Genomic DNA, 57505 nt, shown 5'->3' on the forward strand with positions numbered 1-57505 from the left:
TTTTCTGGAGCCAGTTGTTTTTTACCCGATCGTAAGTCTTGTAAATCTTTCTCGTCATTAATCTCTTTCTTTTTCCTCTTTACGTTGGGAGATTCTGCATCAATCTTCTCTTGCAGAGTCATAACAGGTGCTTCCCCAAAGGAATGATATACTACATTTACCTTTGGATATTCTACATAGGTATATTCTAAATTACGAAGTTCAGAAAGTAAAACGGAAGGAATTCCTTTGACTAAATATTCTTTTGTGGGATCTGAATTGACTGCAACGAAAGAGAACAAACATAAATTACGAGAGGATTCATAAGTAACACTCCCTTTGTAACTTTGGTTCGGAAATTTATAATAATCATCAATGGAATATAATGGCAACACATTGCACAAAAGCCCAAGGATAATGAATAATGCTGAAATTTTATGTTTCATTCTTTTTCTGGTTAGATCCCAAAGAATACACCAAAGTTAAAATGGCAACTATCGGAAGCAAAACGGAAACAGGTGTTTTGTCAAAATAATCTTTAGAAAATGAGATTTGTTCTCCAAGCCCAGGACCCGTGTCTCCAAGTGATGTTTGGATTCCTAAATAGGAAAACAAGGCAGTTGTCATAACTACACCCGGTAATCCGGAAAAAAATAAAAAACCGAACATATCACGGAGGGCTGGTAGATAATGTAAAAGAATGAGCTGATACGGCTTAGCACCCATACAAAGGGAAGCGGATACATAAGAACTTTGTTTGATTTCACGAATCTTGGCTGAAAGTGTTTCGTAAGACAAAGCCCAATCAGAAACAAGAATAGCAATAAAAATTGCAAAGGGATTGTTAGGTAACAGACTAATCACGACCAACGCAGACAATAAAGAAGGAATCGCAAGTGATACGGAAACAATACCCGAAAGAATCCATTCAGATCTTTTAGGAAAGAAGATAGAAAAAGCAGACAAAATAAAAGATACGAAGATAGTCAAAATTCGAGCCGGCACCACAAGCACAATAGTAGACATAGATCCATAACAAAACAAGGCTAAGTTGTCTCTCCCCAAACGATCCGTTCCTGCAAAAAAACCAGGTGAAAGAATGGGCAAATTATTATTGATTAAGTCTACATTTGTAGGTGAGGACAAAATAAACGCACCAAAAAAGACCAATCCAAAAAATAAAAATCTAACAAGGGTATGGACTGCCATTTTTTTATACCCCACCTGAAAAAAATCTTTGCAGATAAAATCCAATACGATTTAAAACATAAAACAAAATTCCTGAATACATAAGGAGTGTTGCGAGTAACTTCGTATCCATTGATTTAATGGAAAAGTATAAAGACTTTCCAATTCCAGGAAAAAAGAAAATCTCTTCTACGACCATTGCTCCCGACAACAAAGACCCAAAATCTAAAATCAAAAGGATGAGTGCAATCGGTAGAACTTTTAAGAAAATTTCTTTTCCAACAATATGGCTCCAAGGATAAGACCTTGTTTGTAATAACTGCACATACTTCGAATCTGCTTCTTTACGAATTTCTGGCAATAGATATAAGGACATTCTTGCGTAAATTCTTGAACCCAAACTAATTCCAGGCAAAATAACATAATATGTGTTACCTGATTCATACCCGCCGGGAGGAAACCACTCCAGTCGATAAAAAAACACAAGTAACAGTAGTATGGCGACAATAAAAACAGGAGTGGATAGAATCAGATGAGAACTAAACGAAACAATATCATAAAATAATCCAGATCGAAAGTATGTTGCCGCAAGAGAAAGTCCAAAAGCAAGGAAAGAACCAAATAAAATACTAAAGACTGCTAGGTGTAAGGTAGAAAGGAAACGAGTTCCGATATGTGAGTAAACAGTCTCCCCATTTTCCGTTTTGCCTCCTGATTCCAAAACCAAAGATTTCCAAAACTGGACATAGGAAGATAAAAAACTTTTTTCCTGACTTTGAATTTCTGTCATTCCCGCATCGGCATACAAATAGGATTTATCTTTTGTGTGGAACTCTGAAACAAAACTACTGATACAAGATAACAGTAGTAGAAAATACAGAAAACGGAAACCTTCCGACTTCACTGGATTAACTTTTCGAAAGGAATGCCTTTTGGATTTCTTCGAAATTTTTGGCTTTGATGAGTTTTTCTCTTTCTTCAGGAATGTTGAGAGTTTTAGCAATCAATGCTAGTGTTTTGATATGGTCCTGAAATTTATTTTTAGGAACAATGAGCATGATAAAAATTTGAACCAACCCATGATCAAGTGCATCAAAGTCGATCCCTTGTGGTGCAATGGCCATAGCACATTTCAACTCATTCACATAATGAACGGAACAATGCGGAATGGCAACTCCACTTCCGATGCCGGTAGACATTGACTTCTCTCGGTTCATTAGAGAGGAAACTGTTTCTTCTTCATGACTTGGATCTAACGATTGTGTGGTGACCATATGAGAGATCATTTTTCGAATGGCATCTTCTTTGGTAGATGCTTTGAAGTCGAAAATGATATTTTTAGGGTCCAGAATCTCCAGAAGTTGATTCATATGGTATAACTTACTCCCACCTTTTCAAGATCGACTTATTTTCCAAGAAAAACCCTGACGAAGATGCCTTCTAAAAGAAAAAAAACAACCAATACCAAAACGGCGCTTATCCCCATTTTACCCACAAAAAAGGCTATGGGAAGTAAAATGACAAAACTAAGTAGGGAAACATAATACGATCCGTAAAAATTCCGTCCTGGACTTAGATGCAAAAAGAAAACAAGGGCTGAATAGGAAAGAATCCAGTTAAAACTTAACTGACCCGAACCAATCCCCCAACAAGAAAATAAAAGAAGCCATCCTAAGAAAAACCCGAGTAGAATCGTTCTTCGAAAAGAAACCCAGGCAATTCCCACTAAAACATAAATGCCTAAACTATCAGCGAAAGATAAAAACGTAAGTCCATTTAAGGGAAGATTGGAGAACCAAGGTAAGGTCAAAGGCAAAAGAGATGACTCAAAAGAAATCCCCGTCCAAGAAATTAGTTCCACTGGAGTTCGAAAAGTATATCCAAGTAAGGAGAAAACACTGTCCCAAACGAGAACAAAGAGGAGAACCAAACTAAAAATAGGAACCCGTAAAGAATACTGTTGGCCTAGGAGGTAATGAACTACCATGGCAAAAAATAATGCTACCGGTAACAAAATTGGATGTAACCAGGTTGTTGGCAAAATCAAAAAAATAATCAGCAATTGTGAAAGTAACCCCAACCAATACGGCGACTGATTCGCACGAATACAAAAACCTAAATAGACAAGTGTGAGTATTGATGTAATAACGATTGGCAAAATAGGAATTGGAAAAACATGAGCAAGCGAGTATCCAAGAAAACCCATTAGAGTCAGAAAATAAAAAAAATCGGCAAATATCTCTGAAGATTTAACTCCCCAACTATTTTCAGACAGAATATAAAGGTTCTTTAACATAATTTAATGGTTGTTAAACAACAACTCCTTCGATTCGTTTCCGAATATCAATTCCTGAAGGGCAATACACAGTACATATCCCACAGGAGATACATTGACTCTTTTCAAATTCTTCTACTTTCCCTTTGATCAGTTGAACAGGATTTGCATGGGTGGGACAGTAGTTATTACATTCCATACAATCGATACAACTGAATTCTTTTCTTGCTGCGGGAAGTTTTTCATATAAAGTAATAGAATAATGTTCGTAAATGTTAAAGTAACCAAGAGAGCCAACATCCATTGGTTTTACTTCTTCAAATACAGTTTCGAAAGAAGCAATTTTGTATCGTTTGTCTAAATTTGCTGGAATGAAAGCCAAAGCTTGGCCATTGGTTAAAAAGAACTGACGAGGTTCCAAATCCATTCTTCCTTTACGATCTACCAAAAACACTGCTAAATGTCTTTTCGTAAAAGGTTCGTTATAGTATAACTTACGTAAGATGTGGAATATCGTTTCTGCACCTAAAAAAAGAACTTCATGCCCAATTAATGACTTTCTAGTTTTTTCAACAGGCTCATGGAATTGTTTGTGCAGAAAAAATTCCGGGATTCCATTGGGATGTTTAAAATCCAAAGAAGTAACTTCAAAAAAGTTGGATACTTCTGCTTTCGGAAATATCGATTTCAGAAGTTCATAGAATGATAAATAAGCATCCTTCATATCGCGAAGGATCATTTCTTCAAAATTAAGATGTTGGTATCTACAAAACGGCGATAAAACAATTTTAAAAGAAGAATCTTTCCCAAATTTTTGAAAGTAATCTTTAAGCGGAATTTCCATCAAATCCAAAGAATACAATGCACCTTCGTCAAAGGACTCTAAAAGTGCAGGAAAATCATACTGACGAAAATGGTAAGGAGAAGTAGTCGACCAAGAACCATCTTGTTTGATTTGGAAGTATTTTTGGTCAGGTGTTAAACTAGCCACCCCATTGACGGGAGCAAGCACCTTCTTTCCGTTATGTGCAAGCATAACCTGACCATGAGTCACTCGAGTGGGATAGGAATCGGAAATGACGCTACCCGCAGGAACGGGGATCAGGAATTGACCCTGAATCGTCCGTTCTTTTTTGTTTTCAGTTTTATGAAATTTGCGAGCGAAGGCGCGAGGTAACCTAGGGAACAACACGCCAGTAATAATTTAGACGGCTTTCACCATGTAGATTTCGTCTTTGATTGGGAGTTCTTTTTTCAAGTTTTTGATATAAGGCAGAATCTCTCCCATTTCTTCATAATACTCGCAGTTGGTTTGCATACGGCGAGCCACTGTAAAGTATTTATAAAGTTTTTCTTCACCGGAACGTTTAGACCATTTCTTCTTGTTACATTTTACTCGAAGAATGTATTTATCTTGCTCCGATTCGTATTGGCGAACCACAACACAATGCAAACAGTTCGCGCAGTAGACTTTTTCACTCATGGATGACCCCTGAACCTAGGTTGAATTTACAGCTTTTTGGAAGGAAAGGTTTCGTCAAGTAAGTACCATCGCTCTTCCTAAGCGACGGCACGAAGTTCCTTTTCTGCCTTGGTCGCTGGTTTGAATTTCCAAAACGACTCTGCAACAGAAAGGTAAGAGACATAGAAAAAACCGATAGAATAAAGAACCATAAAACCGATCATGTATGGTTTTCCGACCATAAAAGAAAGGTAGATACAAAATACGCAATACACGCCCATAAAAAACTCGAGAAAAGCTCGGTAATCTACTGGAACCACGTATTTGATTTTGTCCTGCAAACTATCCCCTTCTTTCTCAATTCTGAGTTTTGGGGTGCGTTTGAAACCAGATTGGATGCCAAAAACAGCTTCCATCCAAGCGTAAGTATTCATCACAGCAATACCCGTTCCAATCATTACGAGGATAGGAAGGTAAACCAATTTCGATTTCCAGTTTTTGTGGATTTCGCGTTGGGAGTAGGCGTAGAAAATGACAGGTCCCATGGATCCAATGGAAAGGACAGCGGCTGATCCGAAAAGAATTTCCATTGGGAGGTCATCCATCTTAAACCCAGCCCAAAATTCCATAAGTAGGAGTGGTGCCGTGAGTAAAATATTGATGATCATCAGTGGATGCACTGAATAATTAATGAGGTGGGTGATCGCTTCCCCTTTGATCTTCCAAGATTCCTTGGATTTCCAAATGCGAGGAATGAGTTTGACGGCAGTCTGGATGGAACCTTTGCACCAACGAAACTGTTGGGCTTTATATGCGTTCATAGTAGCAGGAATTTCTGCCTTACAAACTACATCTTTAATATAACGGAATTTCCAACCTTTGAGTTCGGCTCGGTAAGAAAGGTCGAAGTCTTCGGTGAGAGTGTCATGTTCCCAACCACCAGCGTCTTCAATACAAGCCCGTCTCCAAATTCCCGCAGTACCATTGAAGTTCATCCAAAGACTAGCTCCATTTCTTGCGACCTGTTCGATCATAAAGTGACCGTCGATCCCAAAACTTTGGGCTTTCGTAAGAACATTGTATGTTTCGTTAATATGGCCCCAACGTGTTTGCACCATTCCTATGGATTCGTCTTCAAAATATCCCATAGTTCTAAGTAGGAAGTCTGAGTCTGGAGTGAAGTCAGCATCAAAAATAGCAATGTAATCGCCTTTTGCTTTTGCCATTCCTTCGTCTAGAGCACCGGCTTTGTGTCCTTTGCGATTGGTTCTATGAACGTGTTCGATCCAAATTCCTTTTTTCTTATACAAAGCAACAAGGCTCGCAACCTTTTCCACAGTTTCATCAGTGGAGTCGTCAAGTACTTGGATTTGGAGTTTTTTTGTTGGATATTCTAGGCTGCATGCAGATTCGATCAAACGATCGACAACATAAAATTCATTGAAGATGGGCAACTGAACGGTAACTGTAGGGAGGTTTTTGTCCTTTAAGGAAAGGAGTTTTGTTTCGTCCTCTGCGCAGTTTTGTTTGTATCTGCTATACAAAAAAACCATGAGGTAAGTGTGCAAACCGAAGTAGAACAGAACTAAAATGTCAAAGCCGTAAAGAACCAAAAAGGATATAGATAAAAACGTCAGCATAGTTATAGTCAAAATCGGCACAAGGGCTCATTTGGTCAAACATTTTGTGCACCGCCAAATAAAATAAGATTTTCTTTAGTTTGCGAATGTGGCCCATAAAACATCTTTGGTAGCTAATTCTATGGATTCTCAATGGAAACGTTTCTGGGAAACCGGCCTCTTCCCCTCACTGGAGTTTAGTCTTAGCCTTTCGATTGGTTATGTGCTCTCTCTATTTTTTTATGTAGCCGGATCCGAACTTGCTCTGATCGATCGCACTGACACGGCTTATCCTGTATTACAGATACTTCTTGTTGTTTCGTTTTCTGTTGGATTCATTTACAGGAAATACAAACAAACGTTACCGATGGGTTTAGCGATTGCTCTTTTAGTTGCAGCGATCATTCAGATCTTTTGGTTTTTTAGGGCTAATTCTGCTGAGTTTCTGATCGATTATATTTTTTCCTTTGAATGGGTTTTACTCAGTGGGGTTTTGTCTGCATTTTCTGTGGGTATTTATGGCGGGTCTTTACGCGACTTCCGTTTCTTAAGTTTTGCCCTTGGTGTAACAGCATTTACATTCTATTCTTTGTTTGAACCCAACCAAAACTATTCCATGAAAGTTTTGTTAGCTGTCCTTTATATATTTTTATCTTTATATTTCATTAGTACTTTTGTACAACGAAGTCCGTACTCCAGCAAGTTCTACAAAATAAGATCAAAAATCGGCAAACATCCGTTATTTGCACCGTTTTACAGATCTGCGTTATCACTACTCATCTCGTATTGTATTTTACATTTATATTTCCAACCTGGACCAAAAATACCGTTGATCCTCTCTGTATCGTTTTCGGTGATTTTTGGTAGAGTTTTGTCCTTACTTGGTGGTTTAAAAAAAGAAACCAAAGCAGTATTCTTAATTGGAAGAGTGACCCTACTATTTGCTTTTTTCTTTTTTATCTACCAAACTTATTGGAGTTCCTTCTTCATTGCACTCTGTATCATCACGGGATCCATTGTTGGTTTTTTCAAACCGAACAAAACTGCGTATAAGGAGTATATGTTTGTTGGTTTAGAAACCAGTATTTATCTAGGTCTTTCCTTTTTGTTATACTTTTGGAATTTACCAATGGGAATTAGAACCCTCTCAGCATTGTTATTTGTTCCAGTTTTAATGTATCCTTACTTAATACAAAAACACATTGTGCGCCTACCAAGAATTTTGATGTTAATTACGGCGGCCATCATTGTGTTGCTCTTTTTTTCGCCACCAACAATACGAACAAACTCTCCCTTTTCAAAAAAAGAAATCTTCGACCCCATTCCTTTTGCGATTACAAACATATCATTCAACGAAGAGGAGTTTATATTTTATAAATCTGTTTTGCCTTTTGAATCCAACCCGTTTTTACCAAAACATTCAGAAATCAAAGGGAAAACTGTTGTATTGGGACTTAGTTCCAACCAATCACAAATCATATCTTACATAGAAAGACTAAGCCAAGAACAACATCCATTTTTTATCCTTACAACTAGAAACAAATCCAATCAGTTCCATCACATCAATGCACTATCTCTTTTGAATAGGAAGTCTTATTGGAATTTCGATATTTATTATCCTAGTTATCTGGAATCAAAAATTGGATTTGCCACAACGCTTCCGGCAGATTGGAAACTTAAATACTTTGCAGAGAAATTAGACAATGCTACAACCTTGGAAGTAGTTGCTGTACTCGATTCCATTTTAAAATATTCATCTGGTGATTTACGAAAAGACGCTTTAGAAATCAAACATTTGTATTATGAGTCATTTGCTGAATATGCAAGATTTTATCATAACATTGGACAGAATAAACTAGCGTTAGATGCCATTGCCGTCGCAAGAAAATTTGAACAACCAAAACCAGATTTACTGCGCATTGCCTTTAACAGTTTAAAATTCACAACTCCTGAAGCCGAATACATTCCCATCCTTGAAGATCTGAGTTCCGATGTCGAATTTCAAGAATTTGCATGGAACTCATTGATTTCGATGTTTGAATCTTTGAGAGATTGGAACCGTGCTCTTACAACCATGAGCGCACTGGAAAAATTTTATAGATCCCGAAACCAAATTGAACAGGCCAACGAACTAGAGTTAGCTCGCGTTCGACTGTTCATTAACCAAGAGAACTGGAAAGAAGTAGAGCCGCTCATTGCAGCAAGGATAAGAGAAAATCCAGATTCGGTGATTTGGGAAAGACTAAAAAACGAAGTTATAGAAAAAAAAGATTCACTTCGTAGGTTGAGCATTCGACCTGATGTGAGAGAGGCAAGAATTCAATGATCCATTCAACACTACTCGGAATCCTCGCGGCTGTTTTATCAGTATTTGTCGCAATTTTAATCGAAGGCGCATCTTTAAGATCTTTTTTCCACCTGCCTGCAATGCTCCTGATCGTAGGTGGAACATTAGGTGCCACTTTTGCATCTTATTCCATTTCCCAAGTAACGAAAGCAGTAAGAGACACAAGATTTGCACTTTCACGAAAAAAAGAAAGAGATCTCAAACTTGTATTTTTTCGTTTTTGGGAAAAAGCTAGAAAAGATGGCCTATTATCTTTAGAGGACGAAGCCAAAAAGCTAGATAATCCGTTTTTACAAAAAGGGATACAGTTGATTGTGGATGGATCAGATCCGAGGACAATCGAAGAAATTTTATGGGAAGCACACGAAGAAGAAGAAAAGAACGATTTCAAATCGGCAAAAGTTTTTGAAACGGCAGCAGGTTTTTCACCTACGGTGGGGATCATTGGAACTGTACTCGGCCTTGTTACTGTTCTTGAAAATTTAGATGGTGGAACAAAAGTTCTGGGACAAGGAATTGCTACAGCCTTCATTGCCACTTTTTATGGGATCTCGTTTGCAAACTTAATCTTACTTCCTATCTCAAACCAACTCAAAGTTGTCGCCAAACGCGAGAGTAACGAAAGACAAGCAATTATGAGAGGAATTCTATCTTTACAATCTGGCGAAAATCGTAGAATTCTTGCAGAACGAATAGATCCCTTCGTGAAATATTAATTTTTAATTGCTGGGATCGGGTTTGATGCAGAATAGCTGATGGATTTTTTCATCACGAAAGTCAGCTGGAATCGATTCTTTGGAACGATTGACACAAAGGAAACCTCGTTCGCTCCACTCCTCGTCTGCAACTTCCATTTTGAATTTTCTAAAATTGGTAGAAAACCAAATCTCTCCATTGTCAGTAAGAAATTTTGTCAAAAGTAAAAGAAGAAGATTTCTATGTTTTGTTTGCACATCCCATTCTTCTCGCATTTTTTTACTATTGGAAAAGGTTGGAGGATCTAAGAAAATTAAATCATAACGCTCTCTATTTGGATTTTTGGTTTCTTCTTCGATCCATTGTAAAATATCAGCATTGACTATTTGATGATTTGCTGACTTAAAACCATTGTGTTCGAGATTTTTTAAAGCCCAATCGCAATAGGTTTTGGATAAATCCACACTTTTTGTTTTTTTAGCACCACCTGACGCGGCATAAACGGAAAATGCACCTGTATAAGAAAATAAATTCAATACTGATTTATCTTTTGATGCTTTTCTTAACCAATCTCTAGTGATGCGGTGATCCAAAAAAAGACCTGTATCCAAATAATCAGATAAATTAATACGAAATTCTAAATTAGATTCCTTTACCCATTCGAAGTTTCCTTCGATCGAAAGTTTATCGTATTGATCTGACCCTTTTTGTTTTTTACGTCGCTTCAGAAATAATTGTTCTTCGGAAATCTGAAAAACTTCTCTGACTATAGATGCTATTCGATCAAAACGTTCATCATGACCTTCTTCCAGTTGAAAGCGGACAGAGCTTTTATCGTATAACACAAACCCATTCGGATACCGATCTAATATACAAGAAACTTGTGGAATGTCTTCCGAATAAACGCGGTAACATGTAATTGATTCTCTTTTTGCCCACTTTTCGCGTTCCTTCTTTAATTTGCGAAGGCGGTTTTCAAACATGGTGAGGGCACCCAATCCCCTTTCGGTCATACAATTCCTTTTTTAGGGAAGGTTGGGATTTTTAGGTAGATGTCCCCGCCCTATCTGGACTGGGTGGGGTTATCCACCCGCCACCCAATAAGCTCCGTTTACCACGGAGCCGGAAAAAAGTCCTTCATAAATCAAAATCCAAAAGTTTTTTTTATGATCAGTTCAGGTTTTTGATTGGTGAAGATTGAGTTCACAAAAAGACTGTTGGCATGTCGACAAAAGATATAACCTTCATTTACTGCGACGGTAGTTCCCGCGGAAATCCCGGCCCTGCTGCCATCGGTGTTTCGTTTCAAGACAATGATGGAGTCGAATTCTTTTTCCTATCTGAAAAAATTGGAAATGCCACAAACAATGTGGCAGAATGGCAGGCTCTATATCGGGGAATGGAAGAAGCAATCAAACAGAACTTACAAAAGATTAGATTCCGGTTGGATTCGGAACTTGTCGTTAAACAAATGAAAGGTGAATATAAAGTAAAAAACAAAGATCTACTTGTTTTTAAGAATAAATGTGATTTCTTAAAAACATCTTTTCTAAATTTTGAAATTCAATACATCCCGCGCGAACAAAATACAAGAGCTGACCAGCTAGCCAACTTGGCCCAGGATGCGAAGATTTGATTTTTCGAATTTGGATGAAGGCTGTTTTAATCGTTTCGGTTGCGACATCTTTAACTCAGTGTAAAAAATCCGCCACTCGCCAATTAGATGAATTATTGGAATCACGGTCTCCCTTCCTAGCAGCTACTTTCTGCGAAAAAAACAAAACCCAACTGGTAGATCGTAATGACGATTGTGATCGAGTCGCTAAAGCCGCCAAAGAAGAAATCGAATCCATTCTCAATCGTAAACTGGATTTAGGAATCGCCCCTGTCATTGTAGAAAAAACAAAGGGGCAGGAAATTGAGGAGTTCTTACAGACGCATACTCGAATGGGAATTCGGTATTGGGAAATCTGGAAAGCAAACGTGATTTTAGAATAGACAATCTTCCCCCATCACAGGATAAACAAATCATGGCAGGAGATCCTTCTCAAATTCTTAAAAAAATCGGACTGAAAGTTACAAAAAATCGTGAACAAGTTTTGTCCATTCTTCAAGGATCCCCTAGACCCCTCAACCACCAGGAAATCATGGAAAAACTTCCCAAAGAAGAATCCTGGGATCGAGTTACCATCTACAGAGCCCTATCTGATTTGGAAGAAAAAAACCTTCTGAATTCTTTACATTCAACAGATAGAGTCACCTACTTTGAGTTAAAGTCAGATGGGAATCATGTAGTTTCAGCAGCACATGGACATTTGATTTGCAACGTTTGTGGCAAAATTGAATGTATTGATGATCCTTGGAATGGAATTCCATCCGCCAAACACTTGAAAGGTTTTTCTACAGAATCAGTCGAAATTGTATTCAGGGGCAAATGTAGAAATTGCCAATAGATTTACGTTCACTGATTCCCACTAAATTTTTAAATCACCTAGTGCAAATTGATTCTGCTCTGAAAGGAGAAGGGTTCGAATGTTATCTTGTTGGAGGTTCCGTACGCGATCTCGTCATGGGCAAAACCCCGAAAGAATATGATTTAACCACTAACGCCGAACCTAAACAAGTAAAACGTTTATTTAGAACGGTTATTGATACCGGAATAGAGCATGGTACTGTAACGGTTGTTTTAGATAGAATCAATTATGAAATCACAACATATCGAATAGACAAAGATTACACTGACGGTAGACGACCCGATCTTGTAGAATTTGGTACCACATTGTCCGAAGACTTAAAACGTAGAGATTTTACAATGAATGCTTTGGCATTTGATATATCGACAGGTCTTCTTATAGATGAACATTTTGGACAAAAAGATATACAAGAAAGGACAATTCGTACCATTGGAAATCCGATCCAACGTTTTTCGGAAGATGGTTTACGTCCCATTCGAGCTTTAAGATTTGCAAGTACTTTAGATTTTGTAATCGAACCAGAAACAAAAAAAGCAATTCACGAAACCAAACAAATCACAAAAAAAATTTCATTAGAGCGATTCCAGGATGAAGTACTCAAATCTTTTTTAGGTCCTTATCCGTCTCGTATGATTCAATTATTAGTCGAGGAAGATATCTTTCAAATTTTCCTCCCTAACCTGCCAAAGTTACTATCGATAAAAAATCATGTTTTAGAAAGGTTAGACAAAACTTCGAAAGATCTAATAGGTTTACAATTGGCATTGGCTTTTTTTGCCATCTTGGATGATATCTCCTTAAAGGAGTTGGAATCGATCCTTCGCAGTTTAAAATTTTCTGGTCAAAATATAAAAGATTGCCTCCTTTTTTTTGAATTCTTAGCCAAGTGGGAAAAAACGGAGAGCCTAACAAGGGAAAACGAGTTTATTCTAAAAAAAGAATACCTTGCGCACGTTAAGCGACACTTCCAAACACGTTTTCCTATCGACAGAGAATTTTTTCTAAAACTCGAACCAATTTTTGGCAAAACCACATTGCAAATGTTAAGAATTTGGGATGAGGCCCCCCCCCTTCTCCTCACAGACATGAAATTGAATGGTAACCATTTAGCAGAAACCTACCCAGAACTGGCAAAAACCAACTACGGAATCATTTTAAACCAACTCCTAGAACTTGTCCTACGCTCGCCTAAAGAAAATGAATATTCAAGACTATTGCAACACTCTGCCCAATTTATAGGCAAACTGATCAAATAATTTCAAAAATCTAAAAAAATTAAAGTTCATATTGTTCTTTAATTAATCAAAAACTTATTTTTTTTCCCAAATATCCCATTCAAATACTCTGTTTCTCTTTTTTTCTTTCTAAGACCCAGGACAACCTCGCCAACCTGGTACACAACTTGCACAACAAGTTCACATAGGAGAAATGGCAAATGAGAAATAAATACACTCTGTTGGCGACGATCGTTGCTACCTTATTTTCCCAGGCTTCCCTTTTTGCTCAGGATAAAAAGGAAAAGGATAAGTCTTGGTATGAGTTGGTAAATTTTTCTGGATATGTGGACGTATATTATAACTATACTACAAATAACCGGCAAGGGGCTACCCAAGATACGGCGGGAACTTTCAACACTTACAACAAGCAGTTTGCTGTGAACGCAGTAAAACTCGCTATGGAAAAGTTAGCTGAAAAGGAAAGTCCTTGGGGATTCCGAATTGATTTGCAAAACGGACAAAACAACATGTATCAAGAACGTCCGTATCAAACAACAAACTCTCTTCAGAACATGCAGTTGTTACAACAAGCTTATGTTTCAGCATACTTCCCTGTATTCAAAGGGTTGACAGTTGACGTAGGTAAAATGGCAACACATATTGGTTTAGAACTACTTGACTCAAAGGATAACATCGCTTACACGATTGGTTATGTGTTCTTTAACACAATCCCATTTATCCATACAGGTGCGAGAGCAAACCTCCAAATCAACGATAGACTATCCACTGGTCTTTATCTCTACAATAGTGCCCAAGGAACTGGCTACACAGGAAACGGCCAACAATTTGGTTACAACGGATTATCGCCTTACGGTGATGCTGCGGGTGGATCTAGTTTAACTAACACTTCACAACATGCTTATGCTGACGGTCCAAACCCTACAAGAGCGATTGGAACTCAAGTGAAGTATGATGTAGTACCTGATAAGTTTCAAGTTGTATGGAACACATTGCAAGCTAACGATAACATCAAAGGCAGACAAAACAATGCTCTATACTACCTAGAACAATCCACTGGTACGTCTTTCCCGAAACAATCCGCTTTCAAAACTGACCACTGGATGATTCAAAACTTGATTTTGATCTTCAAACCAACTGATAAATTGACAACAATCTTTGACTATACTTACGGTGAAAGAACTGGTCAAACCAACACAGCTGCGTATGGTTACGAAGCGGGTGGAGTTACTAAAACTAAGTTAGATACAGCGATGCCAGGTCTTGTTCCTGATTTAGATCCTGGTTTAGTAGCAGCTGGTTTAACAAAAGACACAAACCTAAGCCGTGAGAACAGAATTAAAAGAATTTACCAAACTTACCAATTGCAAGCTAAGTATCAATTCACGAACTTCTTTGCACTCGGTTTCCGTTTTGAGTATCTTGATGACAAACGTTATGGTGGATCGCTCGTAGTAAACCCACCTCTTTTTGCTGTAACACCAGCAGACAGATATGACCTTAAATTCCAAGACTCAATTGGAACAAGAGCAGTTAGTAACTATGGACAAATCAAAACTCTCACTTTCACACCTACTTTTGACCTAACGGAAAACCTCCAAGTAAAAGTAGACTTAAGAAGAGATTGGGGTCCTGGTCAACAATTCGTAGACACTTCCGGAAGACCGGCTTCATACCAAAATGGTATCATCGTCGGTATGGTAGCGAAATTCTAAGGAGCAAATGATGAAAATGAATAAGAAATCCTTTCAATCTGGTTTAGTAGGAATCTCTTTGGCACTTCTTTTGACAGCAGGCCTTGTTGGCTGCTCAGAATCTGGTGCAAAAAAAGAAGATAACCCAACGGCTCTACTTTACTTAGTAAATAACTCGGCAGGCCTCACGGATGTTCAGGCAATTTGTGTTGCTGCTTATACGGCAGCGAACTCTTGTGTCGGCGGAAAAGAATACTTTAATGCTGGAACTGGATGTGCTTTGACGAAATTAGATGGTAAAACAACTGAACAAATGAATGCATTAAAAGAATGTGTTTTAGCAAAAGTTAATGATACTGTTCAACCTTGTAGTTTACCACAGTTTACTTATGGCCTTGCGCAACAAGCCCTTGCGGGTGCGTTTTCAGCTTGTAACAAGTCGTATACGACTGCTGCTGGTGTAACGGTAGACTTAAAAGACTACTTAGTATACTAACAAAACTTAAGTCAGGAGATACTCTCTCCTGACTACTTTCTTACCTTTTTTAAACTTACCAATCCAATCTGTAATTAAATCCTAAACACTGTTTTTTAATAATGTTATAAAGTGAAAGGATGTTATGGTTTTTTATAATCAACTTTCTCAACAAAGGAACGTCGAAATATCACTGTAATTTCTTTATCAGGTGGAGAATCACTTGAAAACTTACTGATGGGTCGTTTATAAACCCAATATTCTCTATCGCCACCACGTTTGACTTCATCGGGAGCACCAATATACTCTCTTACGAAATTACCATTTTTTCCAGGTAAAGTGTCTTTGATTTCCTTTCGGAGTTTCATACCTGCCAACTGCTCCACCGTTAGCTGGGCCAAATCTGCTTCCCGTTTCTCGTCTTCCGATTGAATTTCTTTCACCGATGACGACATAAATTCTCGGCATTTGATTTCGTCTTGAAAAGTCTTCATACAATTTTCAAATAGACTTTCTTGATTTTTTACTTCCAAAGTGCGAGCACAGGAAACTGTGGCAAACAAGGTAATTAGTATCAGGGGTTTGTTCATAAACCCTCCCATTCTTTCCTCTATAAAATTAAATGATTGCTTTATTGAAAATCAATTATCGTTAGAAGTGAAGTAGATTTTTTTTCGTCTACTTTAGGAAGATCAGGGTTCTATGTTAAAGTTTCTATCAAAGTTCTCCATCCGAAGTAGACTCCTACTTTTGCCGATCCCACTCATTGCATCACTATTCATCATTTTGCTTATTTTAGTACGATCTTTAAATGGAACGATTGAATTTTCTAAAAAAGAGCAGTTAGGAATCCAGGCATTAAAACCAATTTATCTTGCGTACCGCGAAGGACTAAAGCGACTAAAAATTGGGCAAGAGAGTACCGAAAACTTAATCCCTCTAATGGAAACGGCTAAAACGAAAATTTTAGAAACAGACCTACTTCCAAGTGACACAAAAGAGATTACAACTTGGAACAAATATTTAAAAATCGAAAATTTCGATCAGACTACATCTAGGAACTTTCTAAGTGATACACAAGAACTAGCGTTAAAAGTAGGAGACTTCTCTAATCTAATTCTTGATCCAGAAGTTAACTCGTATTATCAAATGGAGATCATATTTTTTAGAGTGCCTGAAATATTAAAAAACATGGGTTCTTTAAATGAAGTGGTTCGTGATGAATATTTGAATGCAAATACAAAAAATAGTCAATACTCTAGCATCAGTTATACCAAAGCATTGATATCAATTAACTTTATCGAATCTACGTGTAAAGAAATTCAAAAATCATACACAAAGTCTATTGAAGATACTTCCCCCTATGTGGAAGAACTTAAAAAAGCAAACCAACTCGCTAAAGCCACCTGTGAAGTTTATATCAAAGAATTAAAAGAAACATTCATTCTAACAACAACCAAACCTACTTCTGCCGATAAACTATTTGTTATCCTAAACGCAGGTAACTCTATTGCTGGTGATATTCAAGATCGTTCGATTGTGATTCTTGAAAAACTTGTGAACGATCGAATTCAATTATTGTCTTTTCAAAGAAACTGGAACATTATCTTGGTTTTGGTTTCTTTATTATTATCCACTTTATTTGTTGTTTTTATCTTAAGAAGTATCAATAATCCTTTAATTTCTGTCCTAAGCAAAGTAAACGAACTTTCTAGCGGTGAAGCCGATTTAACAAAAACCCTTCCTGATTTTGGAACCAATGAAATTGGTAGAATCACAAATTCGATTAATCTTTTCTTGTCAAACCTAAACTCTATCATGAATCAATTAAAGATATCAGTAAGTGATGCAGAAAAAGTATCTTATAAATTAAAACAAGATGCCATTTCTGTTTCCGATAATGCATCCTCACTTGCTTCCATATCCGAAGAATCTGCTGCATCCTTAGAAGAACTAACCTCTTCCTTTGAAATCATGTTTCAATTCATAACCAATGAAACAAAAAACATTGTGAAAATTACCGAAGAGATGAAAACAATTGAAGGTTCTATTTACAATATTGAAATGGCGCTCTTGCAGTTAACTGACCAATCCATTACTTCCACAAATTTGGCAAATTTAGGTAATGTCTCTATTCAAAACACAGATAATGCTATGTCTGAGATTCGATCTGTTACCAAAGAAATCACAGGGATCGTAGACCTTATTACTGAAATCTCGGAAAGAACCAACTTACTAGCATTAAATGCAAGTATTGAAGCGGCACGGGCAGGTGATGCAGGAATGGGGTTTGCTGTTGTTGCAGAAGAAATCTCAAAATTAGCAGATAAAACCCAATCATCCGTAAAAAACATTAAACGACTCATTGATAAAAGTAATTCAGTAGTCAATATTGGCACAAATCATGTTCACGAAACAGTAGGTGCACTCAGTGAAATTGTAGAACAATCCAACAGAATGCAAATCGGTGTTAACCATTTAAAAGAAGAGATGACAACACAAACGAATAGTTTACTCAATGTCACCACCGAACTAAATGGATTACAAGAAATGGCCGAAACCATCGAGTTTTCAAGTAGAGAACAGAAAAAAGCTTCAGAGGATATGGTAAATACAATCAATACTCTTTCTGGAAGTGCACAAGAACTTGCAAACAATTCGGAAGACTTAAACCAAGTCAGTCAAAAGATCGGAGAGATTGCAGGAACTATTGCTATAGTGACAAATTCCTTTCGCACCCATTAGAAAATAGAAATCGGAAGTTTAAAAGCTTTAACAAAAATTCCAACGTATTCAAAAAACCAAATCTAAAAAATGAATTGATGGATTAGAGATCAATTCCTTGTTTGGTCCCTATGTCCCGAACGACTCTGCTTTTTACCAATAAGCTAAAATTCAATTTACTCATCTTATTAACATATCAAATAACATTTGCTAGCTGCAATTTCACGCAAACAGACCAAAAATCGGGAAAATTTATCCGCAACTTAATTGTATTAAATTTTGCCTCAGACTATCTATATGCTGCCGAATTGCAAACGTTAGCTAGAGAAAAAATCGGAATTTTACCTAACTTTGTTCCTGGTTCAGAGAAAGATACAGTCGCAAAAATTGCTTTAGGTAATAAACTATTTAGAGACAATAAACTTTCTTCCAACCATGTTCAATCCTGCATCACCTGTCATCCGATCGATGGAACCGCTGCAGGTATGGATCGACAATCAACTTCACGAGGGACATTTGGCCAACTTGGGAAAAGAAACACTCCGACCATCCTGAATGTTGGTTTTTTGCCCATTATTTTTTGGGATGGAAGAAGAGACACATTGTATAACCAAGCGATTGATCCATTTATCAATCCAATCGAAATGTCGTTGCCTTCAGAAGCAGAACTATTATCACGAATTCAAAATGACTCCAGTTATACATTATTTTTTGAAAATGCTTTTCCCGAATCTCCAACTCCTAATATCCATTCAATTCGCCTAACATTAACTGCCTTTGAAAGGTCTTTGGTTTCAAAATCGAGATTCGATGATTTTATTGAAACTAATGTACAGGCACTCAATAAAGCTGAACTAGATGGCTTAAAAATTTTTTTAGACGTTGGATGTAATCGCTGTCACAATCAAAATTTACTTGGTGGATCGCAATTTTCAAAATTAGATACGGTATATCCATACAATCCAAATGATTTAGGAAGATCGGAATTCACTGGAAACTCTGATGACAATTTCTTTTTTAAAGTTCCCCCGCTTCGAAATGTAGCATTGACGGCCCCTTACTTCCATGATGGTAGCGTTCCCACACTCAAAGAGGCTGTGCGAAGAATGAATCATTACAAACTAAACCACACAATGACTGATTCAGAAATTGATTTGATTATAAGTTTCCTTAAATCTCTATCCGATAAAACAAAGATCAACTAAATCCATTGACAAAAAATATCGAGGTGAGAACTCTGACATTACCTTCAGGGAGGAAACAGGTGAAAGTCCTGTGCTGACCCGCAACTGTAATGCACCTAACGTGATTTAAACCACGTTAGGCGATAAGCCAGATCTTCCCCGCAATGTTTTCTCGTGGATTGGGAACTTTGCACACTTACATCTACTCTGTTTCAACAGGCGATGTAAAGGGGCCCCGAAGGTAAACTCGGGGCGCCCGTATGGAAAAAACACTACTTACATATCTATCTATAGATTTTAAGATTTTTCGTCTTCTGACGAGGATAAACCTATTTCCCGTTCGTGTTCCCCTAAATTCAAACAAAAATTTAGGAGAATCTAAATGAAACCAACATTTCAACTAACAATTGCTATTTTAGCAATTTCTATCTTTACTGCATGCGCTGAAGCAGGGAAAGTAAATGAGTCTGAAGCCAACACCAATTTATTCACAGGTTTAATTATTGGCCAACAACAAGGCAAATCTAGTGTGATAGATTCTTTAGCAGAAATTAGGGGATATTGGAAAGGTGGATTTTGTAGTGGCGGTTCTTGTACCAGCTTCACCTCCAATGTTTCCATAGTACAAGATCCATCTGGATTTGGTATTTGGGCATCCGGAAACAGTTATTTAAGAATCATTGCGGTTGATACAGTCAATAGAACTTTTATCTACCAATATCTTCCAACGGATGCATGGAGTCCGAACAAATATACTAAAGTTATATGGACTGAACCAAAAACTGTCGGTTGCGAAAACTCAGCGAGTAAATGTTTTTATTACTGCACAGTTTTCCCAAATTTTGCAACACTCACAGAAGCGGAAAATGTAAACCTATCCACCTATAGTTCTTCTGATCCAACTAGAACTGGCTGTGGTGGTTTTGGCTGGAGTAAAGCTCTCTTTGTTTCTTCAAACCCAACTAACTGGTAACAGTTATCAACTTTGGCTCTAATTCATTTTGGAGCCAAACGGAGTATTCACATGAAAACCTTTTTATACAATGTCGATAGAACCCTGGTAATTATATTTCTAGTAACCTACTTATTTACTTGTTCACCTGAGCCAAAAACTACCCAAAATGAACTATTGGCACTTTTAGCCGCATCAGAGATAACAAATAACACAAAAACAAATTGTCCCTCAGGAATACTGCCACCAGGAATACCCATTGCAGATACAATAGTTTCTGCAAATTCGAATGTGAGTGGATTCAACGATTCCTCAAAAGCCATCAATGGTATTTGTGGTGGTGGCGAACTTTCGGGATCTTTGGATGTCTACGCATTAAACCTAACAGGAGCAGGTGCCACTTTAACTCTATCCTGGGGAGGAAAAACTGTAAAGAATGTAACGGGAATTGATTTTATCATTTACGAAAATCCATTCCGAGTTACAGAAAGTAGTGATCGTTATGCCTTTGATCCGATGGTAGTGCAGGTATCATTCGATGGAACCAATTACTGCGGATTCGATCTTAGTGGGTTCAATCCCACTGCAGCAGATAGTAACAAAATTTCCTCTTGGCCAGGATTTGCGGGTCTTAGACCGGTTCTCTATAACCTGATTTCTAATCCACTGTCACTCGAACAACTTTTTACATCCAAAGGAAATAATTTTTTGTTAGGTGGTGGTGACGGTTTCAACATTGATGATTTAATCACAGATGTTTCTTGTGATAACGCAGCACTTACGAATATCAAAACGTCAGGATTTAAATTCATTAAAATGACTTCTGCATCTGCAGTTACAAACCCAAACACTGGATCAGGATATGTATATCCTCATTCGTATACGAATGGTTCAGACATTGATGGAGTGGTTGCTAAGTCTGTAGAGTAAGTAGAATTCTGAATAGAATCAAAATTGCGAAAGAATTCATATCCCAAACTCAAATCAAAGTTCGAAAACCCAACTCTCACCAAGGAGCAGAACACTCATTGTAAGAGTTGGTTTGTTAGTTTTCTTTTAGCGAAAGTGATTACTTTCTATTTCTTTCGACGGCTGGATTTTCTCTCAGATCCGCCACCAGAACTTGTTGTGGAAGACACTTGAGGTTTTGATTTATTGGATTTGATTTCATTTCCAAACATATCCACTTCTGCCCTTTGTTCCTCGCCAATCTTTTTGTATTCTTTCGGTGAGGATTCATCTTGGTTGCGATCAGATTCGGTCACTTCTATTTTTAATAAGAAGGAAACTACTTCGTTCTTAAGGTTTTCAACCAACTGGTCAAACATCTTAAAACCTTGGAGTTTGTATTCAATCAAAGGATTTTTTTCGCCGTAACCAACAGTCCAAATTCCTTCTTTTAAATGGTCCATGGCATATAGGTGTTCTTTCCATCTATGGTCCAAAATATCCAAAAATACATTTCTTTCGATCGATCGCCAAACCTCTTCTCCAATGGAAGAAACTTTGAACTCATACAATTCTTTTACTAATTTGGATACAACTTCGAATATTTTGAGTTGTGGATTCGATTCTTTTTTGAATTGTTTTAGATCAATAGTTTCTGTGATCCCCAAACTTTGGATCCACTCATTAAGTGAGTCGACTTCCCAAGCATCCACGTTATTACCTTCGCAATATAAAATAACTTGGTTCTCAACTACCTCATCAAAGAAATCAACAATGGTTCTGGACATATTTCCTTTGTCTAAAAGTTCATTGCGGATGCCATAGATATAAATTCTTTGGCGGTTCATCACATCATCATACTCTAACAAGTGTTTTCTGATGTCAAAGTTATGGCCTTCCACACGTTTTTGTGCACGAGCTATCGCATTTGAAACCATACTATGTTCCAACTCTTGACCTTCTGGCATTTTCAGCGTGTCCATAATACGAGCAATTCGATCCGAACCAAAAATTCGCATCAAATCATCTTGTAAGGATAAATAAAATCTAGAAGATCCAGGATCCCCTTGTCTACCGGAACGCCCACGAAGTTGGTTATCAATTCGACGGGATTCATGTCTTTCCGAACCAATGATATGTAAACCACCAGCGCCAATCACAAAGTCATGATCTACTTTCCATTTTTTAGCTTCTGCTAAAATCTTGTTACATTCTTTTTTGATGTTTTCGTTACGGATTTCTGATATTTTGGATTCCGCTTCTTCAAACTTTTGTTTGATCAAGTGTTCCCGAAAACTACATACAACTTCTAATTCTGCTTTGGCTTTAATTCCTAAAGAATCACAAAGTTCATCTAATTTTTCCAAATCTTCTTTGTATTTCGGTGCACCACCAAGTACAATATCCGTTCCACGACCCGCCATATTGGTTGCAATCGTAATGGCACCAGGACGACCCGCATTGGCTACAATTTCCGATTCTCTTTCATGTTGTTTTGCATTTAACACATTATGGGTGATGCCATGAGAAACTAAAAGTTTCGAAAGGACTTCCGATTTTTCAATCGAAATTGTTCCCACTAACACCGGTTGTTTTCGAGAAACTTTTTCTTGGATGTCTTTGACAACGGCATCAAACTTTTCACGTTCCGTTTTATAAACACGGTCAGGCATGTCTTGGCGTTGTATCTTTAAATTGGAAGGAATCACAATGACATCTAAACTATAGATTTTTTTGAATTCTTCTGCTTCCGTATCTGCAGTTCCCGTCATACCAGATAACTTCTTATAGATACGGAAATAATTCTGGAAGGTGATGGATGCTAAGGTTTGTGATTCACGAGCGATTGCCACACCTTCTTTTGCTTCCAAGGATTGGTGTAATCCATCAGAATACCTTCGACCTTTCATCAATCGACCAGTAAACTCATCCACGATGATGACTTCGCCATCTTGAACTACATAATCTTTATCTCTATAAAAGATCTTATGGGCTTTTAACGCTTGTTGTACGTGATGAACGAGTTCAATGTTTTCAGCTTGGTATAAGTTTTCAACACCTAACAGTTCCTCCACGTGATGTACACCCGCTTCCGATAAAATTACGTTTTTTGCTTTTTCATCAATCTCAAAGTCTTCCCCTTCAATGAGTTTCGGGATGATTTTATTTACTTTGAGATATTTGTCCGTAGATTCTTCCGCAGGACCAGAAATGATGAGAGGTGTCCTTGCTTCATCCACTAAAATGGAGTCCACCTCATCCACAATTGCATAGTTATGTTGCCTTTGTACACGGTGTTCTTTGTAACTCACCATGTTATCACGTAAATAATCGAATCCAAATTCGTTATTGGTTCCATACGTGATGTCTGAATTGTAAGCTACTTTTCTCTCTTCATAGTCCATATCATGTTGGATCACCCCAACGGAAACTTTTAAAAATTCAAATACAGGGCGCATCCAATTCGCATCCCGCTTCGCCAAATAGTCGTTCACTGTGACAACATGAACACCTTCACCAGAAAGGGAATTTAGATAAATTGGTAAGGTAGAAGTTAATGTTTTTCCTTCACCCGTTTTCATCTCAGAAATATTTCCCCAATGTAAGGAAATACCACCCATCATCTGCACATCAAAATGCCTCATCCCCAAAGTTCGGTAGGCAACTTCACGGACCGTAGCAAATGCCTCTGGCAAAACATCATCTAACGTTTCTCCGGCTGTTAACCTTTCTTTAAACTTTATTGTTTGTGCAGATAAAGTTTCATCGTCCATCGCTTTGATTGCCGACTCAAAAGAATTAATAGCATCTACAATGGGATTTAGTCTTTTTAAGTCCCTTTCATACTTACTGCCGAATAAAATTGTTAATATTTTTTGAAACATACCGAGTCCGTTATAATTTTATAATATTTCGAAATATCGTATTGGCGCTTTCTGCCATTACTTTTTGTTTGACTGCGATTTCAGAAAAATCGCCAGTCCCTTTTGTTATAAACTCTTTGTGAACCGACTGCCAAACGTGGAGCATTTCTAAAGTTGGTTCCAAATGAGTTTGAAAAGCAAAAATTTTGTTTTTATAAGAAAACATTTGGTTAGCATAAAAATCGCTGGCAAGTAAATGTTCTGCACCCACGGGAATATCAAAGATATCTTCATGAAGGTGGAATGCCATAATGGATTCTTTGTCTATGCCTTTAAAGATAGGATGTTCTGGTTTTAGAACTTGAAGTTCAGAAAATCCTGTCTCCGGGCCTTTTGTTCCAGGACGAACATTTGCACCTAACGCCTTTGCAATAATTTGCGAACCCAAACAAATCCCTATTAATTTTTTGTTTGGTAAAGCAACCACATTGTTTACGATATCATAATATGGTTTAAAAAATTCTTGTTCCGCTGGATCTGCAACGGACTGAGGCCCACCTAACATAATAATCAAATCAAAATTCAAATGAATTTCTGGTATCAAATGAATTCGTCTGTCATAGGCGTTTTGATAACTGATCCGGTATCCCGCTTCGCGTAGTATCGGTTCTAATATCCCCGGGCCTTCACAATCGATAAATCTTATGAATACTGCCCTCATAATGATTCCATTCCAAATTGGTATCGAAAGAAATTGAACTTGGCATCTTTGCGAATGGCATCTACCGATGTTTGTTCCGAAATCGATCCTAAAAAATTATAATACAAACGCATAGGTTTTGTGACAAAAAGCATTGTCTCCGGTGTTCCCGTAATGAGTCCCCCTTCTTTCACACGGAAAGGTGGTTTCATAAAAACAATAGGAACTTGTATCTTTCTGTTTTTGACTTCGCTCTCCATCCTTTCTTTTGCTAACTTGTATACTTCACCAAACGGACGCTCGTCGGTGATGTCTGGAACAATTTGATAAGGATCTACAACCATGTATAAAACTTTGGAAGGAAACCGAGTTTCGATTTCAGCATGTAAAAGATTGAGTGCCGGGATCTCTTTCCAACAAGGGACACAATCGGGAGAGTAAACATTGAGTGCAATTTCCTCTTTTTCCAAACGGGAAAAAGAAATTTCGGCACCACTGGCGGTAAGTCCGACCCAAGACTCCTCTCCAAATTGGGAGGATTTCGCAGGGGCACAGCTAATGAGACATAAACTAACAGTTAAGATGAGGGAGGCTTTCATAAATCCCATTTATTTGACGGTCCTTCCCCATGGTTTGGACTACGAGAACGCCTGTAAAGCCCGTTTTCGAACTTTACCTTGACATCTGACCCCTGCCCCTCAACCTGGTCTAACATTCCACTCTCTTCCATCAGGGAATCAAAGAAAATGAGCCAATCGCATAAAGAAGACTTCGATATCGTATCCTTAATAGAACTTTGCCGGGAAAAAAAATACGAAACTTGCGTGGCTGGTTTCAGCACGATCGATAAAATTGATAAAATCACTCTCCCTAAAAAATTAAAAAACCGTAAATTAACGGTACAAGCATTATACGCACTTACAAATAATATGGTTCAGTGGAAATACCTTTCCTCTGAAGAAAAAGCCATTCTCCAAGCAGAAAAAGACAAACTGGCGGGAGTTACTTCCACTGCCGGAGCATCTTTTGCTCCTCATGCAGAAGAAGATATCGAAGAAGATTTTATCCCTGAAGAAGAAGCTCGTAAACCAGAACTAGAAGATGGTTTTGAGAATGAATTTGGTGATGAAGCAGAGGAAGAAGAAGAGGACGACGATGATGACGATTTCGACGACGACTCTGATGACGAAGCGGAAGCTGATGAGGAAGAAGAGGACTAAGAGGTTACTCCCATTCCTCTAATCCCTCACTTTCAAAACAAACTTCTCTATAACTTTCAAACTTCCGACAATTTTTATCTACATTCGAAAGTCTCCCCTGAAAAGGAGGCTTCCCGATTTCTATCTGGACTTCGTTCCGATTCCATTCCTGTTATCCTTGGTGTTGGCGCCTTACACATTCTCCGTTCTTACCTAGAAGATCCGAATCATCACCTAATCGTTGTTTTTTGGGAGCCACACAAAGAGATTTATGAGTTGAGCGAATTCCAGAGAGAAGTTCAAAATCTAGAAAATCTGGCAAAAACCAAAGGATTGTCGGTATTTTTTATTACAGGCACATCCCCTAACTGGTTAGAATTAAAAACCAAAGTCCAAAACATTGAAAACACCTCAAACCTGACTCTTTCCAAGTGGAGTTTGTATCTAAGCCCCGGTTATGAACGAATTTTTCCTGAACTGGTTGGAGAATGCCGAAATGGTTTTCAATCACAGTTTGTTTCCGATGGGGTCAATCAAAACACAATCCAACATTTCCGGAGATTGTGGACACATAACTATTTGAAAAACCGAATGTCCCTACTCGCTGAGGGAAAAAAATTTGAATGGTTCCAATCCTTCTCCTCCAAGAAAATGCGGGTTTTGTTTGTGGGAGCAAGTCCGGGTTTGGAATTGGATCTGGGAACCATCCAAACAGAACGCCAATCCTTGCTTATTTTTGCAAGCGACACTGCCCTCGGATATTTACTGTTCCATGGGGTAATTCCCGATTATATTGTTTCTTTTGATTCTGGCCGAGGTACGGCCTATCATTTTTTATTAGAGATTCCTCCTCATATACCCATCTTGACTTGGTTAGGTGGATCGACCTATATTTTTGATCTACCGAATCCTAAAATCTTAGTGAATACAGGACACCCTCTGGATCAAATTTTGGAGCACCAATTTCGAGAACTGAGTCAGCAAAAATGGCCCCATTATCCCAATGCCAGTTTGAATTTACTCGGAATGGTTTTATCGATTACAAACAGTATAGAAGATAGAGAGGTTTTTGTAAGCGGGGTGAGTTACCTTGCGGAGCGAGGGAAATCCCATTGTGCGGGGACAGGGTATGAAAGGTTTTACCTACCGGAAACCAATCGGAAAAAAAGTTTAGAACTTACCACCAAACGTCTGTATTCTGGTGAACGAAAAGGTAAAAATCAAATTGCATGGGAAGAGTTTCGCAAAAAGGAATCTTTATCGGGAGTTCAGTTTCTCTCCGAATCCAAACAAAAAAGTTTCCAAACAAAGAGCGACAATACACATTCTTTGCAATCTTTTCAGGGTTTTCCCCCATTATTAGCGGATCTGGCAAAGTGGGCCAACCAAGACCAATCCGGCATCATCCATAGGAAAACTCTCAACACTTGGTTGCGGTTTTCACTAAGTTAAGCACCAAATAGAACCGGTATTTCTTGTAGATTCCACTCTGCTTGTTCTTTGTTGGCGGGAATTCGGTCAAAAACTTTTGTTTTTTTGGATTTTCCCTTAGGTCTTCTTTCCATATCCTCTAAAATTTTTTCCAATCTCTCTTGCATAAGTAAATGCAAATTCATTTGGTCTAACATATCCATAGTGATTTCCTCCACTGTTGTAATCACTATACAAGTCCCCTGGGACAAAATAGAAATCGGATGCGAAAAAAATATCTATTGCGTCCAAAAGAAATTAAAATATAAGAGTGTTACGGGAAAAAGCGTTTGTGAATTTTCAAGATATTATCTCTCAGTTAGAAACCGCAAAAGAATCCAGAATTAACTTTTACTTTGTTACCGAAGAACAAAATCAGGAGATATACGCATTACTTGTCCATGTAATGGGGTATATGGACAAACTCTATTTAGTGGAAGTAATTTTCACTGTCCTAAAAGAACTCCTCATGAATGCCAACAAAGCCAATGCAAAACGCGATTACTTTAACCGTGAAAATTTAGACATCCAAAACTCAGGTGATTATGCAAAAGGAATGTCCCGATTCCAAGAAAATATCATCATGAAATGGAACGAACAATTGGGCAGGTTAGACGGTGGAAATTACTACATAAGCCTTCTTATGAAAGTGGAGGGTAAATCCATTCACTTTGCCGTTGAAAACAACGCTCCCATCACCAAAGAAGAATTAGCACGAGTTAACCGAAGGATCGAAGTTGCCAAAAACTACAATGACCTTTCTGATGCATTCACAGACGTTTCGGACAGTACAGAGTCAGCTGGTTTAGGATTAGTACTCATCCAACTTCTTTTGAAAAATTCCGGAATTGGTTCTGAAAAATTCAAAATCTTTACAAACGACAAAATAACACGCGCTACATTATCTGTCCCGGAAGTGACAACTCCAGTAGAAATTCAAACAGACCTAAAAACAAAACTCTTAAATGAAATTGACGGTCTCCCTCCGTTACCGCATTCTCTTACAAAGATCATTTTACTTTGTAACAATCCAGATTCTGACTTACACATGATCTCTCAAGAAATTGAAAGAAATCCTGCTCTTTCGGCGGACCTACTCAAACTTTCTAACTCAGCTTTTTTTGCTAACAGAAGTCAAGTCAGTTCCATCTTACAAGCTGTTAAGGTTGTGGGTCTGAAAAATTTACGAAACCTACTCTATGTTTCAGGCGTTCGCAAAATTATGGATGGGCAATACGGCAAAATGATGGATGTTTGGGACCATTCCAGCCGTTGCAGTTATTACGCACGGTATCTAGCAACGGAAAACAATCACACAAATAAAATTGCTGATATCATTGCCGTCAGTGCTTTGTTACACGATATCGGAAAATTTCTTTTACTTTCTGTGGACCGTGGTTTTTTCAAAAAAATTGAAACCTACCAAAGAGGGGCAGATTCTGGAAACTCAACTCTATTAGAAGAGATGGCGATTGGACTGAGCCACCCGCAACTCGGTGCTCTTCTTGCTGAAAAATGGGAATTCCCTCTCGACCTTCGTGTTGCCATTGAATACCACCACAAACCATTTTTGGCTCCAGCAGAATTACGTGACCTGGTAGAAGTAATTTATATGGCCAATATGATGGCCGATTACCATGAACAAAAAAAAGGTTTCTATGCGATTGATAAAAATCTACTCGCAAAGTTTAATTTAGATAATATCGATGTGTTTTCTGCCGCAGTGAATAAAATCGAACTCCTATTCAAAAAATCAAATGAATGAAGTGGTTCTTTTTGATTCTGTTTCTTTTGTTAGAAACGACAAAAAGATATTAGATAACATTAATTTTTCCTTAAACCAAGGAGATTCTCTTGCCATCATTGGCCGCAATGGTGCCGGAAAAACAACTCTTATCAACCTCCTCTTCGGTTATTCTTGGCCCACAACAGGTACCATCTCTGCTTTTGGGGAAATGTATGGTGAAACACCCATGGCACCATTACAAAATCGAATTGGGATGGTACAACCAGGCCACCAAGAATCCTTATTACAAAGGCTCTCTACTTTTGAAATGGTTCTCACCGGTGTGATTGGAACCCTTGGCCTATACAAAGAACCAACAGAAAAACAACACAACACCGCAGAATCATTGTTACATTCTTTTGGCCTTGGTCATAAAATCAACCAAACCTATTCCACACTTTCTTCTGGGGAAAAAATGAAGGTTTTACTTTTGCGTGCTTTTGGTGTGGGAAAAGAAATTCTCGTTTTGGATGAACCGACAGCCACCTTAGACATCACAGCAAGGACTGATTTTGGAAAATCACTATCGCAATTAAAAACGAATAACCCTCATCTAACAAGGATTCTTATCACTCATCGGATTGAAGAAATTCCAGAAGACTTTTCCAAAGTATTGTTAATGAAAGAGGGAAAGGTAATCAGTTTTGGAGCTAAAAACAAAGTAATCACGGACAAAAATCTATCGGATCTCTACGATTTGGACCTTCAAGTAAACGAAAAAAAAGGACAGTATTCCGTTACTGTCCTTTCCTAACATACCAACTAACGTGAATACATCGATCTTTCAATGAAATTGGAAGCCGTGCAACCTGCCGTTCCCACATCAGAAATGGATTTGTCTTGTGCGATACAGAAGATTTTCCACCAACGATTGGAATGGTTTGGTGCGATGGAATAGTTTCTCACCTCTCCTACACTTCCTTTAAAGATCCGAACATTGGCCCCAGAAATCCCCATAAGGGCTTCCCCAGACCAATTGTAAATGCTGTAATAACGATTGGGTTGGTTCCAAACAGATCCTTGGAGAGTGATGGTTTCTGGACCATATCCCGTTGTGATATCGTAATCCAAACTTCCGTTCCCCGCACCGAGTGGAGTTTTATTATTCCAAACGATTCGATCATTCGCAGAGTTTCCATATTGCAAATGGGAATCCAAATCACGAGGTTTGGCTCCCCAAGAAAGCACCACTCGCATTTCATTTTCAGGAAGGATCGGAGTCACAAGTATGTTTTGGTTTGCCGGTGTTTCTGATCCTGCAGAAACTACGGTTCGGTAAGTAGTTAAATAACTTTCCTGAACCGAAGAACAATCCCCTCTTTTTCCTGCACCTGATACTTCCAAAGTATAGTTACCTGGAGGAACCGATGGAATCACATAAGAACCGTCGGTAGATGTTTTGACAGAAGTTATGGTCACTCCATTGGCATCAATTGCATAAGGACCAGACTTCACGTTCACTCCTGGTCGAATGCGTGTCGTTAGGTTACAAACTCCAGTGTTGTAGAGTGCCGACAAAGCCCTTCCGGAAATGGATCCACTGGTTTGGCTTCCCGGAACAAAAGTAATGATATCAAAATTTGTGGTGACATCTGCTTGGATATCTACAATTCCTTCGACTGTTTGGTAACCAGCAGAAACAAAACGAACCTTCCAACGACCTGCGTTGATATTGAAAATTGTGTATTGGTTGGCATTGGAAAAAATTGTCGCTCCCGTGGCAATGGAAGTCGGTTGTACCCCAGCCGATGGACGTAAAGTTCCCCCATTCGGATCTACAATTTCTAAGGAATAAGTTCCGAGGAAAGAAAATCCACCAGGAGTTCGTACTGACCCTGTTAGATGGCCACGACCATCGTTTGTAATGACTGGTGTGTTGACAACCACAGTTCCACCACCAGTCCCTACTTCTACTGGGAAGTAAGTGGTGATCCCATTTTTTTCCACACGCAGTTGGTAAGAACCAGGAGAAAGGAAAGGGAAACTATAACTTCCGTTTGATTGGGAAGTGACAGATCCAACCACTTGGTCGGAACCGGAAGTCCTTGCGGAAGAAACAGAACAATTCGGAGAATCAAATCCACCCGAACAGTCCCGACGCACATCAGCAGTAAAATTTCCACCGACCAATCGGCCGAGAGTCACAGTGGCACCACTTACATTTTGAGTGGATACGGCATCAGTGACAACACCAGTTACAGTAGCTCTTGGACTGTGCATGACCATTCCATTCACAGGAAACACTGCGGGACTAGATGCATATTGGTTTGTAGCAACAGTAGAGGTGTCTACACGTAGGCTAGCAGAAGATAAATAACTGGATTGGTAAGTGGGAGCCACTCGGTCCGCAACGATGAGTTGGTAGGAACTTTGGCGGAAATTATATTCGTCTCCATTGATGATATCAACAGAAGCCGTGTTATCATTTGTTCGAGCCACACCAGGTGTTTGCGAGAGAGTTGTCGCAAGGCCAGAACCCAATTGGTATAAGGCATAACCCACACGACCCGCTTCATCGTTGGTAAAAGGAACCGGAAGAATCGCAGGCAAACTCACCACATAAGAACCACCACCGAAACTAAACTGCCCCGCAGAGGTTGTGGTGATATGAGCAAGACTAGATCCGTCTAGAGAAGTGTTTCCAAGTAATACGACAAAAAGTCCTGATTGGTTTGTATGAACGGCACTCGCGGTTGGTGCAGTATCTCGAATGGAAATGGATCCAAGGATTTGGGAACGAGCTGCAATTGATGTCAATGAAATCGTTCCCGCATTGAAGTTACCACCATTCAAACTCACTTGTAACGGATAGGAAGAACAAGGAGAGAGATTAGATCCGCAGTAATTTTCAAATCCAGGAGCCGAAATATAATAAGCCCAAAGACCACTTGCCCCAAGAAACGAAACTTCCTTGGTTGTTGGATTTACTTCATAAAGTTTGTTTCCATACGTTTGGTAGGCCCAAGGACCAGATCCTTGCACTGTCGCCAAACAAGAAGCAGTTGGATTTACTGCACATGAACAAATGGAACCTGTTTGGTTTAAGGAACAGTTAGTTGCGGCCACTGCACTCAGTGCCTCTACAATCCAAAGTTTGATGGCATTTCCTAATTTGGGATCATCTTTTAAATACAAAAGGCGAGATGGGGATTGGTTTGCCGAAGGTTTTACGTTGATTACAGTTCCTGCCACATGGTTTCCGCTAGCATCTTTAACAAAGCCGGTGACAAAAGATGGTTTTGCAACGATGTAGATCGGATCAGCCAGAGCTACATTTTTGGTTCCCCCTGTCGGAGAAGCCGTAAATAAAAAGGATCTAGAGACAGTATAAAAAACAGGATTGGATACTTCTAGGTAATACACACCATTGCTAAGATAACTGCCTTCAATAGCAAAACTTCCATTCCCCGTAATTTGCACCGTTTGTAAAACAGCACCTTGTTCGTTCTTTAATTTGATTGTGAACACTGTGGTGGAATCGGAAATAATGGCACTATTAAGAATATTTCCCGTTAGGTGGAGGTCACTTTCCGTTGCTGCCATCCAAGGAAGACTTGTTTCTCCCAAATCAACTTGTGCCACTGTGTTTGGGTTGGTTCCAGGAAAGGTAAAATGAATGAACTCTGTTGTATTGGAAAAAGGTTGGCCAGAAACTTCTACAGAATCTCCAGAATAGACAACCGTATAATTTCCGTTAGGTAATGGATTGATAGAAATAACATAGGATCCATTGGAATTGGTCACCCCAGTTCCTACTGTGTTTCCGTTGGCGTCCAAAACGGATACAGTGATTCCAACAATGGGTCCTGCAGGAACAGTGACACCACCACCAGAAAATCCAGGGCTTGTGACAACACCCGTAAACTGAGCCGGACCTTGACCGTAGTACAAACGTTCAGCGAGAAGATTTCCCACATTGACTAGGGTATAAGGATTTTGTGTAGGATCAAAAACGAAAGAAAAGTCTTGGTATGTATAATTGAGTCCATATCCTGTATTAATCAATACACGGTAATTATTATTGGGAAGGTCAGTTAAATCAAACTGAAACTTTCCATCGGGACCAACATAAGTCGCTGCAACGAGAGTGTTTGTCTCTCCATTGGCAACCTCAATTCTAACAGAGATTAAAGTAAGATCAATACATCCAGGAGATTGGGGCGCTCCAGGGTTTCCACAAACGATATTGGCAGGAACACCCGAAACCACAGGAACGATGGTACCGATCACACGAGCTGGACCATGGTTTGGAACTTCTTGTTCAGAATTGTTACCAGGAACTTCATCTGGATCTGTGACACCGATAGAACCACCGGGAGTAGGAAGGGGAACACCATTAGAGTCGGGAGGAGTGTCAAGACCACCGCTGGAATCAGCTACCGCACCACCAGAACCCAAAAGGAACCAGAATGGCATCGATTTCTTTTTCCGAGAACAGCCCACAAAAACTAAAGAAATGAGAACGAGAATGGTGAAAATTCCTCGAACGCGCCTAGACCTACCCTCTAATCAAAATTCGCTTTGTGGCCGAACCACAGTTTTTCAAATACCCTTCGGGAAATACCTAAGTGCTGCCGAAGTGTACCATTTGTAGTCCGTTTCCGTACACAAATCAAATCTTTTTTAGGACTATCGGCAAAAAATAGACAAATCTTACTGAAATTAGGGAAAAATAGCATCCAGAGTCGAATTTGTATTGCCCTTGCTCTTACTTTTTTAGCCTACTCAAAGCCGAATATGTGGGAGAATTGGATGACACCGGAACAGTGGAAACTCCTTATGATTCCCTTTACTTACGGGTTTGTGGGTTGGGTAACGAACTGGCTTGCCCTCAAGATGACCTTTTACCCGATCCAGTTTGTCGGAATTCCACCCTATTTGGGTTGGCAAGGCATCATTCCTAGAAAGGCCCATAAAATGGCCAGTAAGTCCGTTGATGTGATCACGGAGCGCCTTCTCAATATCAGGGAAGTATTTTTAAAGGTAGATCCGAAAAAAGCAGAATTGGTTTTTTTACCGGCCTTAGAGTCTAGCATTCGCTATACGATGAGGGAATTTTCAGACACTCTCGATCCCAAACTTTGGGACATGATTCCCGAATTGGTCCGAGAAGAAATTTACCACAAGGTCAAAAGGGAAAGTGGGGTCACCATCCGAAAGGTGATTCGAAAACTCCAAAGAGATATTGATTCTTTATTTGATGTAAAGGCCTTAGTTTTAAAAAAACTTTCCGGTAATAATGTCGGTCTTGTTGTCGAACTTTTTAAAGAAGTGGGGGCCCCTGAGTTTCGATTCATTGAAAGGTCTGGATTTTATTTTGGATTTTTACTAGGTCTTGTCCAAATGGTTTTTATGGTTTATTTTCCCGTGCCATGGACTCTTCCCATCCAAGGTGTGATTGTAGGGTATCTTACCAACTATCTCGCGTTAGAGATGATTTTTCGCCCCCTACTTCCCAAAAAGTTTTTAGGAATTTTTACTTACCAAGGTTTGTTTTTAAAAAGACAGTCCGAAGTTTCTAGACTTTATGCAAAACTAGTAAGCGAAAAAATTCTGACTCCCAAAAACATTCTTTCAGAACTAATTTTTGGCAAGGCATCGAATGACATCATTGTTATTATTCGAAAAGAAGTGATCCAACATGTGGATACAATTACCTTCCTTGCAAAACCAGCACTATACGCCTCCGGAAAAATAGAAGAGTTTGATGCAGCAAAAGAAAGGATCGCAGTAGCAATGGCAGACAATGCCGTGGAAAAATCGTTTCACTTAGAAGAGTATTTAGGTGAGGCCTTAGAAATTGAAAAGATGATGGGAGACCGTATGTCAGCCCTTCCGCCTAAAGAATTTGAATCCATTTTACGATCTGCGTTTCAAGAAGATGAATTGTTATTAATTTTAGTAGGTGCGGCACTTGGTGCTATGGTGGGGTGGTTTCAAATGGTATTTATTGTATGACAAAAACAATACTCATCACTGGAGGCAGCGGTGTTCTAGGTAAAAGATTATTGTCCGGTTTGATAGAAGACTATAAGATCATAGCCATTGGCAAAAACTATGCGAGTTTTCCCGATTCCATTCGGTTCCATAAAAATTTTAAGTTTTATGAAAGGAATCTCGCCTCCATTCACACAATTGAAGAATTTTTGATTCCAGAATCTATCGATTTAATTCTCCACTTAGCGGCTGTTGTTTCTGGAGTTAAAGTCACTGAAGAAATCTACCACCAAATTAATGTTAATTCTACAAAACTACTCGTGGAATTTGCAAAATCAAAGAATGTACCCCATTTCGGATTTGTAAGTTCTGTTTCTGTTTATGGATCCAAAGAAATCGACTTAAACATCAATAGCGAAAGGTTCGGAACCACCATCTATGCTAAAACTAAAGCTTTGGCAGAAGATTATGTATTAAATTCGGGTAAGGCCTACTCTATATTTCGAATGGCGAGTATCTATGGCCAAGGGACAAAAAGTTTTATATCCAAACTACGGTCCCTCACAAAACGAGGTGTGTATCCATTCATTTCATCCAATCGCAAAAAATCTCTCCTCCATATTGAGGATGCAACCAATGCCTTAGCGGCATGGACCAAACAAACGTTAAGTGGGAAGTCGCCGAGACCTGTGTATGTATTTTCTCACCCCGAGTTTGTGACAGTAAACCAAGTGGTGCGGACCTTTCAGGAGCTCGGGATCGCAAGAAAGTTCCTTTTCCCCATTCCTGTGGGTGGATTTTGGGCAAAACTTGTGGAATTGGTTTTCCGCTTTCTGTCTTACGTAAAAAGAAAACCCTTCCATGGCTCCCCCCTCCAACCTTTGTTAGAATCGGTGGCCATTTATGATTCCCAATCCTTCGAAAATTTGGGAATTTTTCCAGAACGAGATTTACGAAAAGGTCTCACTGACTATCAATAATGAAGGTACTGGGGGCCGATATTCTAAGTATGAAAAAGCGACTTTGCCTACTTGTTTTATTATGTCTTACTCTTTCTCATTTGGATGCAGCAACCTGGATCGAAGATTCTTTGAGTTTTGCATTTGAATATCCAAGAGGTTGGGCGAAGTCTGTTTTACGCCATCCCGACACAGTACGCATCCAGTTTTCCAAAACCAATCGAGAAGCCATCCTACAAATTGATGTTGTCCGACGCACCAAGGAATACGATATCGATCGGTTCATTGAAGAAACTGTGGATACATTTTTAACAAAATACCCTGACTTAAAATTAGTTCGCGAAAAAATGTTAGAAAACGAAGTGGCCGGTTTTGACGAGTCCGTCTTTGTTGTGTTACACTACACGGAACAAAAACAGTTGGTTTCCAACCGATTTTTGTTTCATAGAAAAGGTGGATTGTATTATGTAATTCAGGCAAAAACACCTCGGGCTTACTTCGCAAAGTATTCCAAAGACCTAGATTTAGTAATGAAAAGTTTTCGCCGGGAAACTCGGACTAAAAACAGATGGCGTAACGATAGTTTGGCGTATCTTGACCCGGTAAAAGATGAACGAATCATCCAATATGTATCGATTACAATCAGACCGATTGACTCCTACCCTCATGAACAAGGAGCAAAAAACAAACAAGAAGAGGGATGGTTGTTTTCTGTGGAAGGAAACAAAAAACCAAATCCAGGGGAATGGGACAACCGCACCAAACCACAAACAAATGACAACGGATACACACCAGCTGATGTCAAACCAGATACCCCTACTTCAGATGAACCTGTGGTCATTCCTGATAGCTCTGGGCTCTAACTCTGACCCCAGATAATTGCACTTCTAGAACCAAAAAAAAAGTTTAAAACCCAAATTCAAAAAAGCCCAATTTCCCCTTGACGGAAGTTGGTCGAGTCCATTTATCGTATATTTACGATAAACTATGGCCCAGAACAAAAAAACAGAATTCCCGGAGAATATTCAAAGGATTGCTTCCTTTACCAAACTGCTCTCCCACCCGGCAAGGCTTGCCATTTTAGAAGTATTGGCGAGTCGACAAACCTGTGTTTGTGGAGAAATTGTAGAAATTCTTCCTTTGGCACAATCTACCGTTTCTCAACATTTAAAGGAATTAAAAGAGGGAGGGCTAGTCAAGGGGGAAGTAGAAGGGACTTCTTCCTGTTATTGTATCCATTGGGATAATTTTTCCAAAGCCTATAACGAATTTGCAAAACATATCGAATTCATTCAAAAATTTAAAAATAACAAAACGGAGAACTGCTGTGAGTAATAGAAAAAATATTTTAATCCTGTGCACCGGGAATAGTTGTAGGAGCCAAATCGCCGAAGGTTGGATGCGATTTTTTGCAAAGGACAAAGCCAATGTTTATAGTGCAGGAATCGAAACTCATGGTGTGAATCCGAAAGCCATAGCGACAATGAAAGAAGCGGGAATCGATATTTCTCACCACACTTCCAATCATATCAATGAATATAAGGACATCCAGTTTGATTTCTTAATTACAGTTTGTGACCACGCAAAAGAAAACTGTCCCTATTTCCCCACAAATGCAAAACAATTTCACCACAATTTTACTGACCCATCCAAAAAGGTAGGATCAGAAGAAGAAATTAAAAACGCCTTCGCAGATACAAGAGAAGAAATTCGAAACTACTGCGAAAACTTTGTAAAGAACGAACTATAAAAGAGGGTAGAATGAAAACACTAACATGGAACGACTTTAAAACTAATTTGGATTTATATCCAGAACTTCACTTAAAATTTGAATATGGCAAAAACCAAACCATATTTCCGAACTATCATATCACCGAATTCAAACTGGCAAACATCCAATCCGTAGATTGTGGTGGGAAAACAGATTCTTGGTCTGAGATCATTTTACAAGTGTTAGAACCGAAAGTAGAAAAAGATACCGAATCAATGACACTCGCAAAAGTGAATTCCATTTTAAAAAAAGTAACTTCTTCCATGGATATACCAGAAGAGGCGACTTTAAGAATTGAATTTGGGAACGCAGATACTGCGATGAGACAATACTTTGTATCAGAGATGAATCCAATTGAAAATTATCTTCTCATCCAATTAAAAGATGGAAAAACAGAATGTAAAGCAACGATAACATGTGGTTTACCAAAAGATGCGGTTTCCTTTCCCAAACTAGAAAAAACAAGTTCTGCTTGTTGTTCACCTAAAGCAACTATAGAAGATACGAATGAACCTGCAGGATGTTGTTAAATGAAACAACTTTCTTTTTTAGATAGATTTTTAACCGTTTGGATCTTTGGTGCGATGGCCATTGGCTTACTGATTGGAAAATTTTTACCATCCGTTGTTTCTGAATTTTCTTCTCTTTCTGTAGGAACAACCAATATCCCTCTGGCCATAGGGCTGATACTGATGATGTATCCACCACTTGCCAAAGTGAAATATAAAGAAATGGGAAAGGTATTTAAGGATGGAAAGTTACTCACTCTTTCCTTAGTTCTCAATTGGATCATTGGGCCTATCCTTATGTTTTTTTTGGCGATTACTTTTCTGGCCGACGAACCGGAATACAGAACGGGACTGATACTCATTGGTCTAGCGCGTTGTATTGCCATGGTGATTGTTTGGAATGATTTGGCAGAGGGAGATAGAGAATACGGGGCAGCACTTGTGGCCCTGAATAGTATCTTTCAAGTTTTCTTTTATAGTTTTTATGCCTATCTATTCATAACCATTTTACCACCTTATTTTGGTTTGGCTGGAACAGAAGTTTCGATTCAGATTTCAGATATAGCAGAAACTGTGGGAATTTATCTGGGAATTCCGTTTTTTCTCGGTTTTCTTTCTCGGTATGGGTTTGAAAAGTTTGGTGCCAAAGAGTTTTATGAAACCAAATTCCTTCCAAGAATTTCGCCCTTAACATTATCTGCTCTTCTATTTACTATCATCGTTATGTTTAGTTTGAAGGGTGGAATGATTTTAGAATTAACGGATGATGTAGCTCGTGTTGCCATCCCCCTACTTTTGTATTTTGGTATTATGTTTTTTGTAAGCCTTTGGATTGGATACAAATTGGGAGTGGACTATTCAAAAAATGCAGCCGTCAGTTTTACGGCAACAGGAAATAACTTTGAATTGGCGATTGCCGTAGCCATTGGTGTATTTGGAATCCAAAGTGGGGTTGCTTTTGTGGGAGTGATTGGGCCCTTAATTGAAGTGCCGGCCCTTATCCTACTTGTTAAGTTTGCCATCGGATTTCGAAACAAGTTTTATAAGAGGAATACAAACCTTTCTCAATGAGGAAGGTTTGTTTACTTTTTTCGAAACTCTTCTCTTTTGATCTAACTTAGTTTTCGAATTCCCTCTGCTAAACAATAATTAGCAATGGCAAGTAAGATATGAAAGATATCAACGTTCAAAACAGGTCCTGTTGATCCTTTGGTTCCGATCACAAGACCTGCCACAATAAATAAAACAGAGCCGATGATTCCCATGACGGCTGCATTTGATTTTCTCGGGAAACGAACCAGAGAACTAATGAGAATGATAAACATAGATAATCCACCAACGACTGTCGGATAAATAGCAAGTGGATAGAGATAAGAAAATGCTAAGTAGAGAAGAAAAGTTACGGCGATAAATAGGAAAAAAGTTTTTTCCGAAAGAGATCGGAAAGTAAAATGAAAAAATGCAAGTCCGAGAAGCGGAACTCCCACACATCCAGACAATCCCACAAAAAAACGATAGATGGGATCAAGGGTGTTGATCCCTAAAAAATGGATCGAACCAAGTCCAGCAGAGATTCCAATGATGGCCAGGCCATACAAAGCGGAACGAGAAGGAATGGAAGACTTCCCGACGAATCGATATGCCATTGCCAGGGAAACTAAGGAAAGAATTAAGTCTGAAAGAAAAGTTGAGAAAACCATGGCTACGAATTAGAACTTATTTAGTAGAAGAAGCAAGATAAATTAAACAGTCTTCAATAATTAATTCAGGGAACTATGACTCGTTGGGATTTTAGTACAATGTCCTGAATGATACTGTCCAATTCCTTAGCCGATTCGATGAGGTGATCCAAACTTTTCCGTTCTTCTTCTGGCGACAAAATTCCCGTTTTGATCAAATCCACAATTCCCATAATCTTTGCCAATGGGTTTCGGACAACATGGGACTGGGTCCAAGCGATAGCCTTTAGTTTTTCGTTTTGTGTCTGAATGGCCGTAATTTGGAAAACACGTTCTGTCACATCATGAAAGTTATCAACGATCCCACCAATGTTTTCGTCCTCGGTTAGATTGGTGATGGTAGACTCCACCCACCTCCAAGAACCATTTTGGTGTTTGATTCTAAAATTATGGCTCGGTAAGGAATTTCCTTGGGGTATAGAACGAACCTCTTCCAATCGTTTGATGATTTTGGGAACATCGTCTGGATGCAAAAAATCGAATAAGTTCATGTGCATTGCATCCGATTCCGTATATCCCAATACTTTGGTGATTGAAGGAGATACATATTTGGCCTTCCCTTCAGTGCTGAGTATAGCAATTACATCGACACCATTTTCGACAAGGGCTCGGTAACGTTTTTCGCTAGCAACTAGTTCCATTCGTTTTGCCATCAAATCCGTGATGTCTTTTGAAAAACAAGCAAGGCCAGTGATTTGTCCGTCAGGATTTCTAATAGGATTAAAAAATACTTCCCGGTGTTCTTCCAGTTGGGTGATGGGGCTAAGGAACCTTTCGTAAGTTTTGAAACACTCACCAGAAAGTCCCCTTTCATAATACCCCTTCCATTTTTCATAGAAGGCTTCTCCTTGGCTCATAATAAGCACCGAATCACCTTCCTTAGCGGCCGTTCCGCGGAGATATCCAATCACATCCATAAATGGTTTATTGGCTGCAATCAAACAAAAATGAGAGTCTAAAGACCAAATCAAATCGGTAGTTCCATTGATGAGGGCTTCTTGGTTTCGTTTGATACGAATCAGTTTTTCCTCTGAAATGACTTTGTCTGAAATATCGCGGGTAACACTGAGAACCGATGTAATTTCTCCTGTTTGGTTTGCAAGTGGAACGGCAGTACTTTCCATCCATCTTTCTGTGCCTTTCAGACCAATGATACGAAACCTTGTACTCGACTTGATCCCTTGCAGAGCACGATTGTGTATGGATTGATAAAATTTTAAATCAAGAGGATTTACTAGATCTTCCACCTTTTGCCCCAAAGCATCTTCTGGACCATTTGCCTCGATCATTTGTAAACCAGCAGGATTCATCTCCACAAGGATTCCCTCCGGTGAAACTACTTTCACGCATTCTGGTTCTGATTGGAGGATGGTACTGAGTCGCAGCTCTTGTTGTTTTAAGGTTTGATAAGCTTCTCTTTGTTCGGTGATGTCTTGAAAGATTCCGACAATTTGCACAGGTTCGTTTTTTTCGTTCCGAATGACATCGGCAAGTGATCGTATCGTTTTGATTTTTCCTGTAGTGGTGATGAGCCTACATTCTAAATCATAAGCGATTCCTGTTTCTAATACCTCTTTCATGTGCAACATGGCACGTTCGCGGTCATCGGGATGGACAAACTGAAATCCAGTTTCTAAGTCTACGGGCATGGAAGAAGGATCCATTTCTAAAATATGGAACACTCCCTCCGACCAATGGAGAGTTTGATTCACAAAGTCTACATCCCAATGACCAATTTTTGCCAAAGATTCCATCTGACGGAGTATTAACTCATGTTTATTTCCTTGGCCCAAAACAGAGGATGCAGAAGATTCTATTTTGTCATTTTTTTTCTTTTTCACAACGAATCATCGCCCCCTAAAATCCGAAGTATGATTTTGTCCGATCGATACATCGCAGTCAGCCCTTTTTTTAATAAAAAACGAAAATCTAACATTTGGAAGTTGGGAGTTTCACCACCAGGGATAGGAAGGATGCCGAAGGCACCCTGGTTTGGCGTTTAAGCCAACCAGGGGGAAGCGAACGCGGACTCCGGACTAGCCCGCCCGGGTGGCCCGAACAATTAATACATTCAAGTTTCCTAATTAGAATAACAGGCCTTATACTATGTCACTAAAAAATATCAAATTTTACTTGGAGTTTGCTGTTTGTTTGTCGGTAACTCGCGCATTAACAGTTTGATATCTTCTAACATTGTTTTTATAGACTCACCTCGATTTCCATTGTAAATTCCGCGAAAATGTAAGTCGGGGCCAATCAGAAAAATTTGTTCTGAATGAACAAAGTCTTTTTTCGGGTTTTTGTTTGTTGTGTTGGTATCCGCCTGGAACGTGTTACGTGCCAAGTCAAAAACTTTTTCCCGATCGCCTGTTAACAAATTCCAATATTGAGAATATATCCCCTTTTCTTCAGCGAATTTTTTTAATTCTAAAGGATTATCCAAATCTGGAGTCACAGAATACGAAACAATCTGAATGTCTTTTCGTTTGGTGATTTCTGATTGTACAAATTTTAAATTACGAATGATATTGGGACATAGACCATGACACTTAGCAAAGAAAAACGATACAATAGTAATCTTTCCTTTGAAATGTGATTCATCAATACTTTGACCCAGTTGGTTTTGAAATGTAAACGGATCTACTTTACGAACATTTGTAGGTAGTTGTTGATCACCCTCCATCCAGAAAACTTCCAAATCACTACCACGAAAGTATGGTAACCTATCTTTTTGGGGAGTAGCAAAGAATGTTAAGTTAAAATCTTTTTCACCATCTTCACGACCAAACCATCCACAAGAGAAAAAACAAAATATCAAAATAACATATTTAATGAATATTCCAGAATAACGAATATTTTTCATGGATTGATTACTGTTTTTTTATTTGTTTCATCCCCTTTGAGTTTGAAACATAATTTAGAACCAACGACACCGTACAAACGTTCAGGAGAATATGTATAATTTGAATAGATTTTACCATCTTTACGCCAAACTTTAGTCCCTATATTGATTCCATTGTCAAACTTTGCATAACGATACACCTTTCCGTCTTCGTGCCATTCCCAATGATCACCCACTGGTAAATCATCGTTATAGGAATATTGAAACCGAGGATTCCCGTTTTCATACCAACCTCGATGAATTCCGATTCGTTTACCTTGTTTATAAAAAAACTCAGCGCTTATTTGGCCATTGGCATAGGTGTCTATCATAGGACCATCTTCGAGACCATTCAAAAAAGAAGTGATCCGAATTGTTCCATTCGGATGTACTGATTTCATTTTGCCTGAGAACTTTTCGCCTTTAAGGTAATAGATACTTTCTAAACCAAGAGTTAACTGCGGATCGTTATCCATTACCACCTCTCCACAATGAATGAGAGAGGTTAACAAAAGAATGGCGATCCAAATAAAGTTATGATTCACAAATTTGATTTAATATAAACGATTTAATTTGTTGATCCACCTTCCCCGATCAGTTTACCTGAAAGAAGGATTCCATTGACCTCTATTCCATTATTCACATGATAATGATGACGAGTGTTTGCAGTCTTAATCGTATTGTAATTGGCGGCTCCCGCCCAAGTGGTTGGCACAGACGTACTTGAGCCAGCATCCGTACACTTTGTACTACTATTGACACCGCCTAAGGTAAAACCTGTAGTCAAACCGGCAGTAGTTGTGTCATGTTTTTTTCCAAAAATTAAATATCCGTCTTTGGCAATTCCAACCAGCTTACTATCATTATTCGAAATTTTAGGAGGCTCTACATGGTAATGATAGGCTCCCGTATTCGTAGGGTGACCTTGCGCCGAATCGAATGTATAATACTCAGTGGTAAGGGCATCCCCTGGGGCAGCTTGATCATTATAAATGGCGATTCCATTGGTTGATACACCGATCATTCCGAAGCCGGAAGTCGTTGCTGTTGTATTTTGATTATTTATAGGTACTGTTAAGGTATAGTTTTGTGATTTGATTAAATTGGGATTTGCCGAATTCGATTGGCCTGAATTTACATACATAGTAGATTCATAATTCGAATTTGAGGAACCCCAATAAATGCTCTTATAGGTCGGAACCGAATTAAACTTAAATACATAATTAGATCCGCTGACAGACACTGTGACACAAGTAAAACTAGTCTGAATCCACTCTGGCACTCCCGCACCAAAAGTAGTAGTACAAGATGAACTGTTAAGTAACGCAAGGAGAGCTAATGAAGTAACGTCTGATTCTTTTTTAGCGTCTTTACAATGAATTGAGAAAAGGATAACAAATACGAGAGATAGTGTCTGTTTGAACATCTCTATAAAATACGAATAAAAATTCGCACGTAAAGATTATTTTTAAATGATTCTAAGAATTATAAAAATAATCTAAATTCATACGAGGAGATGCCCCAGGTATTTCTCCGAATCAAATTCTCTTTGTTTACCAAGATATAAAATAAAAAAACCCCCTGACAATCTGCCAGAGGGTTCTTAAAAACCATTCTGTATTCGATTAGAATATTCGAATTAGTCTTTTTTAGAAGCTGCTTCTTTGATTACGTAAGCTGCAATTTCGTTCTTTTGGATTTGAGTTGTTCCTTCGAAGATAGTGAGAATTTTAGAATCTCTCATTAGTTTCTCAACAGGATACTCTTTTGTATATCCGTATCCACCAAAAATTTGAACTGCGTCAGTAGCACACTGAACCGCACATTCAGATGCATATGCTTTTGCAATTGCAGAATATTTTGGAAGGTTAGGATCGTTTGCATCAGAAAGACGAGCTGCTTTGTAAGTGATTTCTCTTGCAGTTTCTACTTTGATAGACATATCAGCTAACATGTGTTGCACTGCTTGGAAAGTTCCGATTTTAACTCCGAACTGTTCTCTTTCACGTGCATAACGAGCTGCGTGATCTAGTGCTGCTTGCGCCACACCCACACCCATAACGGCTACGAAGGGACGAGAAGCGTTCAATGTTTGAAGAGCGTAAACGAAACCTAGGTTTTCTTTTCCGACCAGTGCGTCTTCACCAACTTCGCAATCCTCAAAAATGACTTGGTGAGTGGAAGAGGCACGGATTCCGAGTTTGTCTTCTTTTTTACCAACAGTAAGACCTTTGGCACTACGCGGAACGTAGAAACAAGACACACCACGTGTTCCGCGGTTTTTATCAGTATAAGCAAATACAGTAAAGGCCTGTGCATCGGAGGCACCAGTGATCCATTGTTTTGCTCCGTTAATGATCCATTTGTCGCCTTTTTTCTCAGCACGAGTGGTCATACCAGGAACGTCGGAACCTGCACCTGGTTCAGACAAACAAAAAGAAACTCCGAACTTTCCGTCCGCAATTTCAGGAAGCCATTTTAATTTTTGTTCGTGAGTGGCACCTTTAAGAATTGGAAGAATTCCAAGACCAGTGTAAGCAAATCCGAGAGCAATTCCCAGACATCCACGAGAAAGTTCCTCGATGGCTAAACACTGTTCAATCGCACCAAGACCCCATCCACCGTATTCTTCCGGAATGACAAGACCATTAATTCCTAGTTCCGAACGCATTTTATTGATGAGTTCTGTTGGGTGTTGGTTCTTCTCATCCCAGTGCAATGCTACTTCATGTGGGATTTCTTTTCTTACGAAGTTACGAACTAAATCTCTGATTTCAAGTTGTTGCTCTGTGAATTGGCTATACATTCCGGGATGTTCCTTCTGAGAATGGGTATTTACTACCTTTTTTCGTACGACCCTTCCTGTGCCAAGGGTTTTTCTCTCTTTACAAGAAAGCAAATACAATGTTATATTTTCCATTTGTATGGCTAAATCGTGTTCTTTATTCCACAACCTTCGACAGCTGTCGGCTGTCCTCCTCATCACCGTTTCCTTTGTCCTTGTTTCGTGCTCAGGACGACCGAAGTACGAACCAAAAGCAAACCTGAGTTATGCGAACTTTGAAGTTTACTTCCAAGAGAAGCTAACAGAGAGTAAACGGAAGAACCACAGACCGGGTAACGAAGAACGTTATATCAGTTTTGGTAAAAAAACTCCCCTCGCATTTTTATACATCCATGGATATGGTGCATCACGTGCAGAGGGTGAAGAAGTTATGGAAAAATTGGCAAAAAAGTTTAAAGCCAATACTTACTTACTTCGTCTTCCAGGTCATGGAACCAACAAAGAAGACCAAAGAGATCAAAATTTTAACAACTATTTGGATGCATCCAGAGAAGCTTTGTATATGATGCAATCCCAAGGGGACCGGGTGGTTGTGTTTGGAAGTTCTATGGGAGGACTCCTTGCTACTTGGCTTGCATCCGAATACCCGGAAGAAGTGGATGGCCTTGTTCTTGCTAACCCCTTCTATGCTCCTGTGGATGGAAGTTTAAATATTTTAAACTATCCAGGAGGACTTACCTTCATTCATTTACTGAAAGGAAAAGTGAGAGCTTCCGCACACAATAACAATCCCAAAGTGTTACCAGAAAGAAATAACTACTGGTATCCTGAGCAGTATTTTTCAGCCCTCGTTGGTGTGAATGATTTACGGAACTATGCAGCCGTTCCCGAAGTATTTAGAAAGGTAACTTCCCCCACCTTACTTCTGTACTACTATAAATCTGAAAAAGAACAAGACCCAACGGCCAGTGTTCCTAAAATGTTAGAAGGATATACAAACTTTGGTTTGGACAAAACGCCGAGTCCTCTCAACAAAAAGGTAGTCGTTGAAAATGGAATGCATGTTCTGATGTCTAAGTGGGTCATCACCGACAAAGCTTTTATCGAAGCCCAAACAGAAAAATGGCTAACAGAACTTTCTAAATCGAAATAAAGTCTGTTGATTGAAGTCTAAATTGTATTAAGACCACCGAAGGAGATTTGATTCCATGAAAGAATCTAAGGAACGCATTGCACTTGTCACAGGGGCCAACCGAGGGATTGGGAAACAAGTCTCCATTGATTTGGCAAAGTTAGGAATCTATGTCCTCATTGGCGCAAGAAACCCAGGGGAAGCGGAGGATACATTGGCGGCCGTAAAGGCAGTGGGTAAGGGAGAAATCATTTCCCTTGATGTATCCAAAGAACAAAGTATAGGCGGTGCTTTGGATACCATTACGGGGAGTTTTGGTAAATTAGACATTCTAGTGAACAATGCGGGAATCTTTGCCGATCCCGGATCTTTCTATGATACGACAAGTGAAGACTTACACAGAACCCTTCTCGTCAATCTCTACGGCCCTTTTCGTTTGATTCAGACATTTCTACCGATGATGATCCAAAACAATTTTGGTCGGATTGTGAATGTAAGTTCTGGGATGGGACAGTTGTCGGATATGGGTGGTGGTTACCCCGCTTACCGTATTTCCAAAACAGCCATCAATGCACTCACCAGTCTTTCGAGTGTGGAAGCCGTTGGTAAAAACATCAAAATCAATTCGGTTTGTCCAGGTTGGGTCAAAACCGATATGGGTGGAGCCAGTGCCACAAGACCAGTCGAGAAAGGAGCGGAAACAATTGTTTGGGCGGCGACATTACCGGACAGTGGGCCTACAGGAAAATTCTTTCGGGATAAGAAGGAGATTGGCTGGTAGGAGGTTTTGAGCGAAGTTTCTTTTTCGATTGTAATCGGTTGATATAACAGAAGGAATATTCACTATCTATAATTTTTCTAGATTGAATTTTCGGCAAGCAACAGTTATGTGACCTGCTAAGAAGTTTCATATATTTTGAATTAGAATTATAAAATATTTAGGATTTGATTTTTGAATGATAAGCTATTTTTAGATAAGTATTTTGATAGAATTGGGTATGAGGGTACATGGATTCCTTCCCTTGATTTGCTGAACAAAATTACTTTTTCACACGTGCAAAACATACCCTTTGAGAACTTAGATATTTTGTTAGGTAAAAGGATTGATATTAGTTTAGATTCAATTTTTGAAAAATTAATTATTCAGCGTCGTGGAGGGTATTGTTTTGAGCAAAATGGACTTCTCTTGTATGTTTTAAAAAAATTAGGATTTGAAGTATCTCCTATCAGTGCTAGGGTTCGCTTAGATAAATCTAGAGATTACACTCCTCCTCGAACACATGTTTTTCTTCGTGTAGAACTTAATGGGCTTTCATGGTTAACTGATGTTGGAGTTGGAGGAGTATCCTTAACATCAGCTATTCAATTAATACCAAATATTGAACAAAAAACAAATCACGAAACAAGACGAATTCTTTCTGAAAATAATAAATTTTATCATCAAGTTTTTTTCCCCAGTGGCTGGATTGATGTCTGTGAATTTACACTTGAAGAAATGCCTGAAATTGATCGTGAACTAGCAAATTGGTTCACAAGTGCTCATCCAAAATCACATTTTAAAGATCGTTTAATAGTTGCACAAGCTGGAGATGATGGAAAAAGACAAACACTTGTAAACAGAGAATTCTCGGAACGTGATAAAAATGGCGTAGCCCATAAATCAATAATCAATTCACCGGAGGAATTATTAGTTATTCTTAAAGAAAAATTTAATCTTATATTTCCAGTAGGAACTGAGTTCAAAACTCCTGGTTTGCAGTGGGATAAATAATTTTACAAAATAGAAGACTACACTTAAGAAACTCGAAACGTCGCATAGCAACCCAATGAACATTCGTAAAACACAAAAAAATAATATAACTATCGCCCTAGTCGAATCTGACAAACCAGTTTTCACGTGCGCATCCTCGGCCCTTGACTTTTTTGCCACAATCCAATACGATTCGCAGTGTGAACGTTTTGTTCTGAAACAATCCCATTTCCCCGAAAGTTTCTTTGATCTAAAAACTGGACTTGCGGGAGAGGTATTACAAAAAATTGTGAACTACCGAATGAAACTCGCCATCGTTGGTGATTTTTCGATTTATTCCAGTAAAAGTTTAAAGGATTTCATTTATGAAATGAACAAAGGAAAGGATGTTTTTTTTCTGAGTTCAAAAGAGGAAGCAATCGATCGCCTAAGTAATGTTTAGCGAATTTAAAAAAATAAAATACCCATACCCTAGCTGGAAAGCAAAAGGTATGGATACAATTTCTAAGTGATCTTTAACAATAAATTGTCTAATTCCAAGTAACATTCTGCCATACCTTCGGCTGCGCCGGATTCAACCATCATCTTGCACACTTCGGCGGAACCATATCTACATAGGTGTGTCATAAGCGTCTTATCACCTTCGGTAGTGAAGGTCCGTGACTCGAATGTGGCAGCCGGATCTTCGGGAGCATTCGGATCGAAGGTTGACATGTCCATAATGTAATTTTCGGTATTGGCAAGTTTTTCCGGTACAACCACCTCTTTAAATGTCCCATAAACCCCGGATTTGTTTCCCTTTGTATCCATATAAAGATACAGGTATTTGCCACCAACCTTTAGATTTTGTTCACAAGTTTCAAGAACCATACCTTCAGGACCAATCAGCCACCTTTTCATTAACTCAGGTTTGGTGTGACAGTCAAATACCAATTCCCTCGGTGCAGAGAAATACCTTGTAAACACAACCTCAGTTTCGCCTCGAAGTTCCATCTTCACTTCATTTTTTTCGGATTTCATTTTGTCTCTCTCCCTTTGTTTGTATTGTTTGTAATTCTTCCAATAGTCCATCTAACACCTGATATCGTTTTTCCCACATCTGGCGGTATTTTTCGATCCAGTCCATTGCAGTTTTTAGTGGTGTTGTTTCCAGTCGGCGGGGCCTTTCCTGTGCTCGAATGGTTGTGGAAACAAGTCCGGCTTGTTCCAAAACTTTGAGGTGTTTGGAAATAGCGGGCTGGCTCATTCGAAACGGTTTGGCAAGTTCCATGACCGTTAAGTCGCTTTTCGCAAGGCGCATGAGAATCGCTCTACGCGTGGGGTCAGCGAGGGCAGAGAATGTGGCATCGAGTGTTTTCATAACTAATTGGTTATATAAACTATTAGATATATAAACGATAAATGTCAAACCTATTTTGCAGAAAATTTATTAGTTCAGGAAGATTCTTTTTTTGTTCTGGGCAAATTCAGTTTCTTGGGATACCATCAACCGATCAGAAATTCGGTGAAAAAAAGGAATTGTGCAAGATATTAGGAAATCTATTTCGAAACCTAATCTGTGTACTAAAAAGGAGGGTAGTAATTTTGAAGCCTCATTGGAAAATAAATAACCCATTTACGATAGGATTTTCGATTCTCTTCTGTTTAATTACTACCTGTGGAAGTAAGTGTGGGGATCCAGAGTCGACATCACAAGAACTCTTGTTCCTACTATTGAAAGAACGTGAAATGTCCTATGAAAGACTTCGAAACTCCTATGAGCCAAATCATTCAAAAGGATCTGCTTTTTGTATCGATGTACCAAATCAAAACTATTTGATTCCTGGACTGAATACAGAAAATCGAATGATCAGCGGAATTTATCCCTGTGACGATGTTGATTATTTTAAGGTGAATTTTAAAAACCAAAAGTTTGCATTGGATTACCGAGCCGAAGCAGCAAATTGGTTCCATATTCTTTTGGAAAATTCAAATGAGGTTATTTTTGATTCCAGAAATCCAGCCATTACAAATTCTTTCATTGATTCCAATGACGTTAATAACATAGAATATGACAAGACTACTTACCCTCATAGAAAAATCATTTTAACCAATCTCGATTCAGTTTATATTAAAATTATTCAGAATGAAGGATATCAATGCCAAAATGATCCAGCGAATCCATATTTTATAGATTTAAATAGCAAAAGTCCAAATGTTTCAGATCTTCCGCGTGCTCTAGGCGTAATTGAATTCACTGGAGAATTTTTACCTTGCCCCCATTGATAAAGCAATTTTGGCCAAAAAATCAATGTTATGTTTTTCAAAAGGATCGTTCAGATAGATAATTTAGAAGTGGCTTTTATCTTTTCATTTTTCTCCATCAGAAAGTCAACAATCGCCTTACTTTCGATTGGTGAAGAAAAAATTCGATTTGGCAAAATCAACGCTTGGATGTTGGAGATGTAAATATAAATAGCCTCCGTTCCAATAGACAATCTTTCCAGATTTTCATAAGGAATTTTTGATTCTATATTTTTGTATTGGGTCAAAATATACAAATCTTCAAACTGAATGGTTAACTCAGATTCGATAAACTCTTTTCCTGCCGTATAGAATTTATTAAAGTATTTGATGAGCCTTCGTTTTCTCGTGAATCGAAGATAAACATAATAAAGAATGTTTAGAAACAAATATACGATTGCAAAACTATTGATTTCTTCGGGAAATGTCGTAAGGAAAATCACAACAGAGATAATCGTAGTAATGAATAAAAAAATCTCTGGATAATATTTCTGGTATTTACTGCCATAAAAATGGTGATGGTGTAAGGAAAAGTTGGACTGATCTTCCAATTTTTGGATATATTTTATCTCATTCATTTTTAATTCCTATTCGCACCCAATTTTTACACCTAACGCAAAATATCCCAATACTCGTCAAATCACTTCTGTTCCAGAAGCAGCTTCAAAAACGGGAAACCATTATTATAGAAAAGATCTAATTAAGAGAATATGCCGTCTGCTACGAAAATAGTTATGTAGAAAAACCAAGTTACTATATTCTGAACTACTAAGTCTAACAAAAAATATTTTTGCATTCTCTAATAAATAAATTGATGTTAGCTTTTAATCTAAAATATTAAAATATCGAATCATTTAATTTCTTATCGACAATTTTTTTTCTCCCTTTAAAATCCTTCGTTACCTTGCAATTGGAGAACTATAGATGCTAAGAATCTTGTTCCTTTTTCTAATGATTATGATTTCCTTTTTCCCAATCTTAGCGGAAGAAAAACCAACTCCCCCTGGTCCTCCCAAAGAAGGATACTATATCGTTACTTATAAAAACTACGGGGTCAATTTAGAAATCAATGTGAATGGATATGATGTTCGAGATGGATCTTCTAATGAAGACTCCTCTGGTCAAGCGGATATCAACTACTGGATCCTGCCTGAGAAAAACAAAATCAAGATCCGACTGTCCGAACGAAAGGGCAAACAAAAAGAAAATTATGGACTTTCCAAAGAAGCAGAAGTCAAATTATTCATAGGTCAAAAAGGGCAATTCCCGGATGAAGGAATTTTATTACAAAGTTTTCAATGGCCAACTTCCACCAAAGATAGTTTAGGTGAATGGACCGATATAGAATTTAATCCACCATTTGTTCCGCCAAGCCGATTGTGGAAACAAGCAGAAATCATTACTCTTACCAAAGAAAAAGAATCCTCAATCGTTGAATTTGCAAAAGAATTCACAAAGATTCTTAACACAAAAGATACAAAGAAGATCCTTTTTTGGATTCAATTTCGTGCAAAGGACACATCCGAAGTTCGTTATTATCCTTATGTAGAAGTAGACGAACTCAAATCCATAGCCGGTATGACAAAGGCCATTGGATCCAATTGGAAACTCGAAGAAAGGAATATAAAATTTACCTTACTTTGTAACAACCAAATTCTAAGTGTAACCAATCAGAAAGGAGAGCCCATCATTACTTCTAAAAAAGGAGCATCCATCCCGCTTTATCTAAGTTGGATCGGTGGTCAGTGGGTAATTGTTCGTTAGTCCATAGATAAAATATCTTAATTTGAAAACCATTTTTCCAACCTAATATTTTTTCTTCACTCGTTCCGAAATGGCAAAAATTTTCTGTGGAGAACCAATTCCTTTGAGTTTGTGTTCTCCCAGTTCTTCCCAACGAACAGGGATTTGGTTGGCTAAATTTTCAGATGCCAACACAGCTTTTTCTAATTCACCGCACATACCGGCAATCCGACTGGTTAGGTTGACGGCCTCCCCAATCACAGTAAAATCCAGTCTCTCCGTGGAACCAATATTTCCATAAAGGATTTCTCCGGAATGTAAACCCACACCGTGATGAATCGGAAGTTTTGTCTCTTTTTCTCTTGTTTGGTTATGACGGAATAAGTTTTCACCTAACTTTCTTACAGCGAGAAGAGCTTTTTTCCCAACAACGGTTTTATTAGTTTCTGTATAGGGGAATACTGCTAAAATTCCATCACCCAATAGTTTTAAAACTTCGCCGCCATGGGCTTCAATGAGTGGAATTGCCAAACCAAAATAGTCATTTAACAACTGTATAACTTCTGATGGTGATAGTTTTTCACTCATACCAGAATAATTTCGAATGTCAGAAAACCAAATTACTGATTGAATTTTATCCAATTCTCCCAAATAGATTTTACCCGAATACACCGTAGATCCAGTTCTTTTACCCAGATAAATACTGAGTAAAGATTCCGTAAGTTCTGACTGGATGAATGTCCACCATTTGAGGGCCACCATATTCAATGCTTTTGTAAGAAAGTCCAATTCCACTTCAGTAAATCCATCTGGTTTTGCTGTGAGTAAACTTAAGAAAGCATAACTATTTCCTTTTTGAATCACAGGTATGGCAAAGTAACCCGTCCCTCCTATGGGAGCCAATTCCTCTAAAATAGGGTAAGGATACTCTCCTTTAAAACCTTCCGTAAAACGATAGTAATAGGTTTTATTTGTAGTGAGTACATATTGTATGGGGCTTGCAGCAAATTGTGTCGATTGTATCGAACCTAATCGAAATTTAGTTTCCCGTATAAAGGCATCGGGAAATTCAAACCACCTACCAGAATGAAAGAGAGGATTTGCTTGAAGATCAAAAAGTTCCTTTTGACTTTTGGGAGCCCAGAGGTAGGCCAAAGTTTCCACTTGTGGGTGTAGGGTGCGGGTCCCCATATTCCCTCGAATGATTTGAAAACCTAATGTTTGTAAGTATTCAATAAAAGAATGAAATAGTAATGAAGGTGAATCTATTTTGGGAATTTCACCTAAATACCAATCCATAAATGAATCTAATAGCGATTTTGGAACATTCGACATGGATTTTTAATAGAATTGGAGAAGTAAAGAAAGGCAAGGAATTATTAAAAAGAAAAACATCACACCCTGCCAAACGACAGGGTGCACAAGGGATACAAACTTATTTCAGTTTGGAATCCAAGCGTTTTTGTACAGCTTCCATAAATTGGAAGGTATCCAATTCTGTTTTTTTCGCAGCTGTTGAAAGAGAAAGTAAGTCTTTTGTCATCTCACCACCTTCAATGGTTTCAATGATCGCTTCTTCCAATTTCAAAGCGAAGTTCACTACATCTGGAGTTCCGTCAAGTTCCCCACGTTTCGCAATAGCTCCGGTCCATGCAAAGATAGACGCTACAGAGTTTGTCGAAGTAGTTTCCCCTTTTTGGTATTTACGGTAGTGGCGAGTCACAGTTCCGTGTGCCGCTTCATACTCATACTTTCCATCGGGTGATACTAAAACAGAAGTCATAAGACCAAGGGAACCAAAACCAGAAGCAACCATATCACTCATAACGTCTCCGTCGTAGTTCATAAGGGCCCAAAGTTGTCCACCTTCGTTTTTCATGATCTGTGCTACTGCATCATCAATGAGGTAATAACTATAAGTAATACCTGCAGCTTTCATAGCAGCGTCTTGTTCTTTTGCCATATTATCAAAGATATCACGGAAACGAGCATGGTATTTTTTAGAGATCGTATCTTTTGTAGCAAACCAGATGCTGATTTTTTCAGACAAAGCATAAGTAAAACATGCCTTAGCAAAAGATTTGATGGATTCATCTAAGTTGTGCATAGCAAGAGCAACACCTGCACCTTTGAATTCATTCACGAGTAGTCTTTGTTTTTCTTTTCCAGAAGCATCCGTATAAACTAGTTCTACTTTTCCTGGGCCATCAACTAGGATTTCCACATCGCGGTAAATATCACCATAAGCATGTCTTCCAATCGCAATTGGTTTTTTCCAAGAGTTAACAGCTGCTGGAATATTTTTGATGATGATAGGTTTACGAAAAACTGTTCCATCTAGGATGGCGCGAATAGTTCCGTTAGGTGATTTCCATTCTTGTTTTAAGTTATATTCTTTTACACGGTCTGCGTTTGGAGTGATGGTGGCACATTTAACACCGACGCCATGTTTTTTGATCGCATTAGCAGAATCTACAGTGACTTGGTCATCTGTTTTATCACGGTATTCAACACCTAAGTCATAATATTCTAACGTGATGTCTAAATAAGGGTAGATGAAACGATCTTTAATTTCTTTCCAGATAATTCTTGTCATTTCATCGCCGTCTAACTCAACAAGCGGTGTTTTTACTTTAATTTTTCCCATTGATTTCTCCTAAACTCGGTATATTTTTGATTCGTTTAAAATACTGTTATGTTGGATTTTCCATGTACAAATTCCATAGATAGTGACAAAATTCCGTAGAATTATTGATCGCTCCTGAAATGGTATGAATTCCTGTAAGGGATGTATATCTTTTTCTATAGGCATCACGATCTGAAATTTCGGAAAGTTTGGATTCCAATCGAATAAGAACCTCTTTCCAAGATTCACACTGTTCCTTAACCAAAGGGTCTTTGGCTTTGATCCGAAGGTCTTCGGCTTTTGTGATCTGGATTTCCCAAAAATGGGAGGGGAAAGCCGGTGGCCTGTACCTGTCCCGAATGGCTTCCAAATCTTTTTCTATGTCTTGGTCTTTGAATGTGGTAAAAAAGAAAAATCCGCTAATGCGTAATGAGATTGGTAAGTAAAAACTAAAAGTGCGATCATAAGAGACCATCTGTTGGAGAGTCCATTGGGGTGATTTCCCATGCGGTCTTTTTTCAGAAAAGGACTTTGTATCCAAAGTAGCCAATTCATCAAAACAGTATTGAGCAAACCGGAGTTTCTCTTTCCAGAATATTTCTAAAATCTCCGTTACCATATCCGTTTCGTTCATCCTGGATAGGGGAAAGTATTTTTCAAGTGAGAATCCTTTTTTAAGAACCAAAGTCCAATCTCTTCTACCCCCACTAGTATGAAAGAAACCGAAGTTTCCTGGCGCGAGCTGATGACAAAAAAAGAAGAATTCTTACATATCTTACGAATTCTGAACCACTACTACGAAATGCGAGGCGAAACCAAGTCCAAACAGTTTGCCTTCCGTCGTACTTTAGCTGATTCTTCCCCTGAATCGGTTCAAATTTTTTTCTCTCAAATCGGAACCTTTGAATACCAGGTGGCCTGCCGCATCCTACCAGAAGAGCAGATAGAATCCTGGATTCATATCGATGGTATCGCCGAAGAAAGAGAACGGCTCGGACAAATTGGCAATACGGAACACCCTGTCTTTTCCCTCGTTTGTCTGGGAGATTTATTTGCCTTGGCTCTTCCCAGTAACGTTTCCATTTAAAGGAAAACCCGAAGAAAAATCTTGATTCTTTTTCGAATAACAGTTAGGATTTGCCGGTGTTTCGGCAATTCTTTCGATTCGTTTGGCTTTGGCTTTTTTTTACAACACTGACAACAGAGAACCTCCTCGCCCAAGATTTCAAAACCCAACATTTCCCCGACGAAGGTTATCTACAGGCTTGGAACTTTACCTTCCGTAACGAAAAATACAATTTGTTTGCTACCTTCCTTGTTAGCAATTTTGGGCCTGGATCACATAACAACGGTATATCGCTACTTTTAAAACCTAAAGACCAACCTGTGTTTTATTCCACTCGTGAATTCGATGCTGATGAATATGAATCCAAAAAAGGCCAGTTCTACCAAAAAAGTGGGGAGAACTGGATGGAATTTAAAAACGGAATTTATTCCTTCTATATGAACTATGGGGACTGGGAAATTAAGTTAGACTACAAACCAAGGAGAGGTTCTGTTCCTATCTCCAAAGGAAGATATCCATTAAAAGATGATGGAAAATTTGTCCAAGCCGACATTCCCTTTTCCTTCTCCCAAGTAACAGGAACCATTCGATACAAAGAAATTACTGAAGTGATCAAAGGTGTTGGTGGATTAGAACATATCCTATCGAACGAAGCAGTGTACCAATATTCCAAAAAATGGGAATTGGTTAGATCCATTACAAAAGATGGACATCGAATCTTTACAGGAGGATTTATTGGTAATACCGATTTCCCCGGTGCTTTTTTTCGCAGAGTTGCCGTATTAGATAACTCAGGTCATTTAGTGTTAGAAGGGACCGTAGAACGAGCCGAAGTTTTGGATTGGGAAAAAGAACCTACATCTGGTTATACGATTCCTAAAACAGAAGTTTTATATTTCAACGAAGGAAAATGTTCTCTACATGTCAAACGAACACGTCCGATTGCAACTATGAGCGCACTAGAAAACATCTCTTCGTTTTTACGATTTTTTATCCAACTGTTCTTTGCCAAACCATACCAAATCCATTGGTATGCAGACCTGAAACTGGATT

The 57505-nt window shown here is 38.7% G+C and carries 58 protein-coding genes and 1 riboswitch (2 of these 59 only partly in view); of the genes, 31 read left to right on the forward strand and 27 right to left on the reverse strand.

Going from position 1 to position 57505, the window contains the following annotated elements:
• The 8 genes from LEP1GSC199_RS13865 to LEP1GSC199_RS13900 form a co-directional block, all read right to left on the reverse strand.
• Positions 1-425: the 5' portion of a PEGA domain-containing protein gene (locus LEP1GSC199_RS13865; protein ID WP_002986205.1), read on the reverse strand. The gene continues 1219 nt to the left of window position 1, outside the view; only the first 425 of its 1644 coding nucleotides appear in the window; the start codon lies at positions 423-425; its stop codon lies off the left edge, out of view.
• Positions 415-1188, reverse strand: coding sequence for an ABC transporter permease subunit (locus LEP1GSC199_RS13870; protein ID WP_002986600.1), 774 nt, complete (start codon positions 1186-1188; stop codon positions 415-417). The genes LEP1GSC199_RS13865 and LEP1GSC199_RS13870 overlap by 11 nt, the downstream gene beginning before the upstream one ends.
• A gap of 4 nt (positions 1189-1192) precedes the next feature.
• Positions 1193-2071: an ABC transporter permease subunit gene (locus LEP1GSC199_RS13875; RefSeq protein ID WP_002986593.1), complete on the reverse strand. Its 879-nt coding sequence runs from the start codon at positions 2069-2071 to the stop codon at positions 1193-1195.
• Between the two features lie 4 nt (positions 2072-2075).
• The gene (locus LEP1GSC199_RS13880) at positions 2076-2537 is read right to left on the reverse strand and encodes a PTS sugar transporter subunit IIA (RefSeq protein WP_002973517.1); all 462 of its coding nucleotides are present in this window, start codon (positions 2535-2537) and stop codon (positions 2076-2078) included.
• A gap of 35 nt (positions 2538-2572) precedes the next feature.
• Complete coding sequence (locus tag LEP1GSC199_RS13885) at positions 2573-3463, reverse strand: hypothetical protein (RefSeq protein WP_002986273.1); 891 nt, start codon at positions 3461-3463, stop codon at positions 2573-2575.
• Between the two features lie 13 nt (positions 3464-3476).
• Positions 3477-4478 carry an ATP-binding protein gene (locus LEP1GSC199_RS13890; protein WP_039926944.1) on the reverse strand — a complete coding sequence of 334 codons (1002 nt, stop codon included), beginning with the start codon at positions 4476-4478 and terminating at the stop codon, positions 3477-3479.
• Positions 4479-4646: 168 nt separating this feature from the next.
• Positions 4647-4925, reverse strand: coding sequence for a hypothetical protein (locus LEP1GSC199_RS13895; protein WP_002973362.1), 279 nt, complete (start codon positions 4923-4925; stop codon positions 4647-4649).
• 77 nt (positions 4926-5002) lie between these two features.
• Complete coding sequence (locus LEP1GSC199_RS13900; RefSeq protein WP_039926902.1) at positions 5003-6544, reverse strand: cellulose synthase family protein; 1542 nt, start codon at positions 6542-6544, stop codon at positions 5003-5005.
• 121 nt (positions 6545-6665) lie between these two features.
• On the opposite strand from LEP1GSC199_RS13900, the gene LEP1GSC199_RS13905 reads away from it, so the two are divergent.
• On the forward strand, positions 6666-8849 hold the full coding sequence (locus tag LEP1GSC199_RS13905) for a hypothetical protein (protein ID WP_002986382.1): 2184 nt from the start codon (positions 6666-6668) through the stop codon (positions 8847-8849).
• Positions 8846-9586 (forward strand): motility protein A, encoded by a 741-nt coding sequence (locus tag LEP1GSC199_RS13910; RefSeq protein WP_002986494.1) that lies wholly within the window; start codon positions 8846-8848, stop codon positions 9584-9586. Before LEP1GSC199_RS13905 ends, LEP1GSC199_RS13910 begins: the two co-directional genes overlap by 4 nt.
• 3 nt (positions 9587-9589) lie before the next feature.
• Here the strand turns inward: LEP1GSC199_RS13910 and LEP1GSC199_RS13915 are convergent, their stop codons facing one another.
• Positions 9590-10579: a class I SAM-dependent methyltransferase gene (locus LEP1GSC199_RS13915; RefSeq protein ID WP_002986220.1), complete on the reverse strand. Its 990-nt coding sequence runs from the start codon at positions 10577-10579 to the stop codon at positions 9590-9592.
• Positions 10580-10788: 209 nt separating this feature from the next.
• Between LEP1GSC199_RS13915 and LEP1GSC199_RS13920 the strand changes: the two genes are divergently transcribed.
• From LEP1GSC199_RS13920 to LEP1GSC199_RS13945, 6 genes are all read left to right on the forward strand, one after another.
• On the forward strand, positions 10789-11202 hold the full coding sequence (locus tag LEP1GSC199_RS13920; RefSeq protein WP_002986456.1) for a ribonuclease HI family protein: 414 nt from the start codon (positions 10789-10791) through the stop codon (positions 11200-11202).
• Positions 11199-11564: a hypothetical protein gene (locus tag LEP1GSC199_RS13925; RefSeq protein ID WP_002986543.1), complete on the forward strand. Its 366-nt coding sequence runs from the start codon at positions 11199-11201 to the stop codon at positions 11562-11564. The genes LEP1GSC199_RS13920 and LEP1GSC199_RS13925 overlap by 4 nt, the downstream gene beginning before the upstream one ends.
• 32 nt (positions 11565-11596) lie before the next feature.
• Positions 11597-12019 (forward strand): Fur family transcriptional regulator, encoded by a 423-nt coding sequence (locus LEP1GSC199_RS13930; protein ID WP_002986407.1) that lies wholly within the window; start codon positions 11597-11599, stop codon positions 12017-12019.
• A gap of 41 nt (positions 12020-12060) precedes the next feature.
• Positions 12061-13296: a CCA tRNA nucleotidyltransferase gene (locus LEP1GSC199_RS13935; RefSeq protein ID WP_415857910.1), complete on the forward strand. Its 1236-nt coding sequence runs from the start codon at positions 12061-12063 to the stop codon at positions 13294-13296.
• A gap of 179 nt (positions 13297-13475) precedes the next feature.
• Positions 13476-14990, forward strand: coding sequence for an outer membrane beta-barrel protein (locus tag LEP1GSC199_RS13940; RefSeq protein ID WP_002986590.1), 1515 nt, complete (start codon positions 13476-13478; stop codon positions 14988-14990).
• Positions 14991-15000: 10 nt separating this feature from the next.
• A complete protein-coding gene (locus tag LEP1GSC199_RS13945; RefSeq protein ID WP_002986413.1) occupies positions 15001-15465 on the forward strand; it encodes a hypothetical protein in 465 nt (154 codons plus the stop codon).
• 122 nt (positions 15466-15587) lie between these two features.
• Here LEP1GSC199_RS13945 and LEP1GSC199_RS13950 read toward each other — a convergent pair whose 3' ends face one another.
• Positions 15588-16034 carry a hypothetical protein gene (locus tag LEP1GSC199_RS13950; RefSeq protein ID WP_232420789.1) on the reverse strand — a complete coding sequence of 149 codons (447 nt, stop codon included), beginning with the start codon at positions 16032-16034 and terminating at the stop codon, positions 15588-15590.
• 112 nt (positions 16035-16146) lie between these two features.
• On the opposite strand from LEP1GSC199_RS13950, the gene LEP1GSC199_RS13955 reads away from it, so the two are divergent.
• The 4 genes from LEP1GSC199_RS13955 (at position 16147) to LEP1GSC199_RS13970 (ending at position 21234) form a co-directional block, all read left to right on the forward strand.
• Positions 16147-18189: a methyl-accepting chemotaxis protein gene (locus LEP1GSC199_RS13955; RefSeq protein WP_002986608.1), complete on the forward strand. Its 2043-nt coding sequence runs from the start codon at positions 16147-16149 to the stop codon at positions 18187-18189.
• 110 nt (positions 18190-18299) lie between these two features.
• Positions 18300-19373 carry a cytochrome-c peroxidase gene (locus LEP1GSC199_RS13960; protein WP_002986258.1) on the forward strand — a complete coding sequence of 358 codons (1074 nt, stop codon included), beginning with the start codon at positions 18300-18302 and terminating at the stop codon, positions 19371-19373.
• A 4-nt stretch (positions 19374-19377) separates the two neighbouring features.
• Positions 19378-19530, forward strand: a riboswitch (cobalamin riboswitch).
• A 204-nt stretch (positions 19531-19734) separates the two neighbouring features.
• The gene (locus LEP1GSC199_RS13965; RefSeq protein ID WP_002986374.1) at positions 19735-20325 is read left to right on the forward strand and encodes a hypothetical protein; all 591 of its coding nucleotides are present in this window, start codon (positions 19735-19737) and stop codon (positions 20323-20325) included.
• Between the two features lie 51 nt (positions 20326-20376).
• A complete protein-coding gene (locus LEP1GSC199_RS13970; RefSeq protein ID WP_002986461.1) occupies positions 20377-21234 on the forward strand; it encodes an LIC_13355 family lipoprotein in 858 nt (285 codons plus the stop codon).
• A gap of 146 nt (positions 21235-21380) precedes the next feature.
• Here the strand turns inward: LEP1GSC199_RS13970 and secA are convergent, their stop codons facing one another.
• From secA to LEP1GSC199_RS13985, 3 genes are read right to left on the reverse strand one after another with little or no spacing between them, the layout of a single operon-like run.
• Positions 21381-24137, reverse strand: coding sequence for a preprotein translocase subunit SecA (gene secA, locus LEP1GSC199_RS13975; protein WP_002986526.1), 2757 nt, complete (start codon positions 24135-24137; stop codon positions 21381-21383).
• Positions 24138-24147: 10 nt separating this feature from the next.
• Positions 24148-24837, reverse strand: coding sequence for a type 1 glutamine amidotransferase (locus LEP1GSC199_RS13980; RefSeq protein WP_002986380.1), 690 nt, complete (start codon positions 24835-24837; stop codon positions 24148-24150).
• Positions 24834-25415 carry a hypothetical protein gene (locus LEP1GSC199_RS13985; protein WP_232420790.1) on the reverse strand — a complete coding sequence of 194 codons (582 nt, stop codon included), beginning with the start codon at positions 25413-25415 and terminating at the stop codon, positions 24834-24836. Before LEP1GSC199_RS13985 ends, LEP1GSC199_RS13980 begins: the two co-directional genes overlap by 4 nt.
• Positions 25416-25562: 147 nt before the next feature.
• On the opposite strand from LEP1GSC199_RS13985, the gene LEP1GSC199_RS13990 reads away from it, so the two are divergent.
• Positions 25563-26036 (forward strand): hypothetical protein, encoded by a 474-nt coding sequence (locus tag LEP1GSC199_RS13990; RefSeq protein ID WP_002986558.1) that lies wholly within the window; start codon positions 25563-25565, stop codon positions 26034-26036.
• 255 nt (positions 26037-26291) lie between these two features.
• Positions 26292-27467, forward strand: coding sequence for a 6-hydroxymethylpterin diphosphokinase MptE-like protein (locus LEP1GSC199_RS13995; RefSeq protein WP_002986464.1), 1176 nt, complete (start codon positions 26292-26294; stop codon positions 27465-27467).
• Here the strand turns inward: LEP1GSC199_RS13995 and LEP1GSC199_RS14000 are convergent.
• Positions 27464-27676, reverse strand: a complete 213-nt coding sequence (locus LEP1GSC199_RS14000; protein WP_232420791.1) for a hypothetical protein — start codon at positions 27674-27676, stop codon at positions 27464-27466. The two genes, LEP1GSC199_RS13995 and LEP1GSC199_RS14000, sit on opposite strands and share 4 nt — an antisense overlap.
• 101 nt (positions 27677-27777) lie before the next feature.
• Between LEP1GSC199_RS14000 and LEP1GSC199_RS14005 the strand changes: the two genes are divergently transcribed.
• Both LEP1GSC199_RS14005 and LEP1GSC199_RS14010 read left to right on the forward strand, forming a co-directional pair.
• Entirely contained in the window at positions 27778-29250 is a 1473-nt protein-coding gene (locus tag LEP1GSC199_RS14005; protein WP_002986351.1) for an HDOD domain-containing protein, read from the forward strand.
• The gene (locus LEP1GSC199_RS14010) at positions 29243-30025 is read left to right on the forward strand and encodes an ABC transporter ATP-binding protein (RefSeq protein WP_002986486.1); all 783 of its coding nucleotides are present in this window, start codon (positions 29243-29245) and stop codon (positions 30023-30025) included. The genes LEP1GSC199_RS14005 and LEP1GSC199_RS14010 overlap by 8 nt, the downstream gene beginning before the upstream one ends.
• An 8-nt stretch (positions 30026-30033) precedes the next feature.
• Here the strand turns inward: LEP1GSC199_RS14010 and LEP1GSC199_RS14015 are convergent, their stop codons facing one another.
• Complete coding sequence (locus tag LEP1GSC199_RS14015; protein WP_002986471.1) at positions 30034-33687, reverse strand: hypothetical protein; 3654 nt, start codon at positions 33685-33687, stop codon at positions 30034-30036.
• Between the two features lie 363 nt (positions 33688-34050).
• On the opposite strand from LEP1GSC199_RS14015, the gene LEP1GSC199_RS14020 reads away from it, so the two are divergent.
• From LEP1GSC199_RS14020 to arsB, 7 genes are all read left to right on the forward strand, one after another.
• Positions 34051-35229, forward strand: a complete 1179-nt coding sequence (locus LEP1GSC199_RS14020; RefSeq protein WP_039926949.1) for a DUF445 domain-containing protein — start codon at positions 34051-34053, stop codon at positions 35227-35229.
• A complete protein-coding gene (locus tag LEP1GSC199_RS14025; RefSeq protein ID WP_002986389.1) occupies positions 35226-36188 on the forward strand; it encodes an NAD-dependent epimerase/dehydratase family protein in 963 nt (320 codons plus the stop codon). The genes LEP1GSC199_RS14020 and LEP1GSC199_RS14025 overlap by 4 nt, the downstream gene beginning before the upstream one ends.
• A gap of 29 nt (positions 36189-36217) precedes the next feature.
• Positions 36218-37030: a hypothetical protein gene (locus tag LEP1GSC199_RS14030; RefSeq protein ID WP_002986211.1), complete on the forward strand. Its 813-nt coding sequence runs from the start codon at positions 36218-36220 to the stop codon at positions 37028-37030.
• Between the two features lie 124 nt (positions 37031-37154).
• Positions 37155-37502 (forward strand): ArsR/SmtB family transcription factor, encoded by a 348-nt coding sequence (locus tag LEP1GSC199_RS14035; protein WP_002986329.1) that lies wholly within the window; start codon positions 37155-37157, stop codon positions 37500-37502.
• Positions 37495-37917, forward strand: coding sequence for an arsenate reductase ArsC (locus tag LEP1GSC199_RS14040; RefSeq protein ID WP_039926912.1), 423 nt, complete (start codon positions 37495-37497; stop codon positions 37915-37917). The genes LEP1GSC199_RS14035 and LEP1GSC199_RS14040 overlap by 8 nt, the downstream gene beginning before the upstream one ends.
• Before the next feature lie 11 nt (positions 37918-37928).
• Positions 37929-38468, forward strand: a complete 540-nt coding sequence (locus LEP1GSC199_RS14045) for a DUF6428 family protein (protein WP_002986346.1) — start codon at positions 37929-37931, stop codon at positions 38466-38468.
• A complete protein-coding gene (gene arsB, locus LEP1GSC199_RS14050) occupies positions 38469-39518 on the forward strand; it encodes an ACR3 family arsenite efflux transporter (protein ID WP_002986540.1) in 1050 nt (349 codons plus the stop codon). It abuts the gene before it with no gap.
• Positions 39519-39559: 41 nt separating this feature from the next.
• Here the strand turns inward: arsB and LEP1GSC199_RS14055 are convergent, their stop codons facing one another.
• The 6 genes from LEP1GSC199_RS14055 to LEP1GSC199_RS14080 form a co-directional block, all read right to left on the reverse strand.
• Positions 39560-40147 carry a DUF6962 family protein gene (locus LEP1GSC199_RS14055; protein WP_039926915.1) on the reverse strand — a complete coding sequence of 196 codons (588 nt, stop codon included), beginning with the start codon at positions 40145-40147 and terminating at the stop codon, positions 39560-39562.
• A 65-nt stretch (positions 40148-40212) separates the two neighbouring features.
• The gene (locus tag LEP1GSC199_RS14060; RefSeq protein ID WP_002986296.1) at positions 40213-42027 is read right to left on the reverse strand and encodes a PAS domain S-box protein; all 1815 of its coding nucleotides are present in this window, start codon (positions 42025-42027) and stop codon (positions 40213-40215) included.
• Between the two features lie 281 nt (positions 42028-42308).
• Positions 42309-43049: an SCO family protein gene (locus LEP1GSC199_RS14065; RefSeq protein ID WP_002986401.1), complete on the reverse strand. Its 741-nt coding sequence runs from the start codon at positions 43047-43049 to the stop codon at positions 42309-42311.
• Complete coding sequence (locus tag LEP1GSC199_RS14070; RefSeq protein ID WP_232420793.1) at positions 43046-43612, reverse strand: toxin-antitoxin system YwqK family antitoxin; 567 nt, start codon at positions 43610-43612, stop codon at positions 43046-43048. The genes LEP1GSC199_RS14065 and LEP1GSC199_RS14070 overlap by 4 nt, the downstream gene beginning before the upstream one ends.
• Before the next feature lie 23 nt (positions 43613-43635).
• Positions 43636-44493 (reverse strand): YHYH protein, encoded by an 858-nt coding sequence (locus LEP1GSC199_RS14075; protein WP_002986250.1) that lies wholly within the window; start codon positions 44491-44493, stop codon positions 43636-43638.
• A 213-nt stretch (positions 44494-44706) separates the two neighbouring features.
• Positions 44707-45873 (reverse strand): acyl-CoA dehydrogenase family protein, encoded by a 1167-nt coding sequence (locus tag LEP1GSC199_RS14080; protein WP_002986503.1) that lies wholly within the window; start codon positions 45871-45873, stop codon positions 44707-44709.
• 58 nt (positions 45874-45931) lie between these two features.
• On the opposite strand from LEP1GSC199_RS14080, the gene LEP1GSC199_RS14085 reads away from it, so the two are divergent.
• The 4 genes from LEP1GSC199_RS14085 (at position 45932) to LEP1GSC199_RS14100 (ending at position 49176) form a co-directional block, all read left to right on the forward strand.
• On the forward strand, positions 45932-47005 hold the full coding sequence (locus LEP1GSC199_RS14085) for an alpha/beta hydrolase (protein ID WP_002986513.1): 1074 nt from the start codon (positions 45932-45934) through the stop codon (positions 47003-47005).
• 55 nt (positions 47006-47060) lie between these two features.
• Positions 47061-47765: an SDR family NAD(P)-dependent oxidoreductase gene (locus LEP1GSC199_RS14090; protein ID WP_002986534.1), complete on the forward strand. Its 705-nt coding sequence runs from the start codon at positions 47061-47063 to the stop codon at positions 47763-47765.
• 171 nt (positions 47766-47936) lie between these two features.
• The gene (locus LEP1GSC199_RS14095; RefSeq protein ID WP_002986286.1) at positions 47937-48755 is read left to right on the forward strand and encodes an arylamine N-acetyltransferase family protein; all 819 of its coding nucleotides are present in this window, start codon (positions 47937-47939) and stop codon (positions 48753-48755) included.
• Between the two features lie 55 nt (positions 48756-48810).
• Positions 48811-49176, forward strand: a complete 366-nt coding sequence (locus tag LEP1GSC199_RS14100) for a DUF4180 domain-containing protein (RefSeq protein ID WP_002986369.1) — start codon at positions 48811-48813, stop codon at positions 49174-49176.
• Between the two features lie 62 nt (positions 49177-49238).
• Here LEP1GSC199_RS14100 and LEP1GSC199_RS14105 read toward each other — a convergent pair whose 3' ends face one another.
• On the reverse strand, positions 49239-49754 hold the full coding sequence (locus LEP1GSC199_RS14105) for an SRPBCC family protein (protein ID WP_002986474.1): 516 nt from the start codon (positions 49752-49754) through the stop codon (positions 49239-49241).
• A complete protein-coding gene (locus LEP1GSC199_RS14110; protein ID WP_002986229.1) occupies positions 49735-50094 on the reverse strand; it encodes an ArsR/SmtB family transcription factor in 360 nt (119 codons plus the stop codon). The genes LEP1GSC199_RS14105 and LEP1GSC199_RS14110 overlap by 20 nt, the downstream gene beginning before the upstream one ends.
• A gap of 353 nt (positions 50095-50447) precedes the next feature.
• Between LEP1GSC199_RS14110 and LEP1GSC199_RS14120 the strand changes: the two genes are divergently transcribed.
• Complete coding sequence (locus tag LEP1GSC199_RS14120) at positions 50448-50999, forward strand: hypothetical protein (RefSeq protein ID WP_157356636.1); 552 nt, start codon at positions 50448-50450, stop codon at positions 50997-50999.
• 50 nt (positions 51000-51049) lie between these two features.
• Here LEP1GSC199_RS14120 and LEP1GSC199_RS14125 read toward each other — a convergent pair whose 3' ends face one another.
• Positions 51050-51595 (reverse strand): YcxB family protein, encoded by a 546-nt coding sequence (locus LEP1GSC199_RS14125; protein ID WP_002986605.1) that lies wholly within the window; start codon positions 51593-51595, stop codon positions 51050-51052.
• 346 nt (positions 51596-51941) lie between these two features.
• Between LEP1GSC199_RS14125 and LEP1GSC199_RS14130 the strand changes: the two genes are divergently transcribed.
• Positions 51942-52781, forward strand: a complete 840-nt coding sequence (locus LEP1GSC199_RS14130; RefSeq protein WP_002986289.1) for a hypothetical protein — start codon at positions 51942-51944, stop codon at positions 52779-52781.
• Positions 52782-52823: 42 nt separating this feature from the next.
• On the opposite strand, the gene LEP1GSC199_RS14135 is transcribed toward LEP1GSC199_RS14130, so the two are convergent.
• The 3 genes from LEP1GSC199_RS14135 to LEP1GSC199_RS14145 form a co-directional block, all read right to left on the reverse strand.
• Positions 52824-54095, reverse strand: coding sequence for an adenylate/guanylate cyclase domain-containing protein (locus LEP1GSC199_RS14135; RefSeq protein WP_002986522.1), 1272 nt, complete (start codon positions 54093-54095; stop codon positions 52824-52826).
• A 100-nt stretch (positions 54096-54195) separates the two neighbouring features.
• On the reverse strand, positions 54196-55407 hold the full coding sequence (locus tag LEP1GSC199_RS14140; RefSeq protein ID WP_002986217.1) for an NADP-dependent isocitrate dehydrogenase: 1212 nt from the start codon (positions 55405-55407) through the stop codon (positions 54196-54198).
• A 46-nt stretch (positions 55408-55453) separates the two neighbouring features.
• Positions 55454-56071 (reverse strand): hypothetical protein, encoded by a 618-nt coding sequence (locus tag LEP1GSC199_RS14145; protein WP_002986387.1) that lies wholly within the window; start codon positions 56069-56071, stop codon positions 55454-55456.
• A gap of 27 nt (positions 56072-56098) precedes the next feature.
• Here LEP1GSC199_RS14145 and LEP1GSC199_RS14150 point away from each other — a divergent pair, with 27 nt between their 5' ends.
• Positions 56099-56473 (forward strand): LIC_13246 family protein, encoded by a 375-nt coding sequence (locus tag LEP1GSC199_RS14150; RefSeq protein ID WP_039926920.1) that lies wholly within the window; start codon positions 56099-56101, stop codon positions 56471-56473.
• A 56-nt stretch (positions 56474-56529) separates the two neighbouring features.
• Positions 56530-57505, forward strand: the 5' portion of a protein-coding gene (locus LEP1GSC199_RS14155) for a hypothetical protein (protein ID WP_002986458.1). Its footprint extends 59 nt past the window's final position; 976 of the gene's 1035 nt are visible here — the first part of the coding sequence; it begins with the start codon at positions 56530-56532; its stop codon lies beyond the right edge, outside the window.

Source organism: Leptospira vanthielii serovar Holland str. Waz Holland = ATCC 700522, assembly GCF_000332455.1.
GTDB lineage: Bacteria > Spirochaetota > Leptospiria > Leptospirales > Leptospiraceae > Leptospira_A > Leptospira_A vanthielii.

Excerpts from the sequence above, each read along its gene's own strand:
- LEP1GSC199_RS13970 (WP_002986461.1), top strand. The coding sequence starts at position 20,377 with ATGAAAACCTTTTTATACAATGTCGATAGAACCCTGGTAATTATATTT.
- LEP1GSC199_RS13940 (WP_002986590.1), top strand. The coding sequence starts at position 13,476 with ATGAGAAATAAATACACTCTGTTGGCGACGATCGTTGCTACCTTATTT.
- LEP1GSC199_RS14140 (WP_002986217.1), bottom strand. The coding sequence starts at position 55,407 with ATGGGAAAAATTAAAGTAAAAACACCGCTTGTTGAGTTAGACGGCGAT.
- LEP1GSC199_RS14105 (WP_002986474.1), bottom strand. The coding sequence starts at position 49,754 with ATGAAATCCGAAAAAAATGAAGTGAAGATGGAACTTCGAGGCGAAACT.
- LEP1GSC199_RS14100 (WP_002986369.1), top strand. The coding sequence starts at position 48,811 with ATGAACATTCGTAAAACACAAAAAAATAATATAACTATCGCCCTAGTC.
- LEP1GSC199_RS14125 (WP_002986605.1), bottom strand. The coding sequence starts at position 51,595 with ATGAATGAGATAAAATATATCCAAAAATTGGAAGATCAGTCCAACTTT.
- LEP1GSC199_RS13945 (WP_002986413.1), top strand. The coding sequence starts at position 15,001 with ATGAAAATGAATAAGAAATCCTTTCAATCTGGTTTAGTAGGAATCTCT.
- LEP1GSC199_RS13905 (WP_002986382.1), top strand. The coding sequence starts at position 6,666 with ATGGATTCTCAATGGAAACGTTTCTGGGAAACCGGCCTCTTCCCCTCA.
- LEP1GSC199_RS14055 (WP_039926915.1), bottom strand. The coding sequence starts at position 40,147 with ATGGTTTTCTCAACTTTTCTTTCAGACTTAATTCTTTCCTTAGTTTCC.
- LEP1GSC199_RS13870 (WP_002986600.1), bottom strand. The coding sequence starts at position 1,188 with ATGGCAGTCCATACCCTTGTTAGATTTTTATTTTTTGGATTGGTCTTT.
- LEP1GSC199_RS14150 (WP_039926920.1), top strand. The coding sequence starts at position 56,099 with ATGAAAGAAACCGAAGTTTCCTGGCGCGAGCTGATGACAAAAAAAGAA.
- LEP1GSC199_RS14090 (WP_002986534.1), top strand. The coding sequence starts at position 47,061 with ATGAAAGAATCTAAGGAACGCATTGCACTTGTCACAGGGGCCAACCGA.
- LEP1GSC199_RS13930 (WP_002986407.1), top strand. The coding sequence starts at position 11,597 with ATGGCAGGAGATCCTTCTCAAATTCTTAAAAAAATCGGACTGAAAGTT.
- LEP1GSC199_RS14015 (WP_002986471.1), bottom strand. The coding sequence starts at position 33,687 with ATGCCATTCTGGTTCCTTTTGGGTTCTGGTGGTGCGGTAGCTGATTCC.
- arsB (WP_002986540.1), top strand. The coding sequence starts at position 38,469 with ATGAAACAACTTTCTTTTTTAGATAGATTTTTAACCGTTTGGATCTTT.
- LEP1GSC199_RS13910 (WP_002986494.1), top strand. The coding sequence starts at position 8,846 with ATGATCCATTCAACACTACTCGGAATCCTCGCGGCTGTTTTATCAGTA.
- LEP1GSC199_RS14030 (WP_002986211.1), top strand. The coding sequence starts at position 36,218 with ATGAAAAAGCGACTTTGCCTACTTGTTTTATTATGTCTTACTCTTTCT.
- LEP1GSC199_RS14130 (WP_002986289.1), top strand. The coding sequence starts at position 51,942 with ATGCTAAGAATCTTGTTCCTTTTTCTAATGATTATGATTTCCTTTTTC.
- LEP1GSC199_RS13915 (WP_002986220.1), bottom strand. The coding sequence starts at position 10,579 with ATGACCGAAAGGGGATTGGGTGCCCTCACCATGTTTGAAAACCGCCTT.
- LEP1GSC199_RS13960 (WP_002986258.1), top strand. The coding sequence starts at position 18,300 with ATGTCCCGAACGACTCTGCTTTTTACCAATAAGCTAAAATTCAATTTA.
- LEP1GSC199_RS14075 (WP_002986250.1), bottom strand. The coding sequence starts at position 44,493 with ATGTTCAAACAGACACTATCTCTCGTATTTGTTATCCTTTTCTCAATT.
- LEP1GSC199_RS13985 (WP_232420790.1), bottom strand. The coding sequence starts at position 25,415 with ATGAAAGCCTCCCTCATCTTAACTGTTAGTTTATGTCTCATTAGCTGT.
- secA (WP_002986526.1), bottom strand. The coding sequence starts at position 24,137 with ATGTTTCAAAAAATATTAACAATTTTATTCGGCAGTAAGTATGAAAGG.
- LEP1GSC199_RS13955 (WP_002986608.1), top strand. The coding sequence starts at position 16,147 with ATGTTAAAGTTTCTATCAAAGTTCTCCATCCGAAGTAGACTCCTACTT.
- LEP1GSC199_RS13980 (WP_002986380.1), bottom strand. The coding sequence starts at position 24,837 with ATGAGGGCAGTATTCATAAGATTTATCGATTGTGAAGGCCCGGGGATA.
- LEP1GSC199_RS14020 (WP_039926949.1), top strand. The coding sequence starts at position 34,051 with ATGATTCCCTTTACTTACGGGTTTGTGGGTTGGGTAACGAACTGGCTT.
- LEP1GSC199_RS14135 (WP_002986522.1), bottom strand. The coding sequence starts at position 54,095 with ATGTCGAATGTTCCAAAATCGCTATTAGATTCATTTATGGATTGGTAT.
- LEP1GSC199_RS13885 (WP_002986273.1), bottom strand. The coding sequence starts at position 3,463 with ATGTTAAAGAACCTTTATATTCTGTCTGAAAATAGTTGGGGAGTTAAA.
- LEP1GSC199_RS13920 (WP_002986456.1), top strand. The coding sequence starts at position 10,789 with ATGTCGACAAAAGATATAACCTTCATTTACTGCGACGGTAGTTCCCGC.
- LEP1GSC199_RS13965 (WP_002986374.1), top strand. The coding sequence starts at position 19,735 with ATGAAACCAACATTTCAACTAACAATTGCTATTTTAGCAATTTCTATC.
- LEP1GSC199_RS13950 (WP_232420789.1), bottom strand. The coding sequence starts at position 16,034 with ATGAACAAACCCCTGATACTAATTACCTTGTTTGCCACAGTTTCCTGT.
- LEP1GSC199_RS13880 (WP_002973517.1), bottom strand. The coding sequence starts at position 2,537 with ATGAATCAACTTCTGGAGATTCTGGACCCTAAAAATATCATTTTCGAC.
- LEP1GSC199_RS13900 (WP_039926902.1), bottom strand. The coding sequence starts at position 6,544 with ATGCTGACGTTTTTATCTATATCCTTTTTGGTTCTTTACGGCTTTGAC.
- LEP1GSC199_RS14010 (WP_002986486.1), top strand. The coding sequence starts at position 29,243 with ATGAATGAAGTGGTTCTTTTTGATTCTGTTTCTTTTGTTAGAAACGAC.
- LEP1GSC199_RS14045 (WP_002986346.1), top strand. The coding sequence starts at position 37,929 with ATGAAAACACTAACATGGAACGACTTTAAAACTAATTTGGATTTATAT.
- LEP1GSC199_RS14025 (WP_002986389.1), top strand. The coding sequence starts at position 35,226 with ATGACAAAAACAATACTCATCACTGGAGGCAGCGGTGTTCTAGGTAAA.
- LEP1GSC199_RS14110 (WP_002986229.1), bottom strand. The coding sequence starts at position 50,094 with ATGAAAACACTCGATGCCACATTCTCTGCCCTCGCTGACCCCACGCGT.
- LEP1GSC199_RS13890 (WP_039926944.1), bottom strand. The coding sequence starts at position 4,478 with ATGCTTGCACATAACGGAAAGAAGGTGCTTGCTCCCGTCAATGGGGTG.
- LEP1GSC199_RS14035 (WP_002986329.1), top strand. The coding sequence starts at position 37,155 with ATGGCCCAGAACAAAAAAACAGAATTCCCGGAGAATATTCAAAGGATT.
- LEP1GSC199_RS13895 (WP_002973362.1), bottom strand. The coding sequence starts at position 4,925 with ATGAGTGAAAAAGTCTACTGCGCGAACTGTTTGCATTGTGTTGTGGTT.
- LEP1GSC199_RS14080 (WP_002986503.1), bottom strand. The coding sequence starts at position 45,873 with ATGTATAGCCAATTCACAGAGCAACAACTTGAAATCAGAGATTTAGTT.
- LEP1GSC199_RS14065 (WP_002986401.1), bottom strand. The coding sequence starts at position 43,049 with ATGAAAAATATTCGTTATTCTGGAATATTCATTAAATATGTTATTTTG.
- LEP1GSC199_RS13990 (WP_002986558.1), top strand. The coding sequence starts at position 25,563 with ATGAGCCAATCGCATAAAGAAGACTTCGATATCGTATCCTTAATAGAA.